Annotated in this window: 57 protein-coding genes and 1 tRNA gene (1 of these 58 running past the window's edge); 21 read left to right on the top strand and 37 right to left on the bottom strand. The window is 70.3% G+C overall.

Annotated features, from left to right (window positions below; translation table 11 throughout):
• A tRNA-Trp gene (locus tag AB0J42_RS30290) sits at positions 1-37 on the bottom strand (it extends 36 nt beyond the left edge of the window).
• Between the two features lie 169 nt (positions 38-206).
• Here AB0J42_RS30290 and AB0J42_RS30285 point away from each other — a divergent pair.
• A complete protein-coding gene (locus tag AB0J42_RS30285) occupies positions 207-1,415 on the top strand; it encodes a pyridoxal phosphate-dependent aminotransferase (protein WP_364300380.1) in 1,209 nt (402 codons plus the stop codon).
• A 3-nt stretch (positions 1,416-1,418) separates the two neighbouring features.
• Here AB0J42_RS30285 and AB0J42_RS30280 read toward each other — a convergent pair whose 3' ends face one another.
• Positions 1,419-3,467, bottom strand: a complete 2,049-nt coding sequence (locus AB0J42_RS30280) for a SpoIIE family protein phosphatase (protein ID WP_364300378.1) — start codon at positions 3,465-3,467, stop codon at positions 1,419-1,421.
• Between the two features lie 33 nt (positions 3,468-3,500).
• The gene (locus AB0J42_RS30275; protein ID WP_364300376.1) at positions 3,501-3,977 is read right to left on the bottom strand and encodes a hypothetical protein; all 477 of its coding nucleotides are present in this window, start codon (positions 3,975-3,977) and stop codon (positions 3,501-3,503) included.
• Positions 3,978-4,076: 99 nt separating this feature from the next.
• Here AB0J42_RS30275 and AB0J42_RS30270 point away from each other — a divergent pair, with 99 nt between their 5' ends.
• Positions 4,077-5,096 carry an adenosine deaminase gene (locus AB0J42_RS30270; RefSeq protein WP_364300374.1) on the top strand — a complete coding sequence of 340 codons (1,020 nt, stop codon included), beginning with the start codon at positions 4,077-4,079 and terminating at the stop codon, positions 5,094-5,096.
• Here AB0J42_RS30270 and AB0J42_RS30265 read toward each other — a convergent pair.
• Together AB0J42_RS30265 and AB0J42_RS30260 are read right to left on the bottom strand one after the other, a co-directional pair.
• Positions 5,085-5,789, bottom strand: a complete 705-nt coding sequence (locus tag AB0J42_RS30265; protein ID WP_364300373.1) for a hypothetical protein — start codon at positions 5,787-5,789, stop codon at positions 5,085-5,087. The genes AB0J42_RS30270 and AB0J42_RS30265 overlap by 12 nt on opposite strands.
• A complete protein-coding gene (locus AB0J42_RS30260) occupies positions 5,776-6,315 on the bottom strand; it encodes an RNA polymerase sigma factor (protein WP_364300371.1) in 540 nt (179 codons plus the stop codon). Before AB0J42_RS30260 ends, AB0J42_RS30265 begins: the two co-directional genes overlap by 14 nt.
• Before the next feature lie 120 nt (positions 6,316-6,435).
• On the opposite strand from AB0J42_RS30260, the gene AB0J42_RS30255 reads away from it, so the two are divergent.
• Positions 6,436-7,170 carry a class I SAM-dependent methyltransferase gene (locus AB0J42_RS30255; protein ID WP_364300369.1) on the top strand — a complete coding sequence of 245 codons (735 nt, stop codon included), beginning with the start codon at positions 6,436-6,438 and terminating at the stop codon, positions 7,168-7,170.
• Positions 7,171-7,534: 364 nt separating this feature from the next.
• Complete coding sequence (locus tag AB0J42_RS30250) at positions 7,535-7,792, top strand: antibiotic biosynthesis monooxygenase (RefSeq protein ID WP_364300367.1); 258 nt, start codon at positions 7,535-7,537, stop codon at positions 7,790-7,792.
• Between the two features lie 242 nt (positions 7,793-8,034).
• Here the strand turns inward: AB0J42_RS30250 and AB0J42_RS30245 are convergent, their stop codons facing one another.
• From AB0J42_RS30245 to AB0J42_RS30215, 7 genes are all read right to left on the bottom strand, one after another.
• On the bottom strand, positions 8,035-8,520 hold the full coding sequence (locus tag AB0J42_RS30245) for an ATP-binding protein (protein ID WP_364300365.1): 486 nt from the start codon (positions 8,518-8,520) through the stop codon (positions 8,035-8,037).
• A 368-nt stretch (positions 8,521-8,888) separates the two neighbouring features.
• Positions 8,889-9,776: a carbohydrate ABC transporter permease gene (locus AB0J42_RS30240; protein WP_364300410.1), complete on the bottom strand. Its 888-nt coding sequence runs from the start codon at positions 9,774-9,776 to the stop codon at positions 8,889-8,891.
• The gene (locus tag AB0J42_RS30235; protein ID WP_364300363.1) at positions 9,776-10,660 is read right to left on the bottom strand and encodes a sugar ABC transporter permease; all 885 of its coding nucleotides are present in this window, start codon (positions 10,658-10,660) and stop codon (positions 9,776-9,778) included. Before AB0J42_RS30235 ends, AB0J42_RS30240 begins: the two co-directional genes overlap by 1 nt.
• 62 nt (positions 10,661-10,722) lie before the next feature.
• The gene (locus tag AB0J42_RS30230; protein ID WP_364300408.1) at positions 10,723-11,976 is read right to left on the bottom strand and encodes an extracellular solute-binding protein; all 1,254 of its coding nucleotides are present in this window, start codon (positions 11,974-11,976) and stop codon (positions 10,723-10,725) included.
• 198 nt (positions 11,977-12,174) lie between these two features.
• Positions 12,175-14,037 (bottom strand): acyl-CoA dehydrogenase family protein, encoded by a 1,863-nt coding sequence (locus AB0J42_RS30225; RefSeq protein ID WP_364300361.1) that lies wholly within the window; start codon positions 14,035-14,037, stop codon positions 12,175-12,177.
• Positions 14,038-14,074: 37 nt separating this feature from the next.
• Complete coding sequence (locus AB0J42_RS30220) at positions 14,075-16,309, bottom strand: alpha/beta fold hydrolase (RefSeq protein WP_364300359.1); 2,235 nt, start codon at positions 16,307-16,309, stop codon at positions 14,075-14,077.
• The gene (locus AB0J42_RS30215) at positions 16,310-17,215 is read right to left on the bottom strand and encodes an ATP-binding cassette domain-containing protein (RefSeq protein WP_364300357.1); all 906 of its coding nucleotides are present in this window, start codon (positions 17,213-17,215) and stop codon (positions 16,310-16,312) included.
• A gap of 151 nt (positions 17,216-17,366) precedes the next feature.
• On the opposite strand from AB0J42_RS30215, the gene AB0J42_RS30210 reads away from it, so the two are divergent.
• The gene (locus AB0J42_RS30210) at positions 17,367-18,563 is read left to right on the top strand and encodes a histidine kinase (protein WP_364300355.1); all 1,197 of its coding nucleotides are present in this window, start codon (positions 17,367-17,369) and stop codon (positions 18,561-18,563) included.
• On the top strand, positions 18,527-19,180 hold the full coding sequence (locus AB0J42_RS30205) for a response regulator transcription factor (protein WP_364300353.1): 654 nt from the start codon (positions 18,527-18,529) through the stop codon (positions 19,178-19,180). Before AB0J42_RS30210 ends, AB0J42_RS30205 begins: the two co-directional genes overlap by 37 nt.
• Here AB0J42_RS30205 and AB0J42_RS30200 read toward each other — a convergent pair.
• The 7 genes from AB0J42_RS30200 to AB0J42_RS30170 all read right to left on the bottom strand — a co-directional run bounded on the left by AB0J42_RS30200 (position 19,172) and on the right by AB0J42_RS30170 (position 26,694).
• A complete protein-coding gene (locus tag AB0J42_RS30200) occupies positions 19,172-19,717 on the bottom strand; it encodes an RNA 2'-phosphotransferase (RefSeq protein ID WP_364300351.1) in 546 nt (181 codons plus the stop codon). The two genes, AB0J42_RS30205 and AB0J42_RS30200, sit on opposite strands and share 9 nt — an antisense overlap.
• Positions 19,718-20,575: 858 nt before the next feature.
• Positions 20,576-21,721, bottom strand: coding sequence for an acetyl-CoA C-acetyltransferase (locus tag AB0J42_RS30195; protein WP_364300349.1), 1,146 nt, complete (start codon positions 21,719-21,721; stop codon positions 20,576-20,578).
• Between the two features lie 69 nt (positions 21,722-21,790).
• Positions 21,791-22,456 carry a hypothetical protein gene (locus tag AB0J42_RS30190; RefSeq protein WP_364300347.1) on the bottom strand — a complete coding sequence of 222 codons (666 nt, stop codon included), beginning with the start codon at positions 22,454-22,456 and terminating at the stop codon, positions 21,791-21,793.
• 25 nt (positions 22,457-22,481) lie between these two features.
• A complete protein-coding gene (locus tag AB0J42_RS30185; RefSeq protein WP_364300345.1) occupies positions 22,482-23,240 on the bottom strand; it encodes a class F sortase in 759 nt (252 codons plus the stop codon).
• Positions 23,241-23,246: 6 nt separating this feature from the next.
• Positions 23,247-24,452, bottom strand: a complete 1,206-nt coding sequence (locus tag AB0J42_RS30180; protein ID WP_364300343.1) for a hypothetical protein — start codon at positions 24,450-24,452, stop codon at positions 23,247-23,249.
• A gap of 158 nt (positions 24,453-24,610) precedes the next feature.
• Positions 24,611-25,399, bottom strand: a complete 789-nt coding sequence (locus AB0J42_RS30175) for a class F sortase (protein WP_364300341.1) — start codon at positions 25,397-25,399, stop codon at positions 24,611-24,613.
• Positions 25,396-26,694: a hypothetical protein gene (locus AB0J42_RS30170; protein WP_364300339.1), complete on the bottom strand. Its 1,299-nt coding sequence runs from the start codon at positions 26,692-26,694 to the stop codon at positions 25,396-25,398. Before AB0J42_RS30170 ends, AB0J42_RS30175 begins: the two co-directional genes overlap by 4 nt.
• Before the next feature lie 221 nt (positions 26,695-26,915).
• On the opposite strand from AB0J42_RS30170, the gene AB0J42_RS30165 reads away from it, so the two are divergent.
• Both AB0J42_RS30165 and AB0J42_RS30160 read left to right on the top strand, forming a co-directional pair.
• Complete coding sequence (locus AB0J42_RS30165; protein WP_364300337.1) at positions 26,916-28,061, top strand: acyl-CoA dehydrogenase family protein; 1,146 nt, start codon at positions 26,916-26,918, stop codon at positions 28,059-28,061.
• Between the two features lie 39 nt (positions 28,062-28,100).
• Entirely contained in the window at positions 28,101-28,262 is a 162-nt protein-coding gene (locus AB0J42_RS30160) for a hypothetical protein (RefSeq protein WP_364300336.1), read from the top strand.
• Here the strand turns inward: AB0J42_RS30160 and AB0J42_RS30155 are convergent.
• From AB0J42_RS30155 to AB0J42_RS30145, 3 genes are all read right to left on the bottom strand, one after another.
• Positions 28,259-29,035 carry an alpha/beta fold hydrolase gene (locus tag AB0J42_RS30155; protein WP_364300334.1) on the bottom strand — a complete coding sequence of 259 codons (777 nt, stop codon included), beginning with the start codon at positions 29,033-29,035 and terminating at the stop codon, positions 28,259-28,261. The two genes, AB0J42_RS30160 and AB0J42_RS30155, sit on opposite strands and share 4 nt — an antisense overlap.
• 17 nt (positions 29,036-29,052) lie before the next feature.
• Complete coding sequence (locus AB0J42_RS30150; RefSeq protein ID WP_364300332.1) at positions 29,053-31,281, bottom strand: SpoIIE family protein phosphatase; 2,229 nt, start codon at positions 31,279-31,281, stop codon at positions 29,053-29,055.
• Positions 31,282-31,377: 96 nt separating this feature from the next.
• A complete protein-coding gene (locus tag AB0J42_RS30145) occupies positions 31,378-32,082 on the bottom strand; it encodes a metal-dependent transcriptional regulator (protein ID WP_364300330.1) in 705 nt (234 codons plus the stop codon).
• Between the two features lie 99 nt (positions 32,083-32,181).
• On the opposite strand from AB0J42_RS30145, the gene AB0J42_RS30140 reads away from it, so the two are divergent.
• Entirely contained in the window at positions 32,182-32,811 is a 630-nt protein-coding gene (locus AB0J42_RS30140) for a UdgX family uracil-DNA binding protein (RefSeq protein ID WP_364300328.1), read from the top strand.
• A gap of 5 nt (positions 32,812-32,816) precedes the next feature.
• Here AB0J42_RS30140 and AB0J42_RS30135 read toward each other — a convergent pair whose 3' ends face one another.
• Both AB0J42_RS30135 and pdxH read right to left on the bottom strand, forming a co-directional pair.
• Positions 32,817-34,058, bottom strand: coding sequence for an MFS transporter (locus tag AB0J42_RS30135; protein WP_364300326.1), 1,242 nt, complete (start codon positions 34,056-34,058; stop codon positions 32,817-32,819).
• Positions 34,059-34,069: 11 nt separating this feature from the next.
• Positions 34,070-34,723: a pyridoxamine 5'-phosphate oxidase gene (pdxH, locus tag AB0J42_RS30130; RefSeq protein ID WP_364300324.1), complete on the bottom strand. Its 654-nt coding sequence runs from the start codon at positions 34,721-34,723 to the stop codon at positions 34,070-34,072.
• A 177-nt stretch (positions 34,724-34,900) separates the two neighbouring features.
• Here pdxH and AB0J42_RS30125 point away from each other — a divergent pair, with 177 nt between their 5' ends.
• Together AB0J42_RS30125 and serC are read left to right on the top strand one after the other, a co-directional pair.
• The gene (locus tag AB0J42_RS30125; protein ID WP_364300406.1) at positions 34,901-36,007 is read left to right on the top strand and encodes a citrate synthase 2; all 1,107 of its coding nucleotides are present in this window, start codon (positions 34,901-34,903) and stop codon (positions 36,005-36,007) included.
• A gap of 124 nt (positions 36,008-36,131) precedes the next feature.
• Positions 36,132-37,241 (top strand): phosphoserine transaminase, encoded by a 1,110-nt coding sequence (gene serC, locus AB0J42_RS30120; protein WP_364300322.1) that lies wholly within the window; start codon positions 36,132-36,134, stop codon positions 37,239-37,241.
• A gap of 22 nt (positions 37,242-37,263) precedes the next feature.
• Here serC and AB0J42_RS30115 read toward each other — a convergent pair whose 3' ends face one another.
• From AB0J42_RS30115 to AB0J42_RS30080, 8 genes are all read right to left on the bottom strand, one after another.
• Entirely contained in the window at positions 37,264-37,881 is a 618-nt protein-coding gene (locus AB0J42_RS30115; protein ID WP_364300320.1) for a rhomboid family intramembrane serine protease, read from the bottom strand.
• Between the two features lie 102 nt (positions 37,882-37,983).
• Positions 37,984-38,748 (bottom strand): crotonase/enoyl-CoA hydratase family protein, encoded by a 765-nt coding sequence (locus AB0J42_RS30110; protein ID WP_364300318.1) that lies wholly within the window; start codon positions 38,746-38,748, stop codon positions 37,984-37,986.
• Between the two features lie 11 nt (positions 38,749-38,759).
• Positions 38,760-39,533: an SDR family NAD(P)-dependent oxidoreductase gene (locus AB0J42_RS30105; RefSeq protein WP_364300316.1), complete on the bottom strand. Its 774-nt coding sequence runs from the start codon at positions 39,531-39,533 to the stop codon at positions 38,760-38,762.
• Positions 39,534-39,580: 47 nt separating this feature from the next.
• Entirely contained in the window at positions 39,581-39,919 is a 339-nt protein-coding gene (locus AB0J42_RS30100) for an STAS domain-containing protein (RefSeq protein WP_364300314.1), read from the bottom strand.
• A 61-nt stretch (positions 39,920-39,980) separates the two neighbouring features.
• The gene (locus tag AB0J42_RS30095) at positions 39,981-40,724 is read right to left on the bottom strand and encodes an ABC transporter ATP-binding protein (RefSeq protein WP_364300312.1); all 744 of its coding nucleotides are present in this window, start codon (positions 40,722-40,724) and stop codon (positions 39,981-39,983) included.
• On the bottom strand, positions 40,721-41,470 hold the full coding sequence (gene cbiQ / locus AB0J42_RS30090; protein WP_364300310.1) for a cobalt ECF transporter T component CbiQ: 750 nt from the start codon (positions 41,468-41,470) through the stop codon (positions 40,721-40,723). Before cbiQ ends, AB0J42_RS30095 begins: the two co-directional genes overlap by 4 nt.
• Positions 41,471-42,466 (bottom strand): energy-coupling factor ABC transporter permease, encoded by a 996-nt coding sequence (locus tag AB0J42_RS30085; RefSeq protein WP_364300308.1) that lies wholly within the window; start codon positions 42,464-42,466, stop codon positions 41,471-41,473.
• A 72-nt stretch (positions 42,467-42,538) separates the two neighbouring features.
• Positions 42,539-44,347 (bottom strand): glycosyltransferase family 2 protein, encoded by a 1,809-nt coding sequence (locus AB0J42_RS30080; protein ID WP_364300306.1) that lies wholly within the window; start codon positions 44,345-44,347, stop codon positions 42,539-42,541.
• A gap of 371 nt (positions 44,348-44,718) precedes the next feature.
• On the opposite strand from AB0J42_RS30080, the gene AB0J42_RS30075 reads away from it, so the two are divergent.
• Positions 44,719-45,024: a hypothetical protein gene (locus AB0J42_RS30075; protein WP_364300304.1), complete on the top strand. Its 306-nt coding sequence runs from the start codon at positions 44,719-44,721 to the stop codon at positions 45,022-45,024.
• A gap of 57 nt (positions 45,025-45,081) precedes the next feature.
• On the opposite strand, the gene AB0J42_RS30070 is transcribed toward AB0J42_RS30075, so the two are convergent.
• Complete coding sequence (locus AB0J42_RS30070) at positions 45,082-45,309, bottom strand: hypothetical protein (RefSeq protein ID WP_364300302.1); 228 nt, start codon at positions 45,307-45,309, stop codon at positions 45,082-45,084.
• 223 nt (positions 45,310-45,532) lie between these two features.
• Here AB0J42_RS30070 and AB0J42_RS30065 point away from each other — a divergent pair, with 223 nt between their 5' ends.
• From AB0J42_RS30065 to AB0J42_RS30055, 3 genes are read left to right on the top strand one after another with little or no spacing between them, the layout of a single operon-like run.
• Positions 45,533-46,117 carry a putative glycolipid-binding domain-containing protein gene (locus AB0J42_RS30065; RefSeq protein WP_364300301.1) on the top strand — a complete coding sequence of 195 codons (585 nt, stop codon included), beginning with the start codon at positions 45,533-45,535 and terminating at the stop codon, positions 46,115-46,117.
• A 12-nt stretch (positions 46,118-46,129) separates the two neighbouring features.
• Positions 46,130-47,176: a serine/threonine-protein kinase gene (locus AB0J42_RS30060; protein ID WP_364300299.1), complete on the top strand. Its 1,047-nt coding sequence runs from the start codon at positions 46,130-46,132 to the stop codon at positions 47,174-47,176.
• Entirely contained in the window at positions 47,173-47,454 is a 282-nt protein-coding gene (locus AB0J42_RS30055; RefSeq protein ID WP_364300297.1) for a hypothetical protein, read from the top strand. Before AB0J42_RS30060 ends, AB0J42_RS30055 begins: the two co-directional genes overlap by 4 nt.
• Here the strand turns inward: AB0J42_RS30055 and AB0J42_RS30050 are convergent.
• Entirely contained in the window at positions 47,426-47,659 is a 234-nt protein-coding gene (locus tag AB0J42_RS30050; RefSeq protein WP_364300404.1) for a DUF2283 domain-containing protein, read from the bottom strand. The two genes, AB0J42_RS30055 and AB0J42_RS30050, sit on opposite strands and share 29 nt — an antisense overlap.
• An 86-nt stretch (positions 47,660-47,745) precedes the next feature.
• Between AB0J42_RS30050 and AB0J42_RS30045 the strand changes: the two genes are divergently transcribed.
• Entirely contained in the window at positions 47,746-48,120 is a 375-nt protein-coding gene (locus tag AB0J42_RS30045) for a CBS domain-containing protein (RefSeq protein ID WP_364300295.1), read from the top strand.
• Here the strand turns inward: AB0J42_RS30045 and cpt are convergent, their stop codons facing one another.
• Positions 48,121-48,654 (bottom strand): chloramphenicol phosphotransferase CPT, encoded by a 534-nt coding sequence (gene cpt, locus AB0J42_RS30040; protein WP_364300293.1) that lies wholly within the window; start codon positions 48,652-48,654, stop codon positions 48,121-48,123.
• A gap of 121 nt (positions 48,655-48,775) precedes the next feature.
• Between cpt and AB0J42_RS30035 the strand changes: the two genes are divergently transcribed.
• Together AB0J42_RS30035 and AB0J42_RS30030 are read left to right on the top strand one after the other, a co-directional pair.
• Positions 48,776-49,198 (top strand): DUF6463 family protein, encoded by a 423-nt coding sequence (locus AB0J42_RS30035; RefSeq protein ID WP_364300291.1) that lies wholly within the window; start codon positions 48,776-48,778, stop codon positions 49,196-49,198.
• 96 nt (positions 49,199-49,294) lie between these two features.
• Positions 49,295-49,864: a hypothetical protein gene (locus AB0J42_RS30030; protein ID WP_364300290.1), complete on the top strand. Its 570-nt coding sequence runs from the start codon at positions 49,295-49,297 to the stop codon at positions 49,862-49,864.
• A gap of 137 nt (positions 49,865-50,001) precedes the next feature.
• Here AB0J42_RS30030 and AB0J42_RS30025 read toward each other — a convergent pair whose 3' ends face one another.
• Entirely contained in the window at positions 50,002-50,799 is a 798-nt protein-coding gene (locus AB0J42_RS30025; RefSeq protein WP_364300288.1) for a hypothetical protein, read from the bottom strand.
• Positions 50,800-50,923: 124 nt separating this feature from the next.
• Between AB0J42_RS30025 and AB0J42_RS30020 the strand changes: the two genes are divergently transcribed.
• From AB0J42_RS30020 to AB0J42_RS30010, 3 genes are all read left to right on the top strand, one after another.
• Positions 50,924-51,733 (top strand): helix-turn-helix transcriptional regulator, encoded by an 810-nt coding sequence (locus AB0J42_RS30020; RefSeq protein WP_364300286.1) that lies wholly within the window; start codon positions 50,924-50,926, stop codon positions 51,731-51,733.
• Entirely contained in the window at positions 51,730-52,200 is a 471-nt protein-coding gene (locus AB0J42_RS30015; RefSeq protein ID WP_364300284.1) for a hypothetical protein, read from the top strand. Before AB0J42_RS30020 ends, AB0J42_RS30015 begins: the two co-directional genes overlap by 4 nt.
• A 79-nt stretch (positions 52,201-52,279) precedes the next feature.
• Positions 52,280-52,801, top strand: a complete 522-nt coding sequence (locus tag AB0J42_RS30010; RefSeq protein WP_364300282.1) for an AAA family ATPase — start codon at positions 52,280-52,282, stop codon at positions 52,799-52,801.
• 1,179 nt (positions 52,802-53,980) lie between these two features.
• Here AB0J42_RS30010 and AB0J42_RS30005 read toward each other — a convergent pair.
• Positions 53,981-54,463 (bottom strand): GNAT family N-acetyltransferase, encoded by a 483-nt coding sequence (locus AB0J42_RS30005; protein ID WP_364300402.1) that lies wholly within the window; start codon positions 54,461-54,463, stop codon positions 53,981-53,983.
• Positions 54,464-54,905 lie beyond the last annotated feature (442 nt).

Genomic DNA, 54,905 nt, shown 5'->3' with positions numbered 1-54,905 from the left:
TTGGAGACCGGTGCGCTACCAATTGCGCCAGTGCCCTATGTCATCGACCAGACTACCCTGACCGACTCACTGCCTGGACCGAACGCCACGTCGACATGTGGCGGCAGGACCTGGCGAAAGTGTACGGAAGATTGTCCGCCACGTCGAACCCTAACCTGATACCCCAGGTCACACGTGCGCCGGAGCCCTCGTGGGAGCATGGAGTCATGTCCACCCGACGCCGTGTCTCCACACGTATTTCCGCGATTTCCGAGTCCGCGACCCTCGCCGTGGACGCCAAGGCCAAGGCGATGAAGGCGGCCGGCCGTCCGGTCATCGGCTTCGGCGCCGGCGAGCCCGACTTCCCGACGCCCGACTACATCGTCGAGGCGGCCGTGGCCGCCGCCCGCGATCCGCGCTTCCACAAGTACACGCCCGCGGGCGGCCTGCCCGAGCTGAAGCAGGCGATCGCCGCCAAGACGGCGCGCGACTCCGGCTACGAGGTCGACGCGTCGCGGGTGCTGGTGACCAACGGCGGCAAGCAGGCCGTCTACGAGGCGTTCGCCACGCTGCTCGACCCGGGCGACGAGGTCCTGGTGGTGGCCCCGTACTGGACGACCTACCCGGAGGCGATCAAGCTGGCCGGGGGCGTCCAGGTGGACGTCGTCACCGACGAGACGAGCGGCTACCTGGCGAGCGTCGAGCAGCTCGAGGCGGCGCGCACCGAGCGCACGAAGGTCCTGCTGTTCGTCTCGCCGTCCAACCCGACGGGCGCCGTCTACTCGGCCGAGCAGACGGCCGAGATCGGCCGCTGGGCGGCCGAGCACGGCCTGTGGGTGGTCACGGACGAGATCTACGAGCATCTGACGTACGGGGGCGCCGAGTTCACCAGCATCGCCACGGCCGTCCCCGAGCTGGCCGACCAGGTGGTCATCCTCAACGGCGTGGCCAAGACGTACGCGATGACGGGCTGGCGGGTCGGCTGGCTGATCGGGCCGTCCGACGTGGTCAAGGCGGCCACCAACCTGCAGTCGCACGCCACGTCCAACGTGTCCAACGTCGCGCAGATGGCCGCGCTGGCGGCGGTCTCGGGCGATCTGTCGGCGGTGGCGCGGATGCGTGAGGCGTTCGACCGGCGCCGGCAGACGATGGTGCGGATGCTCAGCGAGATCCCGGGCGTGGTCTGCCCCGAGCCGAAGGGCGCGTTCTACGCGTACCCGTCCGTCAAGGAGCTGATCGGCAAGGAGCTGCGCGGCCGCCGCCCGCAGACGTCGGCCGAGCTGGCCGAGCTGATCCTGGAGGAGGCGGAGGTGGCCGTGGTGCCGGGCGAGGCGTTCGGCACGCCGGGCTACTTCCGCCTGTCGTACGCGCTGGGCGACGAGGACCTGGTGGAGGGCGTCAGCCGGCTCGGCAAGCTGCTGTCCGAGGCCCGCTGACCCTCACCCGGGAAGCCGCACCGCGATCATGGCGACGTCGTCGACCCCGGAGATCGGCATGTCGCTCAGCAGCCGGTCGCAGAACTCGTCCAGCGGTGCCCTGGCCCGCCTGGCGGCGCTGTCGCACAGGCGGGCCAGGCCGTCGCCGAAGTCCTCGTCCTCCCGTTCGACCAGGCCGTCGGTGTAGAGCAGCAGGGTGCCGCCCGGGGGCAGCGCCACGCGCGCCGAGTCGAACTCCCCGTCGTAGGGGATGCCCAGCAGCGGGTTGGCCGCCGAGTCGAGGAACCGCCCGGCGCCGTCCGGGGTGATCAGCAGCGGCGGCGGATGGCCGGCCAGCGAGTAGTGGAGCTGGTGGCCGTCCTCGCCGCGTTCCAGCCGGGCCAGGACGCACGTCGCGGTCTCCTCGCCGTAGAGCGTGTCGATCACCCGGTTGAGCCGCCGCAGGACCTCGCCCGGCGCCTCCTCGCGGTCGATGGCCAGGCTGCGGAGCATGTTGCGCAGCCGGCCCATCCCGACGGCGGCGCGCAGGTCGTGGCCTGCGACGTCGCCGATGACCAGGATGGTGACGCCGTCGCCGAGGACGAAGGAGTCGTACCAGTCGCCGCCCACTTCGGCGGCGGAGGGGCTGGGCCGGTAGCGGGCGGTGATCTCCAGGCCGGGCACGCGCGGCGGTTCGGCGAGCAGGCTGTGCTGGATGGCGACCGCGAACTGGCGGGCCCGCTGCAGGCTCATCACGTTGCGCAGCAGGTCGTGCGCCTGCTCGAACGCCTCCCGCAGCAGGTCGATCTCGTAGTCCTCCATGGGCGGGCGGTCGCCGCAGGTCGCCGCGGTGATCACTGCGGTGATCACGCCGTCTACCGTCACCGGCAGGATCGCCACGCTGTTGGCGCCGGCGGCGCGCATCCAAGCCTGCGTGCTCGAGGGGGTGAGGTCGTCGGGCGGCTCGCCCGGCGGGAACGTCCTGCGCACCACCCGGGACTGGGGGACGGCGTCGACCAAGGGCCCCTTGCGGAGGGTGAGGCGCTGCGCGCTGAAGCGCGGGAAGTCCGGCAGGTCGGGGCGCGAGGCGGCGGCGACCCGCTCGACGGCCAGCGCCGGCCGGCCGGTCAGCCCCTCGGCCAGCTCGGTGACCAGGTGGACGCCGCACCCGTCGGCCAGCTCGGGCACGATGACCTCGGCGAGCGCGCCCAGCATCTCCTCGACGCTCGCCCGCCTGGTCATCGCCTCGCCGGCGCGTTCCAGCAGGCGCTGGCGGCGCTGCTGCCGCCAGCGCTGCTCGACGTCGGTGTAGGTGCCGACCCACTCCACGAGCCGGTCGCCCTCCATGATGGGCACGGCCCTGGACAGGAAGTGCCGGTAGCCGTGCTCCACGGTGTGGATCCGGTAGACGTGCTCCCACACCTCGGGCACCTCCCGCACCGCGCGCGTCCAGGACCGCACCAGTTCGGGGCGGTCGTCGGGGTGGACGGCGCGCAGCCAGCCGTCGCCGCGGTACTCCTCCCAGGTCATCCCCGTCACCCGCTCCCATTCCGGGACGCGTTCGGTGAATCCTCCTTCGACGGAGTTGACCCAGAGCATCTGCGCGCTCACCCGTACCAGGCTGCGGTAGCGCCGCAGGATGCGGCTGCGCTCGTCGGCGATGGCCTGGATCCGTTTGGCCGCGCCGAGCTGGTCGGTGACCTCCACGCAGACCAGCAGCACGCCGCCCACGCCGTCCTGGAAGGTCACCTGGGACAGGCTGAAGGTGAAGAACCGCTCCTGCCCGTCGGGGGTCTTGAGGGTGGGGTCGCCGGGCTCGTCGGTGAGCACGATCGGCTCACCGGTACGTACCACCTTGTCGAACAGGTCCGAGTAGTCCCGGCGGAAAACGGTGAACAGCTCCCTCATGGGCGCGCCGAGCGGCTTGTTGCCGAACAGGGACCGGTATCTGCGGTTGGTGTAGATCAGCCGATGCTCGCGGCCGCGGGTGATGGCGATGCCCACCGGAGCCGGGTCCAGCATCTCGAACGTCAGCCCGCTGACACCGTGTTCGAGGCGTTGTTCTCCGTCCATGGATCTCCCCCCGAAGACCTCCGCAAAAGGGGGCTACCCGGTCACTTCATCTGCAATACGGTCGATTTCCGTCAACAGTCCTGGCGTGGCGGCGACGTAGACGGCGGTGCCGGGACGCTCCAGCCACATGAAGTTGTGCAGCTCCCCGTTCTGCCAGCTCAACGCGGGCTTGCCGTGATGCATACCCAGCGTGGCCCGCTCCACCAAGACGGCGAACTCCTCGGCCGTCCGGACGCCGCAGACGACGCCGACGTGCAGCCGCTCGCCGCCCCTGCTCCACGTCTCGCCCCTGACCTTCACCTTCCGGGTCAGCGAGGGGAGCCGCCGGAACGTACCCGTCCTCGTCGTACCCAGCGGCATCACGGTCACCTCGACGGGCACGGAACCGCACGAGAACGCGGGCCCCGTCACGGCGGCGACCGGGCTGGGCCTGCCGATCGGCGGCGCCGCCGGAGACGGGCCGCACGCGGCGAGGCTCATGACCAGGAGCACCGTCGCCAGGCGCCGCATCACCACTCCAGGACCGGAACGCGGGAAAGGTCCCCAGTCTCCTACAACAGCTCTACGGACGCGGCAAATCCCGGTCCGGTCCAGTGGCAAAATATGGCGATGGCACGGTCCCTGCTCACACTTCCCAAGGCCCACCTGCACCTTCACTTCACCGGCTCCATGCGCCACTCGACGCTGATCGAGCTGGCCAGGGAGCAGGGTCTCCACCTGCCCGACGCGCTGGAGGAAGACTGGCCGCCGAGGCTGCGGGCGACCGACGAGCGGGGCTGGTTCCGGTTCCAGCGGCTGTACGACATCGCCCGGTCGGTGCTGCGGCGGCCGGAGCACGTCTACCGGCTGCTCCGCGAGACCGCCGAGGACGAGGTGGCGGCCGGGTCGCGCTGGCTGGAGATCCAGGTCGACCCGTCCGGCTACCAGCAGCTGTTCGGCGGCCTCACGGCCACGCTGGAGCTGGTGCTGGACGCGGTCGAGCAGGCGTCCAAGGCGACGGGCGCCGGCATCGCGGTCGTGGTCGCCGCCAACCGCACCAGGCATCCCCTCGACGCCAACACGCTCGCCCGGCTGGCCGCCCAGTACACCGGCCGGGGCGTGGTCGGGTTCGGCCTGTCCAACGACGAACGGCGCGGCCAGGCCCGCGACTTCGACCGGGCGTTCCGCATCGCCAAACGGGCCGGGCTGCTGGCCGTGCCGCACGGCGGCGAGCTGCAGGGGCCGCGGAGCGTGGCCCAGTGCGTCGACGACCTCGGCGCCGACCGGGTGGGCCACGGCGTGCGCGCCGCCGAGGACGACCGGCTGATGGAACGGCTCGCCGACCGCGAGATCTGCTGCGAGGTCTGCCCGACCAGCAACGTCGGCCTCGGGGTCGCCGACCGGGCGGCCGACGTGCCGCTGCGCCGTCTCTTCGAGGCGGGGGTGCCGATCGCGCTCGGCTCCGACGACCCGCTGCTGTTCGGGGCGCGGCTGCTGCGCCAGTACGAGCTGGCCAGAGAGGTGTACGGGTTCAGCGACGCGGAGATCGCCGAGCTGGCACGCCAGTCGATCAGGTCGTCGGCCGCGCCCGAGGCGGTGCGCAAGGAGCTGCTGCGGGGCGTCGACGGCTGGCTGGCCTCACCGGAGTGAACGGGCCAGCTCGACCGCGCGGGCCATCGACCGCGCGCCCTCCAGCCGGTGGCCGACGTCGCCCCGCTGCCAGATGAGCGTGGGCCCGGCCTGGCGCAGCGGGATCTCGCCGCCGCCCTCCCGGGTGAGGTAGCCGAGCGGGTGCGAGCCCGACACCCAGAAGCCGGTCACGCCGTCGACCTCGGCCGTCTCGGGAAACGGCGGGCCGACTTTCTTGAAGAAGAACGGGTCCAGCCGGCCGCCGAACTGGTCCAGCCGGACGCCGTCCCGCCAGAACATCGACACCACCCGGCCGCCGTCCGCGACCGTCACCCGCGCCGGCTCGCCGAGCGCGGCCGGAGTCCTGACCGGGAAGTCGACCTGCGCGGCGACCTCGTCCAGCGGCACGTCCCGCTCCCCCGGCAGCGGCGCCTGCGTCCGCACCGGCGGCGGTGTCTCGCCGCCGAGCCGCAGCTCGATCCCTGCCTGCCGGAGGATCGCGACCACCGCGTCCCTGCCCTGCGGGGTCGCCGCCGTCACCGCCACCAACGCGGCCACCGCCGCCGCGACCAGCCGCCACCGCCTGACCGGTTTCTCCAGCCTCGCCCGTACGGACGACGCCACCCGCTCCGGCGGCGGGACCGGCACGTCGAGAGAGGAGCCCAGGGCGCGCAGCTCGGCCTCCAGATCGTCGAACCGCTCATCCGAGCCCATCCCCCGCCTCCTCCCTGAGCCTCGCCAGGCCGCGATGCGTCCTGGACTTGACCGTGCCGACCGGCCAGCCGAGCACCTGGGCGGTCTCCGCCTCCGACAGCTGCAGGAAATACCGGCAGACGACCGCGCTGCGTTCCCGCTCCGGCAGCGCCCGCACCGCCTCCAGCAGCCTCGCCCGCCGATCCGTCGCCACCGCCGCGCCCGCCGGGTCGTCCGGGGCCTTCGCGTCCGCCGTCGCGCTCAGCCGTACCGTCAGATCCGACCTGCGGCCGCGCGCCCGCGTCAGATTGTGCGTCTCGTTCGCCACGATGCGCAGCAGCCACGGGCGGAACGCCGCGCCGCGCCGGAACGACCCCAGATGCCGGAACGCCTTGACGAACGCCTCCTGCACCACGTCCTCCGCCTCGTCACGGGCGCCCAGCAGGGCCGCGGTGCGGTGCGCGAGCGCGCTGTAGCGGGCGACCAGCACCTCGTAGGCGCTCAGGTCACCCTCCAGCGAGCGGGCGATGGCCTCGTCGTCGTCCATGGGCGTCGCCCGATTCCACCGCATTCGTGGCCCGCGCGGAAGGGCGTTCAGGTGACCTTTGGAGCTGACCGGGCACTAGACTCTGGCCATTCCCGCGACCCCTTGTAAGGATCGGCGACTATGTCTTCTGGATACGACCGTGTAGTCCAACCGGCGGCCGGTGACGGAGCCCTGGAGAACCACCTCGGTGGTGACGAGGCCCGGAACTACCGGAAGTACGAGTACGACATGGTCGCCCCGCACGTCGGCCGGTCCCTGCTGGAGATCGGGTCCGGGCTCGGGCACTTCGCCGAACAGTTCCTGCCGCGGCTCGACCGGCTCGTCGTCAGCGACTTCGACCCCTACTGCGTCGAACAGCTCAAGAAACGCTTCGCCGAACGCGATGACGTGGGCGTGCTGCAGTTCGCGCTGCCGACCGAGATTCCGCTCGACGACAAGGTCGACACGGTCGTGATGATGAACGTTCTCGAACACATCGAGGACGATGCCGAGGCCCTTCGGTCGCTGGCTCGGGTCACGCTTCCTGGTGGGCGGATCGTCATCTGGGTGCCGGGATATATGCAGTTGTACGGGGACTTCGACCGGAAGGTCGGGCATGTGCGGCGGTACACGCCCAAGACGCTGGCCGACGCCGTGAAGCGGGCGGAGCTGGACATAGAAGTCCTCAAGCCGATCAACTTCCTCGGCGGGATCGCCTGGTGGGCGGCGGTGCGGCGGGGCGGCGTCGGGTACCCGGACCCGCGGCTGGTCAAGATCTACGACCGGACGGTGGTGCCGATGACCCGGCTCATCGAACGCTTCATCCGGCCCCCATTCGGACAGACGGTCTTCTGCGTCGCCCGCGTCCCCGGCTGATCCTTAGCCGGTTTCCGCCTCAACGGCATGGTCCTCGCCCGGAGACGCGCTTCGCGCGATTCCAGCTCGGGCTGTGTAGTGCGGGGGCTTCGCCCCCGCGTTGTTCAAAGGCGCGGCCTTCGCGGTGGGAGGCGCTTCGCGCCGGTCGGCTCAGACTGTGTTGTGCGGGGGCAAGCCCCCGCGCCCCCGGCGAGGGAGCTACCGCCCCCTCGCGCCCCCCGGTCCCTGCCCACGACGCGAAACCGTTTTACGGCCGGCGCTCTCGGAAGGGATGTCGCTGATCAAGGTCTGCGCGGCCCTGCCACGGACCACTGCGGATTCCGGGTGTCATCCAAGTGCCTTCGCCGAGATCCAGGAGCGGTGGGTGCGTTTCTACCCCGGCTACCGCTCGGCCCGCTTCCACGTGAGCACCGACGGCACCCGCGTATACAACATCGTGCACTGGGCGAGCGAGGCGGACTACCGCCACTTCGTGGAGACCTCCGACACCGAGGGCCGGATGGCCGCCATCGGTAAGGCGCTGGAGGGCCTGTCCGGCAGGGCTGAACCACGGATGTCCGGAATCCCCACCTACACCGTCGTCCGCGAGATCGGCCCCGGCCCCCAGCGCTCGGACGTCTGATCACGTCCGGCGGCGTGCGGCTATGCCTGCCGGAACCATGCCGCCGGAAGCTGCGGGCCCCCGACTCATCAGTCACGATCAATTGCGCAAAGGCCGATGTGTTGCCCGTGGCGGCCCCCGCGCCCCGGGGCAAGAGAGATACCGTTCCCTCACGCTCCCCGGTCCCTTTCCACGGGAGAGCAGGTGATTCCACGGGAGAACAGGTCGCCCCGTAGGAGCTACGAACGCCGCCCTACCCGCAGTCAGGCAAGGCGTGGCTCGTCGAAAAGGGCGAGTTCTCCCTCATCGGGCGTCTCGAAGATCGTCGCCCACTCCTCGATCATCTCCCTCGTCACCACGGCCGTGCCCGCCCCGCCGCTCCTGTTCCGGATCGCCAACCGCTCCCATAGCTCGTCCACCGAAGCGCCGAGATAACGCAGCTCGACCGCTACCCCTACCTGCCGCGCCCGCAGCCGCAACTCGTCCCGCTCTGCCCGGCTCCAGAACCCGAACTCCAGGATCACGGTCTGCCCGAGCCGGGCCAGGTCCAGCGCATGCTCCCGGAAGAGCCCTTCGAGCCGGTCACGCGGCCCAGGTGCGTGCAGATCGAAACCCAGCCGATCCAGCCACTCATCAGGACAGAGCCGCACAGCCGGAAGCTCACGAGCCAGTCGCGTGGCCAGCGTCGTCTTCCCCGACCCCGGCAACCCGCACACCAGGATCAACCGGCCACGCCGCTCCCCGTCCACCTGGCGCAGAGTACGCCTCTCCGGCAGCAGCGGTAAGACACCCCTTCAAGCGGCAAGACGATCCTTCACAAACGATCCCGCAGAGGAGGCTTCCACCGTGGCCGAAGGAAACGGGCAGGGGCCGGGGAGCGCGAGGGGGCGGCAGCCCCCTCGCCCGGGGGCCGCGGGGGCTTGCCCCCGCACAACACAGTCTGAGCCGACCGGCGCGAAGCGCCTCCCACCGCGAAGGCCGCGCCTTTGAACAACGCGGGGGCGAAGCCCCCGCACCACACAACCCGAGCCGAATCGCGCGAAGCGCGTCTCCGGGCGAGGACCATGCCTTTAATGAGGCCAGGGCCCCCACATCCAGGGGCCCTCGCCGTAAGACGTCACTTGATGGATCCGGCGGTCAGCCCGCCGACCACCTTCCGCTCGATCAACGCGAACAGGATGATCACCGGGATGGTGGCGATCACCGAGCCGGCGAAGAGGTTCTGCCAGTCCACTTGGTACTGGCCGATGAAGGAGTTGAGCGCCACGGTCAGCGGCTGGTTCTCGGGCGTGGTGGTCAAGGTCAGTGCCACGACGAACTCGTTCCAGGCAGCGATGAACGTGAAGATCAGCGCCGTGATCACCCCGGGCATCGCCAGCGGAAGCGTGATCCGGAACAGCGCCCCGAACCTCCCGTTCCCGTCGATGAACGCGGCCTCTTCCAGCTCACGCGGAATGGAGGAGAAGTACGCGGTGAGGATCCACACCGCGAACGCCAGGTTGAACCCCCCGTTGACCAGGATCAACGACCACACAGAGTCAACGAGCCCAAGCTGCGAGAACTCCCGATAGATCCCCACCAGCATGGCCGTCGGCTGAAACATCTGCGTGATCAGCACCAGGATCAGAAAGAAGGTCCGCCCCCGGAAGTTGTGCCGAGCCGCATAGTAAGCAGCCGGCAACGCCACCAAGAGCACCAGCACAGTAGACCCGGCAGCCACCTGAAGAGTGACCACCAGGTTCCCCGCGAGCCCGCTGCTCCAGAAGTTGACGAGGTTGGACCACTCCCACTGGGTCGGCAGGATGGTGGCGTCGCGAAGTGTCTCCTGGGGACGCAGCGAGGTCAGCAGCATCACCAGATACGGGAACAGGAAAATAAAAGCGATCACATACGCGACCGCCGCGGTCACCGTGGTCTTGAGCCGAGGCATCCCGCTGTGCCCCGCCGGCGAGGGCCGGGCATGGGAGGGACGGGCAGGCGCCTTGGGGGCGGTTTCCACTGCCATCACGACACCGCCTTGTTCCAGCGCGAGATCTTGAGGAAGACCGCGGTGATCACGAGCACCATTCCGAAGTTGACCACCGACATGGCGGCGGATTCGCCGATGTCGGAGCCCTTGAGGATGAACATGAAGATCGTCGAGGTGGCGGTCGAGTATCCGGGCTGGCCGTGCGTCATGGCCCAGATGATCGGGAAGCTGTTGAAGACGTTCATCATGTTGATCAGCACGGCCACGGTCAGCGCGGGTCGCAGCAGCGGCAGCGTGATCGACCAGTAGGTGCGCAGCCGGGAGGCTCCGTCCATCTTGGCCGCTTCGTACACGTCGGCCGGGATGGTGGCGAGTCCGGCGAGCAGCGCGTACGTGGTGAAGGGGATGGAGACGAAGACCGCGACGAACACCAGCCACGGCATGGCGGTGGAGGCGTCGCCGAGCTGGTCGGCGGCGGCGCCGCCGAGCGCGTCGATGAGCCCGAGTTTGAGCCTGATCTGGTTGATGATGCCGACTTCGGGGTCGAGCATCCACCGGAAGACGATGGCGGTCATCAGCACGGACGCGGCCCAGGGCGCGATGAGGGCCCACCGGGCGACTTTGCGGCCGGGGAAGCGCTGGTTGAACAGCTGGGCGAGGGCGAGCGAGATCAGCACGGTGAGGGCGACGACGGCCACCACCCAGATCACGCTGCGGATCATGATGTCCGCGAAGTCCTTCTCGGCGAACAGCTTCTCGTAGTTGGCGAAGCCGTTCCAGCCGCGGACGATGCCGACCCGGCTGATCTGCAGGAACGAGGACCGGATCATCTCGACGACCGGCCAGAGCACGACGAACGCGATCAGCGCCACTGCGGGCCCGACCCAGGCCAGCGGCTCCAGGGCGCGCAACCTTCTCATAAAGCTCCTCCGTGGAGGTAAGGCCGGCGCCCGCGGGCGCCGGCCTTACAGGCCCCCGTAGCTCAGCCGGCCTCGGCGGTCTTCTGGAGTTCGCCGAGAACCGCGGCGGGGTCGTCCTTGACGGCGCCGCCGATGGTCTGCTTGATGGCGGGGTTCAGCTCGGCCCACTTCGGGTCCTGGAAGGGGTAGAAGCTGGCGTTGGGCAGGGCGTCGAGGAAGGGCTTGAGCTTCTCGTCGCCGGACAGCTTCTGGATGCCGCCGTTGGTGACGGGCAGCAGCTTGTAGGTTTCGCTGATCTTCTCGGCCGCCGAGCCGGTGTAGAAGTGGTCGAAGAACTTCTTGATCTGCTCGGCGTTGCCGTTCTGGTTGAACGCCATGATCCAGTCCATGACGCCGAGGGTGGTGTCGAGCGGGCCGTCCTTGCCGGGGATGGGGGCGACGCCGTAGTTCTTCAGGCCGGCCGCGTCGAAGATCGGGATGGACATGGGGCCGCCGTTGACCATGCCGACCTTGCCTGCGCCGAAGTCCTCCCAGACGGTCTTGCGGTCCTTGGTGCCGGGGTTGGGGGTGGTCAGTCCGGCGTCGACCAGGCCCTTGAGGTAGGTGAAGGTCTCGACGTTCTGCGCCGAGTTGATCGCCCAGTTGCCGGAGGCGTCCTTGTAGCCGCCGCCGTTGCCGAGCATCCACAGGAACGACTCGGCCTGGGCCTCCTCCTGGCCGAGCGGCAGGCCGAACGGCTGGCTGACGCCGGCGGCCTTGAGCTTCTCGGCGGCGGCCTTGAGCTCGTCCCAGGTCTTGGGCGGCTCGGCGACGCCGGCCTGGTCGAACAGGTCCTTGTTGTAGAAGAGGGCGCGGGCGGAGGACACGAACGGGATGCCGTAGGCGGTGCCGTCGACCTTGCCGAACTCGGCGAACTTCTCCAGCATGTCGCCGGACACCTCGGGCGACAGGACCTCGTCGACCTTGTAGAGCAGGCCGTCGGCGACGAAGCCGGAGTAGTCGCCGGTCTGCAGGATGTCGGGCACCTGACCGTTCTGGATCATGGTGGCGACCTGCTTGTCGATGTCGTTCCAGTTGATGACCTGGACGTCGACCTTGATGTCGGGGTTGGCCGCCTCGAACTCGTCGACGACGCCCTTCCAGAAGTTCTCGCCGGAGTTGGGCTTGCCGGGGCCGTCGCCGTAGTCGGCGGCGACCATCTTCAGCGTGACCTGGCCGTCCGCCGCCTGGTCGCCGCCTTCTGACGCGCCGGAGCCACAGCTCGACAGGGCCAGCACGGTAGCCAGGCCGAGAGCGGCGCCGCCCACAAGTCTCATTCTCACCGTAAGTACCGCCTTCTCATCGGACGGGTCGGGCTGGTCCGTACCAGCTCGCCAGACCCTGCCCAGGTGGATGGAGCCGCGACCGTCACGGCGCCACGCGTGTGCGCAAGCGTAAACCGGGATTCGCCAGCCGGTCTATACCGGTATGTTGCGGATCGGCAACATCCAGGCCACCGGATGCGCACTGGCGGTCTAGACCACTTTCCTCCGGACGTTCTCCCCGCCCTCCGGCGCCCCGATCCACGGACCGTCGATGGACGGGTCGAGGATGCCCTCCTCCAGGAAGTCGTACCGGCCGCCGAGCACGTACCGGGCCAGCCGTGCGTCCTGGTCGTCGCTGTTGTCCCAGAGCCGGGCGAACAGCGCGTCCGCCCGCAGCCTGGCCTGCCGGCAGAAGGTGTCGGCCAGCTCCTGCGGGCGGCGTCCGAGGTCGGCGACGTCCTCATCGGCCTTGACGCACGTTGCGGTCATGGCGAACAGCTCGGCGCCGATGTCGACGATCCGGCCGAGGAACGCCTGCCGGTGCTCCAGCCTCCCCTGCCAGCGGGACATGCCGTAGAAGAGGGACCTGGCCAGCTTGCGGCTGGTCCGCTCCACGTACCGCAGATGCGTGGCGAGCGGGCCGAACTCGCCGTAGGCGGCGGGCAGCTGCCCCGCGCCGGTGACCAGCGACGGCAGCCAGCGCGCGTAGAAGCGGCCGGCCCGCCGCAGCGCCCGCGCGCGCTGCTGCCGGGAGGCGTCCGGGTCGATCAGCTCGCCGGCGGCGCTCAGGTGGGCGTCGACGGCCTCGCGGGTGATGAGCAGCCGCATGATCTCGGACGAGCCCTCGAAGATGCGGTTGATACGGGTGTCGCGGAGCATCTGCTCGGCCGGGACGCCCCGCTCGCCGCGCGCCGCCAGCGACTCGGCGGTCTCGTACCCGCGCCCTCCCCTGATCTGGACCAGTTCGTCGAGCACCTGGTACGCCAGCTCGGTCGCGTACAGCTTGGCCAGCGCCGCCTCGATACGGATGTCGCTGCCCATGCCGTCGGCCAGCCGCGCGGTCAGGTCCGAGACGGCTTCGAGAGCGTACGCGGTCGCGGCGATGAAAGCGATCTTGCCCGCCACGGCCTCGTGCTCACCGATCTTGCGCCCCCACTGGACGCGGGCGTTGCCCCACTCGCGGGCGATCTTCACGGCCCACTTGGCGTGCCCGGCGCAGGAGGCGGGCAGCGACAGCCGCCCGGTGTTCAGCGTCGTCAGCGCGATCTTCAGCCCTTCGCCCTCCCGCCCGATCAGGTTCTTCGCCGGAACCCTGACCTGGGAGAACTCCGTCACCCCGTTCTCGATCCCGCGCAGCCCCATGAACGCGTTCCGCCGCCGCACGGTGATGCCCGGCGTGTCCGCCTCGACCACGAATGCGCTGATCTTCTCCCCGGTACGGGCCATCACCACGAGCAGGTCGGCCACCACGCCGTTGGTGGTCCACAACTTGACCCCGTCGAGCACGTACGCGTCGCCGTCGCGCACCGCGGTGGTCGACAGCCGGGCCGGGTCGGAACCCACATCCGGCTCGGTGAGCAGGAACGCGGAGAGCTCGCCCCGCGCGCACCTGGGCAGGAACTCCCGCTTCTGCTCCTCGCTGCCGAACAGCTTCAGCGGCTGCGGCACCCCGATCGACTGATGCGCCGACAGCAGCGTCCCCAGCGCCGGGCAGTACGAGCCGACCAGCATGAGCGCCCGGCAGTAGTACAGGTAGGGCAGGCCGAGCCCGCCGTACTCCTCACTGATCGTGATCCCGAAGGCCCCCAGACCGGCCAGGCCCTTGACCACCTCGTCCGGGATGACCCCGTCCCGCTCGATCCGGGCGGGATCGACATGCGCGTCCAGATAGCGCCGGACGGCCCGGACGAACTCCTCACCCCGTTTGGCCGCCTCCTCCGCCGGGGCGGGCGCGGGATGCACCAGCTCCAGCCGGAGATCTCCGAGGAACAGCTGCTTGGCGAAGCTCGGGCGGGTCCACGCTTGCTCTCGGGCCTGCTCTCCGAGCTCCCTTGACTTGGCGTACTCGCTCATGTCGTCCTCCCGCCGACGGTACGCCTCTTCTCCTCACTCAGGAAGCCGCCGCGCGGCACGCGGTGCCCGGCGCCGGGAGGCGCAGGCTGATCAGATAGCGGTTGACGTGCGCGACGACGCAGGACACGCCGCTGTTGTAGAGCCCGTGACCGTAACCCTGGTACTGGACGGCGGCCGACCCGGGCACCCGCCGCACCAGGTCCGCGGTGCCGTCGAAGTCCGTCCAGGAGCCGACGCCCAGGTAGGGCGGCAGCTCCCCGGCCGGCAGCGGCGCGGGCGGGTTGGTGGCGGGCGCCGGCCAGCCGACACAGGCGAGCGGGTGCCACAGCTCGATCCCGGCGAGGTTCGGCAGCAGCCGCTCCCCCGCACGCCGTCTGGCGCGGTACTCGTCGTAGTCGCGGAACCCGAGCCCGTCGAGGCAGTGCGTCATGCTCATCCCCACGAACGCGGGCACCTTCGGGCTCTTCGCGCTCCTGCGTACGTAGTCGGCGAACCCGGAGGCGTCGCCGCCGTCGGCCCGCGCGATCGCCTCGGCCAGCTCGGTCCAGCGCGGGAACTCGGGCGCCGGTCCCGGCGAGATGACGCTGGGCGCGGCGGCCTGCTTCAGGTCGAACCCGCTGTAGGCGACTCCTTCACCCGCCACCGGCACTGGAGTCCGGTCGGCGCGCGCCACCAGCGCCCGCCAGACCGCGCCGGCGTCCCGGCCGTGCAGCGCGCAGGCGGTGTCGGCCGTGCACCAGGCGGCGAAGCGGGCGAAGGACTCCTCGTGCGGGAGCCTGCCCCGCGCCCGGTCCTGGTACGGGTTGGCCGCGCCGTCGAACACCATCGCCCGCACCCTTGCGGGGAACAGCCGGGAGTAGGCGATGGCGGGCACGCCGCCGTAGGAGGTGGCGATGAAGCTCAGCCTCTCCTCCCCCAGCGCGACGCGGACGGCCTCGATGTCCCGGGCCACCGACGCCGAATCCAGGTGGTCGAAGAACTCGGGGTCGGCGGCGCGGCACCGCTCCGCCGCCGCCCGGTTGCGCCTGCCCAGCGCGGCGTACTCGGCGCGGCTGCCTGGCAGGCCGATCCACGGCCCGGTGATCAGGCAGTCGTACGGGAGCACGCCCTTGTCGACGGTGTTGCGCGGCTCGAAGCTCACGACGTCGAACCGGCCGCGCAGTTCGGCGAAGCTGCCCGCGCTCGCGCTCAGATCCGCCACCCCGGAGCCGCCCGGCCCGCCGGGGATCGCGAACACCGTGCCGATGCGGCGCTGCGCTCCGGTGGCGGGCAGCAGGCCGACGGTCAGCTCGATCGTCCGTCCGGCCGGTTCGGCCCAGTTCACCGGCACCTCGATCGAGGCGCAGCGCATCTCCCGTACGAGGTTCTCACCCTCGCAGTCACCCCAGGACAGCGTCGAACCAGAACCAGAGGGAGCCGCCGCCACAGCGGGTACGGCCGAAACCAGAACAGCCACGACCACACCTACCACCAGCATCCTCACCCGGTGTCCCACCGGGGAAATCACCACGGTCCCCGCCGTCAGCGCCGCGACCACGTACGCGACCAATAGCCCCGCCGCCGATGCGGGCGGCAGGGTCCCGCCGCCGGCCCCCGCGATCTGGAGCGGCAGGTTCTCGATCATGAATGAGCCGGCCTGCGCGCGCAGCGGCATGGGCAGCGTCCTGACCGCGGTCGGCAGCACCACGATGAGCACGGCCAGCACCACCAGCGCACCGGGGGTGGAGCGGACGGCGGCCCCGACGCCGAGCCCGATCAGCGTGACCGCCGCCATCGACAGCCCGGCGGCGACCACCGAGGCCGGCACGCCCGGCTCCGACAGCGGCGTGCCCAGCGTCGCCCCGTCGCGGAGCACCTGCCCGGCCCGGTCGCCGAGCACCGCCATCGAGGCCGCGTGCATGGCGAACGCCAGCACCTGGCCCGCCACCAGCGCGACCACGGCCAGGCCCGGCACCTTGGCCAGCAACAACACCGGGCGGCGCGGCACGGCCGCCAGGCTTGTCCGGATCATCCCGGTGCCGTACTCGGAGGTGATCGCCAGGGCGCCGAGCACGGCGAACACGAAGTAGGCGACCGCGATGCCGTTGCCGACGCCGTCCCCGTTGCCGGGGAAGGCCATCCTCTCGTCCGGCGTCTGGCTGTCGAACCCGCGGGCGATCATGAACGCGATCCCGGCGCAAGCCAGGACGGCCGCCGCCGAGCCGGCCAGCAGGTAGAGGTTCGAGCGGAGCGAGCGGAGCTTCATCCACTCCGACGCGATCACGTCGATCATCTAGCGCCCTCCTGACCGGTGCTCGGTGCTGTCGCCGGTGAGCCGCAGGAACGCCTCCTCCAGGGACGCGCCGCGCGGGGACAGCTCCGCCAGCGCGATCCCCGCCGCCAGCGCCAGCTCCCCGATCTCGGCGGCGTCCAGGTCGCGGACGGACAGGCCGCCGTCGTCCTCCCGCACCACGGCCGCCCCGTGCGCGCGCAGCACGCCGGCGAGCTGGTCCGGGCGGGGCGTGCGGACCAGCACGTCTCCCCGGAAATGCGCGGCCAGCGCGTGCATCGCGGCGTCGGCGATCAGCCGGCCGCGTCCGATGACCACGACGTGGTCGGCGGTGAGCGCCATCTCGTTCATCAGATGGCTGGACAGCAGCACCGTGCGGCCCTCGTCGGCCAGCGAGCGCAGCAGGCCGCGGAGCCAGCGGATGCCCTCCGGGTCCAGCCCGTTCAGCGGCTCGTCGAACATCAGCACCGCCGGGTCGCCGAGCAGCGCCGCCGCGATGCCCAGCCGCTGCTTCATGCCCAGGGAGAACCCGCCGATCCGCCGGTCGGCGACGCCCGCCAGCCCGGCCTGCTCCAGCACCTGCGCCACCCGGCCCGCGCCGATGCCGTTGCTCCGCGCCAGCCAGCCGAGATGGGCCCGCGCGGTCCTTCCGCCGTGCACCGCCGCCGCGTCCAGCAGCGCGCCCATCGTGCGCAGGGGCCTGCGGAGGTCCGTGTACGGGCGCCCGTTCACCAGCGCCTCGCCCGCGTCGGGCGTCTCCAGCCCGAGCACGGCCCGCATCGTGGACGACTTGCCCGCGCCGTTCGGACCCAGGAATCCGGTCACCGATCCGGGTTTCACCGTGAAGGTCAGGTCGTCCACGGCGAGCGTCCCGCCGTACCGGATGGTCAGCCCTCTCACTTCGATCACCGTCGCCCCCTTGCTGTCGACGTGATCAGGCTGCCGCCGTACGAGCCCGCCCGCCATCGGCGCCCGCCCACCCCGGCAGGTGGAGAATCCCCACCTCCGGGGTAGGCCCAGCCCTACCCCGGACGGCTCCGGCACAGGGCACACTGCACCTGTGACCAGGACACGAACCCCGCAAGACCGACGAGTCCTGGGCCGCACGCCGGAAACGGCGAGCCTCGCCCGCAAGACAGCGACCCAGCTGGCAGAGCTGGCGCTCAACACCCTCACCGGACTGGCCGCACTCGCCCTGCTCACGCTGCTCGCGGTGACCTCCGTAGCGGCCCTCGCTTCCGGCCGCGCCCCGCGCGCCCTCCGGCCCGCGCACCGCCTCGCCGCGTTCCAGCTCCGCCGGGCCGACCGGATCCTCCCCCGGACCGGCACCCGTCCCGGAGAGACGCCGCTCCCCGGCACCCTTCTCTGGCTGGCCGCCCACAGCGTCACCGGCCCGGCCTTCCCCGCCGTGGCCTGGGCGATGCTGGCCGCCCTGGACTACGTCTTCTTCCGCCTGCGCCCGGTGGAGACCAGCCACCTGAACACGTTCGCCCTGAGCGTGTCCAGCCTGGCGATCGTGGTGCTCATCCTCCTGTCCGTCCCCCTGTTCCACACCGCCCAGGCCCGGCTGACCCGGCGTCTCCTCGACCCCCGCTCCAGACCGGACGTCAGAGTCCGGGAGCTGGCCGAGTCCCGGGCCGCGGTCCTGGACGCCCACGAGTCGGAACTGCGCCGCATCGAACGCGACCTGCACGACGGCGCCCAGGCCAAGCTCATCGCCATCCGCATGCACCTGGCCCTGGCCCGTGGCTGCGGCGACCCCGGCGAGACCCTGCGGATGATCGACGAGGCGCGGGAGGCAGCCGCGGACGCCCTGACCGACCTGCGCGACCTGGTACGCGGCATCCACCCCCCGGTGCTGGCCGACCGCGGCCTGACGGGAGCCGTCGAGGCGTCCGCGCTGCTCTGCCCGATACCGGTCGAGCTGGACGTGGACCTGCCCGGCCGCCCGCCGCCACCCGTCGAGTCCGCCGTGTACTTCGCCGCCGCCGAGGCCCTGACCAACGTGACCAAGCACAGCGCCGCGTCCCGGGCCTGGGTGCGGCTCGGCCACGCGGACGGCGTGCTGCGCCTGACCGTGGGCGACGACGGTCACGGCGGAGCCCGCCCGGAACGGGGCACCGGCCTGCGCGGCGTCCAGAACCGGCTGTCCGCCTTCGACGGCACGCTCACCGTGAGCAGCCCTCCCGGCGGCCCCACCGAGCTGATCATGGAGGTTCCGTGCGCGTTGTCATCGCCGAAGATCTCGCCCTGCTGAGGGACGGCCTGGTCCGCCTGCTGTCGGCGAACGGCTGCACCGTGGTGGAGGCCGTGGACAACGCCCCCATGCTGCTCCGGGCCCTGGTGGATCACCGTCCCGACGTGGCGGTGATCGACGTGCGGCTGCCGCCCGGCTTCACCGACGAGGGACTGCGCGCCGCGCTGGAGGCCCGCCGCCAGGTCCCCGGGCTGCCGGTGCTGATCCTCTCCCAGTACGTCGAGCAGCTCTACGCCAGAGAGCTGCTGTCCGACCGCTCCGGCGGGGTCGGCTACCTGCTGAAGGACCGGGTGGGTGACGTCGACCGCTTCGTGGACGCCGTCCGCCAGGTCGCCCGCGGCGGCACCGCGATGGACCCGGAGGTCGTCTCCCAGCTCCTCACCCACCGCGGCCGGGACGAGCCGCTTGCCACGCTGACGAAACGCGAGCGGGAGGTGCTGGCCCTGATGGCGGAGGGCCTGTCCAACCTGGCCATCGCGGCCCGCTTCCAGGTCACCGACAAGGCGATCGGCAAACACACCAACAACATCTTCGCCAAGCTCGGCCTGCCCCCGTCCGACGACCACAACCGCCGCGTCATGGCGGTCCTGGCCTACCTCCAGGCGGGATCAGGCTGACGGCCAGCCGATGTACTCCGGCGGCACCCGCTCGGCCAGCCACACCCCGTTGGCGCTGACCCGGAACGCGTGCCCGTCCGCCCGCATCGCCCCCGCGTCCACCGCCAGCACCAGCGGCCGCCCCCGCCGCGCCCCCACCCGCACAGCCGTCTCACGGTCGGGCGACAGATGCACATGGTGCCGCCCCATCGGCAGCAGCCCCCGCTCCCGTATCCCGCCCAGATTCCGCGCCACGGTGCCGTGGTAAAGCCACGCGGGCGGCTCACTCAGCGGAAGGCCGAGGTCCACGACGACGGAGTGCCCCTGATTGGCCCGGATCCGGCCGTCTTCCAGGGCATAACGCTGCTTGCCGTCGTCTCGTACCACCCGCTCCAGCTCGTCACGCCCGATGGGAAAGCCATGCGCGGCGGCCGCCCGCAGAAAGACCTCGACCTCCACCCACCCCTGCTCGTCGAGCACCACCCCGATGCGTTCAGGCTGGTGACGCAGGTGCTTGGCCACATACTTGGACACGCGTACGAGCCGCCGCTCGTCCATGAGGCACCCCTCGAATAAATCGGTTGTGCCGCACACTACGGGACATCTACCGTCTAAGACATGCGCCTTTACCTGTAATGCGCCGGGGCCCTCGACCGGCCCGGCCCACGAATGCCGATCCCTGCCATTACGTAAAGGAGCCTTCTTATGCGTGCCCGTATTTCCGGCAAATCCAGCAAGCGCCCGCCCGCACCCAAGCTGCCCCGGATGCCCAAGCGCCCCCTCACCCCACCGCGCCGCATCCCGCCCAAGGGCCGCTGAATAGCCACTACCAGGATGTTGACATCCTCCCCCTCTTGAAACTCACAAGAGGGGGATTCCGGCCCGTACGGGCTGAGGTTCCCACCGCCGGTTCAGCTTCCGCACGACCATGCTGCGGGCCATGATCTGCTTGCCCCTTGGCGTTCAGCAGCGGGGTCCCGTCCGGTTGAAGACCGGTACCCGGTCGGTGCCGGTGCTTCTTGCGCCAGGTCGGCTCGCCGAAGCCGGAGGTGAAGCGGGCCTGCTTGGCGTGGGCGAAGTCCTTGAGCGCCTGCTGCTGGACGTCGCGCCGCAGCCGCAGCCGATGACCGCTCCCTCGACTCCTGGCTGGTGTCGCTCGTACGACATGCGGTCTCCTCAAGCCAGACGCCCGATCACCCCGGGAGCGACCCGGCGTCACCCGCCCCGCTCCGCGGGAACCGCGCTCTCTTCCGGCGTGAAAGCCAGGACACCCCTGCGGTTCTGGGGTAGTCGGCGGACGTCTCCGCAATGCGAACGGCGCCCCGCCCCCCGTGTGGGGAGCGGGGCGCCGTTCGCGTCAGGGCCGGGGTGAGGGGTCGCCCGCCAAGGTCCCTCGCCGCCGGCTTCCGACGGGTCTCAGAGGCGTTCGATGATGGTGACGTTGGCCTGGCCTCCACCTTCGCACATCGTCTGCAGACCGTACCTGCCGCCCGTGCGTTCGAGTTCGTTCAGCAGCTTCGTCATGAGGATGGAGCCGGTGGCGCCCAGCGGGTGGCCCAGGGCGATGGCGCCGCCGTTGGGGTTGACCTTGGCGGGGTCGGCGCCGAGCTCCTTGATCCAGGCGAGCGGCACCGGCGCGAACGCCTCGTTGATCTCCACCACGTCGATGTCGTCGATGGACAGCCCGGCCTTGGCGAGCGCCTTGCGGGTGGCCGGGATGGGCGCGGTCAGCATGTAGACCGGGTCGTCGCCGAGGATGGTGAGCTGGGTGATGCGGGCGCGCGGGGTCAGGTTGTGGTCCTTGACCGCCTGCTCGGAGGCGATGAGCACGGCGCCGGAGCCGTCGGAGATCTGCGAGGAGGTGGCGGCGGTGATCCGGCCGCCCTCCTTCAGCGTCTTCAGCGACGCCATCTTCTCCAGCGTGGTGTCGGGGCGCGGCCCCTCGTCGTCCTCCACGCCGTTGACGGGCGCGATCTGGTCCTTGAAGTAGCCGTTGGCGATGGCCTTGCCGGCCCGCTGGTGGGACTCCAGGGCGAAGCGTTCCAGCTCCTCGCGGTCCAGGTCCCACTTCTCGCACATCAGCTCCGCGCCGCGGAACTGGGAGATCTCCTGCTTGCCGTAGCGCTCGACCCACGTCTCGCCGAACGGGAACGGCAGGCCCTTCTCCAGCGCGGCGCTGACCGGCGAGCCCATCGGGACGATGCTCATGGACTCCACGCCGGCGGCCACGACGAGGTCCTGCGTGCCGGACATGACACCCTGCGCGGCGAAGTGGATCGACTGCTGGGAGGAGCCGCACTGGCGGTCGATGGTCACGCCGGGGACGGATTCGGGCAGCCCCGCCGACAGCCACGCGTTGCGGGCGATGTCCAGGCTCTGGGGGCCGAACTGCATGACGCACCCCATGATCACGTCCTCGACCGCCGCGGGATCGACTCCGGTACGGTCGATCAGCGCCTTGAGGGTGTGGGCCGCCAGGTCCGTGGGATGGACGGTGGACAGGCCGCCCTTCTTCTTGCCGACCGGGGTCCGGACAGCCCCGACGATGTACGCCTCTGCCACTGTGCCTCCTGTAAACCGAGCAATATTCGGTTGTCTCTCCGAGAGTACAGCAGAACTTTGCTCGGGTCCCTAGTCGCCCGGCGGCAGCAGATCCTCCGGCCGGTCGACGCGGAACCGCCACCGGTCCACCACGATCCCGTGCAGCGCCTCCGACAGCGCCAGCGCCAGCGTGCCCAGTTTCGCCTGGTCGTCGCCGCGCAGCTCGACCGCGGTCAGCTCGGCCGCGAACGGCACCAGCTCCTCGGCCGCAGGCGGCCGGCCCTTCTCCGGCACGACCAGCACCCGGACGCCGCCGGCCGTGAAGACGAACTCCTCCTCCTGCTCGACCTCCCCCTCCAGCAGCTCCGTAAGCTCCTCGGCGGCGGGCCGGTCCGGCAGGATCACCGCGGGACCGCCCGGCCGGCTCTCGTCGGCGGGGTCGTCCACCACGCCCCGGCACACCGAGAGCCCGCCCAGCCGGAACGCCAGCCCCTCCGCGAGATGCCGGTCGAAATAGTCGACGGGCAGCGGCCCCTCCGCCGTCACCCGGCACGCCCACACCTGCTCCAGCGCGCCGCCCACCAGGGCGGGATCGGCCTCGACCGGCGCGTGGACCCGGACGTCCGCGGCCACGATGTCGTCGCCGTCCTCGCGTGCCTTCGGATCGGCCAGCCGCACCAGCCGCAGCAGCTCGGCCCGGTCCGGCCTGGCGGGCAGCGCCGCCGTGGGGCCAGTACGCAGTCTCCGCTTCGCCATCCAGCCCATTGCGCGTCCTCCGCGATCAGCTTCGATAAGAGCTCGTCATCGTCGCGTACACGATGACATTGTCGGTGTAGTGGCCGGTGTTCCGGTTGTAGGCGCCGCCGCAGGTGATGAGGTGCAGCTGGGCGTTCTGATACTGACCGTAGACCCGCTCGGTCGGGAACGTCTTCTTGTCCGTCTGCTCGATGCCGCCGACCGTGAACACGGCCGTGACCCCGTCCTGCCGCTCGACCTCGATCACGTCGCCGTTGCGGATCTCCGGCAGGCGGGCGAACACGGCCCGGCGCGTCCGGGTGTCCTTGTGACCGAGCACCACCGCCGGGCCGGCCTCGCCCGGGGTGGACATGTTGCGATACCAGCCCACCAGGTTCGGGTTGTCGGCCGGCGGCACCTGGATGGTGCCGTCCCTGGCCAGCCCCACCGACTTGATGGGCGCGTCGATGCCGAGCCGCTTGACCTTCAGCCGTACCGGGGTCGAGGGCAGCATCGCCGGCGCGGGCCGGATCTCCGGCAGCGGCGGCGGCGCGTCCGGGTCGCCCTGGAACATCGCCTGCTCCGGCTGCCCCGAAGCCTGCGCCTCGGGCAGCGCGGTCAGCCCCAGCGAGTCACGCTCGCTCGCCAGCCCGTACTCCGCGGGCGAGCTCAGCACGATCAGCATCCCCGCGACGACGGTCACCACCCCGGCCACCGCCGCGATCAGCAACGTCGTGCGCAGCACCTTCCCGCCGTCGTCCGGCGGAGGAGGTACGGGCGAGCCGTACGGATACTGGCTGGCCACGGCCGGTCATCCCTTGGCGGCGCGGCGGCGCATCAGCAGCCCGCCACCTCCGGCGGCCAGGATCAGCACCGACCCGGCGAGGATGAACATCCGCCCGTCCGGCCCGGCCATGCCGCCGGCCCCGGTGGCGACCCCGTCCTTGGGAGTCTTGGACGAGCGCGCGGTCGGGCTGGTGGTCCGCGTGGTCGGCGTCTCGGTGACGATCACCGTGGTGGTCTTCGTCGGGGTCGGGCTCGGGCTCGGGGTGGGCGAGGCCGAGGCCGCGGCGACCTGGAAGGTGAAGGTCGGCAGGCCGGTCGTGGGAGCCGTGCACTTGATGATGCCCGTGCCGGTCGCGGCGGCCCCGACCATCAGGTCGCCCGGGGTGATGGTGACCGTGCCCGTCGTGGTGGGCTTCACCTTGATGCTCACGCTGGGCAGGGTCACGTTCTGCCCTGCCGTGCCGGTGATGGTCGCGTCGCCCGTCGCGCTGGCGGGCACTCCGGCGCCGCTGGCCTTGACCGTGGCGAAGTACTTGGTCCCGGCCGGGATGCCGGTCGCGGGCACCTTCAGCTCGTCACCCGTCGTCTGGATCTGCGTCGCCCAGGTGAAGGAGGCCTCCTGGTTGGCCCTGGCGTTGGTCGGCATGGTCGCCGTGAACTTGATGTCCACATTGGCCGTCTCGGTGCCGACCGTGCAGGCGTACTTGACGACGCCGTCGTCACCCCCGCCGCCTCCAGTACCGATCGGGACCTGAAGGGTCTCGGTGGAGTCGGTAGTGCAGGTCGTCATGTTCGTCTGAGCGGACGCGAGAGCCAGCGTGAGGTTCTGCGGGTCGATGGTGACATTGCCGGTGGCGGTCGCCGTCACCGCGATGGGGTACGTCACGTTGCCTGCGGGAACCGCTGTCTGCCCCTGCGCGACCGGAGCACCTTCCTTCGCACCGGGCGTCACCGTACCGCCCGTCACCGTCGCCGTGAGATTGGCGGACACCTTCGTATCCCCCGCCGCAGGCGTGCGCAGGGTGAGAGCCGGAATGGCGACGGTCAGATTAAAGGACTGTCCCGCGGTCACCGAGTCAGGAGCGCTGAGCTTGACCGTAATGGACGGGTTGTTGAAGGGGCCATCCGTAGTCGAGCAGGTGTAAGTGAAATTCTTCTCGGCCAGCAGCGCCGCTTGCGCGGGAGCCGCGCCGAGGAGAAACGAACCGGCTAGAAGGACGAACGTGCTCACCAGTCCTAAGGCCGAAGAGGTCTTCTGGGCGAGGCGGCGCCGCGCCAGGGACGAAAGCACTGTCCTTCTCCAATCCCACTCAGTCTCAAGGGTCACAGTTGGGGAAGAGCATACGGACTCATCCTGTCAGGCTCCCGTAAACCACCCAAACAGATCCGTCAGCCCTTCTTCTTCGACAGCGTCGCGTACACCACGATGTTGTCGGTGTAGCTGTGCTCCTTGCGGTTGAAGACGCCGCCGCAGGTGATGAGCCGGAGCTGGGAGTCGTTGGTGTTGCCGTAGACCCGGCTCGTCGGGAACGTCTTCTTGCTGACCTGCTCGACGCCGCTCACCGTGTACCGGGCGACCTTGCCGTCCGACCGGTACAGGTAGATGTGGTCGCCCTTGGTCAGTTCGTCGAGGCGCTTGAAGACGGCCGCGCCCTTCTTGGTGCTGACGTGGCCGTTGAGGATCGACGGCCCCACCTCTCCAGGGAGGGGGCTCTTGTTGTACCAGCCGGTGATGTTGGGCCTGCTGAGCGGCGGGGTGGCGAGCGCGCCGGTCTTGGCCAGCCCGAGCGGCTTGATCTTCGAGTTGACCTTGATCTTCGGGATCTTGATCCGGGTCGGCTTGATCTTGGTACGGGCGGCCTTCGACTTGACCGGCGGGATCGGCGCCACGGCCGGCACGGCGGCCAGGGGCGGCGGCGCGTCCAGGCGGGCCGGAGTGAGCGGCGCGTTCTTGCCGCCGGGGCCGACGGTGGGCGCGAGCTTGAAGGCGCCCGCCTTCTGGAACTGCACCGGCGTCGGCTCCCCCTGGGCCACCGGGGCCGGCCCGGACCCGTCGTCCACCGGCGGGATGAACGACAGCAGACCGACCATGACCACGCCCACGCCGCCGAGCGAACCGGCGATCAGCAGCGCGGGCATCGCCCGGCTCATCGGGGACTTCTGCGGCGGCTGGGTCATCGGTACATCCCTCCGGCGTGCTCGGCCCGGCGGCGGCGCATGACGAGGCCGCTGGTGACGCTGCCCATCAGCAGCAGGCTCCCCGCCGCGAGCAGCCCGACCGACCCGGTATCCCGTTCCGGCGCCTCACCCGTGTCGACACCGCCCTTGGGGGTGGCCTTCACCTGCGGCTGGGTGTTCGTGACGGTGACGGTCGCCGAGGTCGTGACGGTCGGTGTCGTTTCCCCCGTCACCACCACACTCACGTGCCGGTCCACGTCGTCGGCCACGGGCGGCGTGCTGGAAGGAGTGACGCTGGGCGTGGTGCTGGGCGTCGGCTCCTCGCCCGGATCCTCACTCGGGTCCTCGCTGGGGTCCGGGTCGGGGCTGTCGGTGTCGCTGGGATCGGGGTCCGGAGTTCCGCCCCCGACGTTGATCTCGACCGCGTCCGGGGTGCTGATAGCTGTGCAAGTGGCCCTGTGCAGCGTCGGCGGATCAATCATCTCCTTGGTGAGGATCTTGAAAGCGTCAACGAACACCCGCTTTCCATCCTCAAGGCCGCTGATCGTCACCTTGTGCTGCCCATACGGTAGATCGTCACGCCGCCAGAGGGTGGTGTTGCCCTGGATGCTGTTCGTCGGCTCACCAGTCTCTGTCCGTGAGGGATATACAGTCGCAGAGTCGTCATCGTCCACGACAACCTGCACATCACCTATTTTGGGCTGACGGCGGCCGATGTACTCGAATCCAGTGCCGAGAAACTCGATGGTGGCCGTGTCGGCAGCCGCCTCCGTGGTGTGTACGTCCAGCAGGTGATCGCCGTATTCCGGCGGGGTTCTCTTCCGGTGCTTCCAGGAACCTGTGTACTCGATGCGATCAAGCGCGTCATTGTTGACGATCTGCTCGCCGGCAGGTGGTATGAAGTCCACCTCAAGTTCCTGCGGCGTGAGCTTGATGACGCCTTCCCTGGTCATGTGCGCCTCGGAGGACATCCCTTCGGGAACCTTCAGCCCTTCAGTGGGCTTAAGGCTCCCCTGCTCCACAGCCCCTTGCGGCTGCAGCACGCCGTTCCATGCGCCTTCCAGCTTGACATTGCCGACAAGGGCAACCTGAGCACCAGCTGGGAAGTAGTCGGGTGACAGGAAGCGCCGGTTTTCCATGTACTCAACAGTCCAGCCGAGCGAGAGCATGGTGTTCGTCTCGATTGACGTCGGGATCTGCACCCGGGCCTTGAGCATCACCGGGTCGGTGCCAGCAATCCCTCCGGTACAGCGGTACTCGACCACCATGTTGAAGGTCTGCGCCTCCGCCGGCATGGCCAGGAGCCCGGCCGAAGCCGTAAGGCCGACCGATGCGGCGATCCATGCTCTACGCCACCGACTCACGGGAGCTCTCCCATCAGGCACACAGGTAACCGAAGGTAGATCTTAGGCGCGGCAACCCGGACAACACTCGCATCCTTCGGCACTTGTGATGAACCCGTGTCCAGCGGACAGAATCGTATTCTGTTGTGCATCGAACCACCCTTGGAGGCGTCATGGAGCGAGACCTCTTCGACGAGGAACACCTGCTCTTCCGGGAGACCGTCAGCGAGTTCATGACCCGCGAGGTCGCCCCCCACCACTCCCAGTGGGAGAAGGACGGCATCGTGCCCCGCGACGTCTGGAAGAAGGCCGGGCAGATCGGCATGTTCGGTTTCTCGGTGCCGGAGGAGTACGGCGGCTCCGGGATCAAGGATTTCCGCTACAACGCGGTCATCGTCGAGGAGCTGATCGGCAAGGGCGCCTCCGGCCTGGGCTTCTCGCTCCACAACGACGTCGTCGCCCCGTACCTGGTGGACCTCACCGACGACGAGCAGAAGCAGCGCTGGCTGCCGGGCTTCGTGAGCGGGGAGCTGATCACCGCGATCGCGATGACCGAGCCGGGCGCGGGCAGCGACCTTCAGGGCGTACGGACGAGCGCGGTGCGCGAGGGCGACCACTACGTCGTCAACGGGCAGAAGACGTTCATCACCAACGGCATCAACGCCGACCTCGTAGTGGTCGTCGCGAAGACCGACCCGTCGGCCGGGGCCAGGGGCGTGACGCTGCTGGTGGTGGAGCGGGGCATGGAGGGCTTCAGCCGGGGCCGCAACCTCGACAAGATCGGCATGAAGGCGCAGGACACCGCCGAGCTGTTCTTCGAGAACGTCCGGGTGCCGGTCGCCAACCGGCTCGGCCCCGAGGACGGCCAGGGCTTCTTCCAGCTGATGAACAACCTCCCGCAGGAGCGGCTGTCGATCGCGGTGGCGGCCGTGGCGGCGGCGGAGACCGTGCTCGCGCAGACGGTCGAGTACTGCAGGACCCGTCAGGCGTTCGGCCGGAGCATCGGCTCGTTCCAGAACACCCGGTTCGTGCTGGCCGAGCTGGCCACCGAGACGGAGATCGCCCGCCACTACGTCGACAAGTGCATCCTGGCGCTGAACGCCGGCACGCTCACCGCCGTCGACGCGGCCAAGGCCAAGTGGTGGACGACCGAGCTGCAGACCAAGGTCGTCGACCGGTGTCTCCAGCTGCACGGCGGCTACGGCTACATGACCGAGTATCCAGTGGCGAAGGCGTGGCTGGACAGCCGGGTGCAGACCATCTACGGCGGCACCACCGAGATCATGAAGGAGATCATCGGCCGGTCCTTCGGCTTCTGAGCCACGCGGGATCCGGGCCGGACGCGCATACTGGAGGGCATGGACAGCGGCCTGATCCTCCTGGTCTTCCTGGCCCTGCTGTTCGCCTGGGGCCTGAACAGGGTGCGCCGGGCGATCCGGCTCGGACCCGTCGGCTACGCCGGAGTGATGATCGTCTTCATCATCGTCATGCTCCTGCTGTGGGGGCAGACGATGCGCTAGCCGCCGCTGCCCTCCAGCAGCACCCGCGTCACCAGCGCCGGGTCGTCGGTCATCGGCACGTGGCCGCAGCCCTTGAGCAGCTTCACCCGCTGCCCCGACCACCTGGCGGCGCGGACGGCCTGGCGGCGCGGCAGCAGCCGGTCGCGCTCACCCCAGGCGATGGTGATCGGCGACTTGGGCGGCGCGGGCGGCATCATGTGCGTGCACGACTCCAGCGTCGGCTCGAACCCGCTCGCCGAGGCGACCGCCTGGGTGGCGGCGAGCAACGCGGTCGGCGTCATCCGCGACGGGTGCGCGACCATCAGGCCGATCGCCAGCGCCCGGCCGAGCGGATTCTCCGCCAGCTCCGCGGCCCGCTCCGGCGGGATGGAACGCGCCGACGCCCGGGTCGCCTGCAGCATCGCACGGGCGTAGAGCAGCTCCGAGCGGGACCAGAACCCGGCGGGCGAGAGCGCCGTCGCGGTCCGCACGGTGCCGCGCGAGGCCAGCTCCAGCGCCAGGTAGCCGCCGAGCGAGTTGCCGGCGACGTGCGGCTCGCGAATGCCCAGCAGCGCGCAGAACGACTCGACCGCGTCGGCGAGCGACTCCGCGGTGTACGGGACGCCGTCGGGCAGCCCCGGTGACCGCCCGAACCCGGGCAGGTCGACGGCGATCACGTCGCGTGCGGCGGCCAGGCGGTCCATCACGGGCAGCCAGGCCTGCCAGTGGTGGCCGAGGCCGTGGATCAGGATCAGCGGCTCGCCGCTGCCCCGGCGTTCGAAGGCCAGCTCCATGCCTGGCAGTGAACCACTCACCGGCCCCTGGTGGGAATCTCGAACCAGACGGCTTTGCCTTCCCTGGTGGGACGTGAGCCCCAGCGCTTGGCAAGCTGGTCGACGAGGTAGAGGCCGCGGCCGCCCTCGTCGTTCTCGCCGGCGCTGCGGATCCGCGGCAGCCGCAGGTCCTGGTCGAAGACCTCGACCCAGACGGACTCCTCGCCCCGGCGCAGCCGCAGCGTGAACTCCTTGTCGCCGATCACCTCGTCGTCGAAGTCGTCGAAGCCGGGGACGTCCCACGACTCCTCGAAGGGCAGCGGCGGCCCGTCGACCGACAGCTCCCGGCGCGGCACCCCGCCGGCGGAGGCGTGCAGCACGACGTTGGTGACGACCTCGGAGACCAGCAGGCAGGCCAGCTCGGCCCGCTCCTCGGGGACGTTCCAATCGGCGAAGGCGTCGGAGGCCATCCGCCGCGCCTCCCCCACCATGATCGGCTGGGCCGGGAACGTGCGCTCCTCGACGTCGAGGTCCTCGTCGCTGGAGCGGATGACCAGGATCGCCATGTCGTCGTCGATCTCGCCGGGCACGGCCATGGTGGCGGCGTCGGCGATCCGCTCGACCTCGGCCTTGGTCATCGGGGCGAGCTTCTCGCAGAGGATGCTCAGCGTCTCCTGCGTGCTCGGCGGCGGGCCGCTGCGGGTCGGCCGCCGGTCGACCAGGCCGTCGGTGTAGAGCAGCAGCGCGGCGCCGGGCGGGAGGGTGCGGGTCTCCTCCTTGTAGACCAGGTCGGCGTGCATGCCCTTGGCGCGCACCCCGAGCGGCTGGCCGACCTCCTCTATGTCGAGCTCGACGCACTCGCCGTCGCTCAGCAGCAGCGGCGGGGCGTGGCCGGCGTTGGCGAACGAGAGCTGCCGCGACCAGGCGTCGTAGACGAGGTACTGGCAGGTGACGATGGGCGGGACGCTGATGTCGGCGCCGGAGTCGTCCTTCTCCGGGGTGGCGAGGATGCGCGTCCACTCGTCGAGCCGGGCCAGGATGTCGGCGGGCGACTTGTCGTCCTGGGCGAAGGCCCGCAGCGCGGCGCGGAGCTGGCCCATGATGGCCGCCGCCTTCGCGCCCCGGCCCTCCACGTCGCCGATCACTATGCCGACCCGGCCTGCGGAGAGCGGGATGACGTCGTACCAGTCGCCGCCGACCTGGGTCTGGATGCCCTGACCGTGGGAGACGAGCGGTGCGGCCGGATAGTAGCGGACCGCGATGTGGAGCCCGTCGAGCTGCGGCAGCGCCCGCGGCAGCAGGTGTTTCTGGAACGATTCGGCGGTGTGGCGCTCTTCTTCGAAGAGCAGCGCGTTGTCGATGGCGACCGCGACGCGGGTGGCGATGGCGCCGACGAAGTCGCGGTCGAAGGCGTCGTAGTGGGGGCTGCGCCGCTCGGTGAGGTTGGACAGCCCGAGGTACATCAGGCCGAGCGTCTCGCCGCGCACGGTGAGCGGGGCGACGATCGCGGAGTTCATCCCGATCTCGCCGCACAGCCGCGCGCTGCCCTCGCTCGGCGCGGGGAAGTCGTTGTCGGCGAAATCGTCGACGAGGATGGTCTCCTGGCGGCGCAGCGCGGCGTCAGCGTAGTGGCCGGGAGGGTAGCGGATCTCCGCGCCGACGGGCTTCCACGTGCCGGTGGGCGGCTCCCACCCCTGCACGTGCTGGGAGACCCGGCGCACCAGCCGGTCGCCCTCCATCAGCTCGATGAAGCAGTGGTCGGCGAACTGCGGCACGAGCATCTCGGCCACCCGCTTGAGCGTCTCCTCGACGTACAGCGAGCCGGCCAGCCGCTCGCCGATGCGCTCCAGCAGCCCGAACCGGTCCTTCTCGCGCTCGTTGCTGCGCAGCGCCTCGCGGGCGGTGATGACGATGCCGGTCACCGAGCCCGACGGGTGGCGCAGCGGCACGGCCTGGGCGCGGACGTAGACGATGGCGCCGTCAGCGCGGCGGACGTCGAACGTGCCCTCCCAGACGTTGCCCTTGAGCACGTGCTTGGCCAGCTCGATGGCCTGCGGCTGGTCCTTCTCCATGATGCCGAACGACAGCGCGGAGGAGTCGCGGGCCGACTTGCCCGGACGGCCGAACAGCTTCTCGGCGAAGGGGTTCCAGTAGATGAGGTTGCTGAACCGGTCCGTCACCACGACGGCCATTTCGGCATGGTCGAGGACGGACGCGGCCGTAAGGTGATCGGCCGCGTCGTGGGACAGATCCCCCCATCGCGTCATCCGGAGACCACTCCTCGGGGAAGCGTGCGGGAAAGAACCACGGGCGCTCCTGCAACAGTCTCGGCCAGGGGGGAGTGGAGGACCTCCCGGATGGGATCAGCGCCTGGACACGAAGACGTGCGCCGCCACGTCGCGCGGAATCTCCGCGAGAGAGTCGTTCGCGTCACCGTCACCTGTCACCCGCACACCGTCGTCGCTCGCCGCGAGCGTCACCTCGCGTCCGGGTTGTATCCCAACTTGCTTGAGTTTAAGCATCAGAGCGGGATCGCTTTGCACTTGTTCGCTAATTCGGCGGATGGTCACGGGGACCGGCTGGGCGCCGATGACCGCCGTCATGGGCGTCAGCTGGGCTTCCGTCGTGTCCGCGGCCTCCTCGGCGCCCAGCTCTGCCAGGCCCGGAATGGGGTTGCCGTGGGGGCAGAAGGTGGGGTTGCCCAGGAGCTTGACGAGGCGCTGCTCCACCGACTCGGACATCACGTGCTCCCAGCGGCAGGCCTCGATGTGCACCTCCTCCCACGGCAGCCCGATCACGTCGATCAGCAGGCATTCGGCGAGGCGGTGCTTGCGCATCACGCGGGTGGCGAGAGCGCGGCCCACTTCGGTCATCGCCAGGTGCCGGTCGCCTTCGACGCGGACGAGCCCGTCGCGTTCCATGCGGCCGACGGTCTGGCTCACGGTCGGACCACTCTGCTGAAGGCGCTCGGCGATGCGAGCGCGGAGGGGGATGATGCCCTCCTCCTCGAGCTCGTAAATCGTCCGGAGATACATCTCCGTGGTGTCGATCAGGCCGTGTGCGGTCAAGGCTCCTCCCTGATGCCCATGCTAGCCGCTCGTTTCGGGACTGAGCCCGTTCGCTGCGGGAACAGGAACAGCCCGTGCCCGTGGGGGAGAACGAGTGGGATGACAACCAACGACAACAACTCGGCTGTCCGCTTCCTTCCCGAATGTGAAGATTTGGGATCACTGCGTACTGCCGCCGCCTCCTGTGAAGGATGTGGTCTGTACCGCGACGCCACCCAGACGGTCTTCGGCGAGGGCCCGGACAGCGCACGGTACCTGTTCGTGGGCGAGCAGCCGGGCGATCAGGAGGACCGGCAGGGGCACCCGTTCGTCGGCCCGGCGGGGCGCGTCCTGGACCGCGGCCTGGAGGAGGCCGGCATCGGCCGCGACGAGGTGTACGTGACGAACGCGGTCAAGCACTTCTCCTTCACCAGCCGCGGCAAGCGGCGGATCCACCAGAAGCCGACGGCCGCGGAGATCGACGCCTGCCGGCCGTGGCTGTCGGCCGAGCTCGCCGCGGTCCGGCCCGAGGTGGTCGTGGTGCTGGGCGCCACGGCCGCGCGCTCCCTGCTCGGCCCGTCGTTCCGGGTGACCAGGCAGCGCGGCGAGCCGGTGCCGATGGGCGACGCGCTCGCGGTCGCCACCATCCACCCGTCCTCCGTGCTGCGCGCCCCCGACCGCGACGCGGCGTACGCGGGCTTCCTGTCGGACCTGCGCGTCGCCGCCGGCGCGGCCCCGCACACCCGCTGAGCCCGTCAGTCCAGCCGCGCCCGGTAGTTACGGAAGCTCGACACCGACAGGCCGACGGCCAGCACCGCGATCGCGCAGGCGAGCCCGCCGCCCACCCACGCCGTGCCCAGCCCGAACGCGGTCGCCGTGGCCCCGGCCCGCACGTCGCCCAGCCGCGGCCCGCCCGCGACCACCACCATGAAGACCCCCTGCAGCCGCCCGCGCATCTCGTCGGGCGCGTAGAGCTGCAGGATCGACTGGCGCCACACCGACGACACCACGTCGGCCGCTCCCCCGACGGCCATGAACGCCAGCACCAGCCAGAGCTGCTCGGCCAGCCCCGCGGCGGCCACCGCCAGCCCCCACAGCGCGATCACGAGGGTGAGCGCCAGCCCCTGCCGCCTGACCCGGGTGACCCAGCCGGAGAACAGCCCGCCGAGCACCGCGCCGATGGCCATCGAGGAGGTGAGCCAGGCCAGCGCCATCAGCGAGCCGCCGAAGCGCTGGTCGGCCAGCTCCGGGAAGAGCGCCCTGGGCAGCGCGAACACCATCGCGATGATGTCCACCACGAACGACATCAGCAGGATCGGGCTGGTGACGATGAAGCGCAGCCCCTCACCCACCGACCGCCAGCCCGGCCGGGTCACCTCGCCCAGCGGCGGCAGCGCGGGCAGCCGGAAGGCCGCGTAGAGGCTGGCCGAGAAGAGCACGGCGTCCGCCGCGTACGCGGCCGCGAACCCGCCCTGGGTGAGCAGCACGCCGCCCACCATCGGCCCGCCGACCGCGCCGAGGCTGTAGACCAGCGAGTTGAGCGCGTTGGCCGGCGGCACCAGCTCGGCGGGCAGCAGCCTGGGGATGATCGCTCCCCGGGTCGACGAGCTGACCGCGAAGCCCGCCGCGCTCAGCGAGACCGTCGCGAGCAGCACGTACACGCTCGGCACGCCCACGATCGCCTGCAGCAGGATGAGCACGGTGCCCAGCCACGCCACCAGCGACCCGGTGACGAGCAGCTTGCGCCGGTCCACGGCGTCGGCCACGGCCCCGCCCCACAGGCCGAACACCACCAGCGGAATCAGGTTGGCCAGGCCGAGCATGCCGACCCAGAACGAGGACCCCGTCAGCTCGTAGACCTGCTGGCTGACCGCGACCACGGTGGCCGCGAGCCCGACGTGCGAGACCGCCTGGCCCACCCAGAGCCGGCGGTAGGCGGGCACGGCCAGGGGCCTGGTGTCCACCAGATGGCGCTTGACGAACTCCCCGAACGACACAGTCGGCCACATTAAGGGGCAAGCCGCTCCAAAACCCACAGCGGACCGTCGAGGCGGTAGCGGAGCCGGTCGTGCATCCGGTCCAGCTGGCCCTGCCAGAACTCCACCTCGCGGGGCACCACCCGGAAGCCGCCCCAGAAGCCGGGCACCGGCGGGTCCTCCGGCCAGCGGGCCGCCAGCTCCGCGTAGCGGGCGTCCAGTTCCTCCCGCGACCGTACGACGGAGGACTGCCGGGAGGCCCACGCCCCGATGCGCGACCCGTACGGCCGGGAGGCGAAGTAGGCGGCCGACTCCTCCGGCGACAGCCGCGACACCTTGCCCTCCACGCGCACCTGGCGGCGGATCGGGTGCCACGGGAAGAGCAGCGCGGCCCACGGGTTCTCGGCCAGGTCGCGGCCCTTGCGGGACTCGTAGTTGGTGTAGAAGACGAAGCCGTGCTCGTCGTACCCCTTGAGCAGGACGGTGCGGGCGCTCGGCCGGCCGTCGGCGGAGGCGGTGGCCAGCACCATCGCGTTCGGCTCCGGGAGGCCCGCTTCGAGCGCCTCCTGGAACCACGTGGTGAACTGCGCGACGGGGTCGGCGGCCACGTCTGACTCGAGCAGCGGCTCGCCCACGTAGGAGCGTCGAAGGCCCGACAGCGAGGGCGGGCGCGGGGTGACATCCACGGGAAGGTATTCTTTCGCGCTTGATGGAGAAGCCCATACTTGGCCCCCTACCTGCGCATTCGGTCTTCCGGCGGGTCCGGAGACCAGCCGCGGACGGGGAGAGGGTTAAATTGACCCGCCGGTATCTCGACATCAAGCAATTGCCGGAACATGGCAGAGGAAAGGGAGGCGGCCGACGTGTCCGACTTCAAACCCGGCCTCGAGGGCGTCGTAGCTTTCGAGACCGAGATCGCGGAACCGGACAAAGAAGGGGGCGCCCTGCGGTATCGGGGCGTCGACATTGAAGAACTGGTCGGCCGTGTCCCCTTCGGGGCTGTCTGGGGCCTGCTGGTAGACGACAAGTTCCAGCCGGGCCTGCCCCCGGCCGAGCCGTACCCGATCCCCGTCCACTCCGGCGACATCCGCGTCGACGTGCAGAGCGCGCTGGCCATGCTGGCTCCCGCCTACGGCTTCAAGCCGCTGCTCGACATCGGCGACGAGGAGGCGCGCGACCAGCTCGCCCGCGCGTCGGTGATGGCGCTGTCGTTCGTGGCCCAGTCGGCGCGCGGCCTGGGCCTGCCGATGGTGCCGCAGAAGCGCGTGGACGAGGCGAAGACCATTGTCGAGCGTTTCATGATCCGCTGGCGCGGTGAGCCTGACCCCAAGCATGTCAAGGCCATCGACGCCTACTGGACCTCGGCGGCCGAGCACGGCATGAACGCCTCCACGTTCACCGCCCGGGTCATCGCCTCGACCGGCGCCGACGTGGCCGCCGCGCTCTCCGGCGCGGTCGGCGCCATGTCGGGCCCGCTGCATGGCGGCGCGCCCGCCCGGGTCCTCCACATGATCGAGGGTGTGGAGAAGATGGGCGACGCCAAGAAGTACGTGCAGAGCGAGCTCGACAAGGGCCAGCGCCTCATGGGCTTCGGCCACCGCGTCTACCGCGCCGAGGACCCGCGCGCCCGCGTGCTGCGCCGCACGGCCAAGGAGCTGGACGCGCCGCGGTACGAGGTCGCGGCGGCGCTGGAGAAGGCGGCTCTGGAGGAGCTGCACGCCCGCAAGCCCGACCGGGTGCTCGCCACCAACGTCGAGTACTGGGCGGCCGTGGTGCTGGACTTCGCCGAGGTGCCCGCCCACATGTTCACGTCGATGTTCACCTGCGCCCGCACGGCCGGCTGGGCCGCGCACATCCTGGAGCAGAAGCGCACCGGCAGGCTGGTCCGCCCGAGCGCGAACTACATCGGCCCCGCCTCCCGCCCGCTGTCCGACGTGCCCGGCGCCTCCGAGGTCGTCGGCACGATCTGATTCCCACCGTCTGATTCCCAGCGTGTGAACGGCCCGCCGGTCTCCGGCGGGCCGTTCCCGTATGCGCCGTCTCACCATCCGGACCTGGGACAAGGCAGTCGTGGCAGGTCAGTAATCTGGTGAGGTGGCTGACATCGTGATTCCCGCAGACATCAAGCCCGCCGACGGCCGTTTCGGCTGCGGGCCCTCGAAGGTTCGTACCGAGCAGCTGGCCGCGCTCGCCGCGTCCGGCGCGAGCGTCATGGGCACCTCCCACCGCCAGAAGCCGGTCAAGAACCTGGTCGGCCGCGTCCGGTCCGGCCTGGCCGACCTGTTCTCGCTGCCCGAGGGCTACCAGGTCGTGCTCGGCAACGGCGGCACCACCGCGTTCTGGGACATCGCCGCCTTCGGGCTCATCCGCGAGAAGTCGCAGCACCTGTCGTTCGGCGAGTTCTCCTCGAAGTTCGCGGCGGTCGCCAAGAAGGCGCCGTGGCTCGCCGAGCCGTCGGTGATCAGCTCGGAGGTCGGCACCCACCCCGAGCCGGTGGCCGAGGACGGCGTCGACGTCTACGCGCTCACCCACAACGAGACCTCGACCGGCGTGGCCATGCCGATCAAGCGGGTCGGCGGCGACGACGCGCTGGTGCTGGTCGACGCGACCTCCGGCGCGGGCGGGCTGCCCGTCGACGTGTCCGAGACCGACGTCTACTACTTCGCCCCGCAGAAGAGCTTCGCCTCCGACGGCGGCCTGTGGATCGCGCTGATGTCGCCGCGCGCCCTGGCCCGCGTCGAGGAGATCGCGGCGAGCGGCCGTTACGTGCCGGAGTTCTTCAGCCTGCCGGTCGCGATCGACAACTCGGCCAAGGACCAGACCTACAACACCCCGGCGGTGGCCACGCTGTTCCTGCTGGCCGACCAGCTCGACTGGATGAACGGCAACGGCGGCCTGGCCTGGACCACGTCCCGCACCGCCGACTCCGCCCAGCGGCTCTACGCCTGGGCCGACAAGTCGTCCTACGCCGCCCCGTTCGCCGCGCCCGAGTACCGTTCGCAGGTGGTCGGCACGATCGACTTCTCCGACGAGGTCGACGCGGCCGCGGTGGCCAAGGTGCTGCGCGCCAACGGCATCGTCGACACCGAGCCCTACCGCAAGCTGGGCCGCAACCAGCTGCGCATCGCGATGTTCCCGGCCGTCGACCCGGCCGACATCGAGGCGCTGACCGCCTGCGTCGACTACGTCGTCGAGCGCCTCTGACGCGCCCGGCCGGGGCCGTCCGCTAGCGGATGGCCCCGGCCGGCCTGCGCAGCACCCACGCGGCCACCACGCCGCCGATGAGCCCGAACAGGTGGCCCTGCCACGAGATGCCCGGCGTGCCCGGCAGCACGCCCGCCAGGATCGACCAGTAGGCGGCGGCCACACCGAGGCCGAGCACCACGTCGAGCAACCGCCGGTCGAACAGCCCGCGCGCCACGACGTACCCGAAGTAGCCGAACACCAGCCCGCTGGCCCCCACCGTGTAGGTGCCCGGGCTGGTGAACCAGGTGCCGACGCCGCCGATGACGATGATCAGCAGGCTCGCGGCCAGGAACTTGCCGATGCCGCGCAGCCCGGCGACGAACCCGAGCACGAGCAGCGGCAGCGAGTTGGCCATCAGATGGCCGAAGCCGCCGTGCAGGAACGGCGCGGTGAAGACGCCCACCAGCCCGTCGGGGTCCCAGCCCCGGATGCCGTAGGCGTAGTCGATGTTGCCCGGCGTCAGGTAGTCGAAGATCTCGACCGCCCACATGAAGCCCAGGATCGCGAGCATCGTCAGCAGCGAAGCCAGGGCGCCCGAGAGCAGCGAGGCCAGCCCGCTCTTGGCTGACTCGTAGCGCGGCCGCGAGTAGTCGCTCATGCCTCTCCCAGATGACGTCTTGCTATCACCGTACGCAGGAAGCGCCGCGAGCGCGCATGGCAAGCCCCCTCCCGGAAGCCGGGAGGGGGCGCGGATCCGTGGCTATTCGCCCTTCCACTGGGGGGCGCGCTTCTCGGCGAAGGCCGCGGCGCCCTCCATGGCGTCCTTGGAGGTGAACACCGGGCCGGTGATCTCGTTCTGCTTGCGGAACATCTCGTCCAGCGACCAGTCCTGCGACTCGATGACGACCCGCTTGGTCGCGGCCAGCGCGAGCGGCGCGTTGGCGGCGATCTTGCGGGCCAGCTCGATCGCCCCCTCCAGCGCCTGCCCCGGCTCGGTGACCCGGTTGACCAGCCCCAGCTCGTAGAGCCGCGCCGCCGGGTAGTGGTCGCCGGTGAGCGCGATCTCCATGGCCACGTGGTACGGGATACGCCGCGGCAGCCGCATGACCCCGCCCGCGGCGGCCACCAGGCCCCGCTTGGGCTCCGGCAGGCCGAACTTGGCCTCCGCGGAGGCCACGATGAGGTCGCAGGCCAGGGCCAGCTCGAAGCCGCCCGCGAGCGCGTACCCCTCGACGGCCGCCACGACCGGCTTCTTCGGCGGCGACTCGGTCATGCCGCCGAACCCGCGTCCCTCCACGACCGGCATGTCACCGGTCAGGAACCCCTTGAGGTCCATGCCGGCGCAGAACGTGCCGCCGGCCCCGGTGAGCACGTAGGCGGAGACCTCCGGACGGGCGTCGAGCGCGTCCAGCGTCTCGGCGATGCCCCGGGCCACCGCCCCGTTGACCGCGTTGCGGGCCTTGGGGCGGTTGATGGTGATCACGGCGACGCCGTCGGACTCCTCGACGAGCACTTCGTCAGACACGGGACCCTCACTCACTTGGGCTGGAAGCGGATGCCGCCGTCGAAGCGGATGACCTCGGCGTTCATGTAGTCGTTCTGGATCAGCGAGTGGACCAGGTGGGCGAACTCGGCGGCGCTGCCCATCCGCTTGGGGAACACCACCGGGGCCACCAGCTTGGCCTTGAACTCCTCGGCGTTGGGCGAGAAGCCGTAGATCGGGGTGTCGATGATGCCCGGGCAGATGGTGTTCACCCGGACGCCGATGGCGGACAGGTCGCGGGCGGCCGGGACGGTCATGCCGACGATGCCGCCCTTGGAGGCGCTGTAGGCGAGCTGACCGGTCTGGCCCTCCAGCGCGGCCACGGAGGCGGTGTTGATCACCACGCCGCGCTGCCCGTCGGCGTCCACCGGCTCGGTCTTGGCGATGGCCGCCGCGCCGAGACGCATGAGGTGGAACGTGCCGATCAGGTTGACCTCGATGACCTTGCGGTAGGAGTCGGGGCTGTGCGGCTCCCCCTTGCGGTTGACGGTGCGCTCGGCCCAGCCGATGCCGGCGCTGTTGATGAGCACCCGGAGCGGCTTGCCGGTGGCGACGGCGGCGTCCACGGCGGCCTGCACCTGGGCCTCGTCCGACACGTCCGTCTTGACGAAGACGCCGCCGAGCTCGTCGGCGACGCTCTTGCCGCGATCCTCGTTGAGGTCGGCGATGACCACGGTGGCGCCGGCGCGGGCCAGTTCGCGGGCCGTGGCCTCGCCGAGGCCACTGGCGCCGCCGGAGATGATTGCTGCGGATCCGTTCACGTCCATAGCACGGACCTTAACCCCCGACCGAATTAAGTTCTACTCGGGGTGGGTCAAATGCCTCCGACGGCGCTGTCCACGTCCGCGTAGACCTTGATGCGCCGGTCGAGGCCGGTGGTCCGCAGGATGCGCGCCACCGGGGCCTGCGGCGCCGCCAGCGACACGCCTCCGCCCTCACCGGTGGCCAGCCGCCACGCCTCGATCAGCACCGACAGGCCGCTGGAGTCCATGAACGACAGTTGCTGGAGGTCGAGGACGAGCCGGGGGCCGTCCTTCTTGATCGCGTCACGTACCTCGTCACGGAGGACTGGTGCGGTGAACAGATCGAGTTCTCCCGCAACGGCCACCACCACGGCGTCACCGAGGGAGTGTCGCGCAAGCCGCAGCTTCATGGGCCCCTCCTCGATGAGCCACTGTACTTCGATCTGCCCGGCGACAGTGCATCCACAAACGCTACGAAGCGGCCGGAATGGCGAACCCGTAGGGCAACTCGAGGCGATGGCGGGCGAGCAGGTCGGTCTCGGCGAGCAGTTCCCGGGTCGGGCCGTCGGCGGCGATCACCCCGTCGGACAGGATCAGCGCGCGTTCGCACAGCTCAAGCGCGTACGGCAGGTCGTGGGTGACCATGAGCAACGTCACATCCAGGGAGCGCAGGATCTCGGCCAGCTCCCTGCGGGCCGCCGGGTCCAGGTTGGAGGAGGGCTCGTCGAGCACCAGGATCTCCGGCTCCATCGCCAGCACGGTCGCCACCGCCACCCGGCGGCGCTGGCCGAACGACAGGTGGTGCGGCGGGCGGTCGGCGAACTCCAGCATGCCGACCCGTTTCAGGGCGTTCTCCACCACGGCCGTCAGCTCCCGGCCGCGCAGCCCGGCGTTGGCCGGGCCGAACGCCACGTCCTCGCGGACGGTGGGCATGAAGAGCTGGTCGTCGGGGTCCTGGAAGACCAGGCCGACGCGCTGCCTGATCTCCTTGAGGGTGTCGCGGCGCACCGGGGTGCCCGCCACCGTCACGGTGCCGTGGCCGGGGGTGAGGATGCCGTTGAGGTGCAGGACGAGCGTGGTCTTGCCGGCGCCGTTGGGGCCGAGCAGGGCCACCCGCTCGCCGCGCCGGATGGTCAGGTCGACGCCGAACAGCGCCTGCGTCCCGTCCGGGTAGGCGTAGGCGAGGCGGCTGACGTCCAGCGAGTCCGGTGTCATGCGGTGAGCCCCCACAGCAGCACGCCGAGGGCGGCGAGCGGGAGGGCGAGCGCGGTCCCCCACTGCCGCGCCGTGGCGCGCGCGTCGTCGATGACCGGCATCCGGCCGGTGTATCCCCGGCTGAGCATGGCCAGGTGCACCCGTTCGCCTCGCTCGTACGAGCGGATGAACAGCGCCCCGGCCGAGCGCGCGACCACCGGGACCTGCCGCAGGTCGCGCGCCAGGAAGCCGCGCGACTCCCGGGCCACGCGCATCCGCCGCATCTCGCCGACGATCACGTCCAGGTAGCGGAGCATGAACATGGCGATCTGCACCAGCAGGTCCGGCGCCCGCAGCCGCTGCGCCCCGGCCAGCACCTCACGCGGCGCCGTGGTGGACGCCAGCAGCAGCGAGGCGGTGACCCCGAGCGTGGCCTTGGCCAGGATGTTCCAGGCCGCCCAGAGCCCCGGCACGCTCAGCGACAGCCCCAGCACCTCCGTCCGCTCCCCCATCCCGATGACCGGGACGAGCAGGGCGAACAGCACGAACGGCAGCTCGATGACCAGGCCCCGCAGCAGGTGACCGGGCGGGATCCGGGCCACGGCCGACACCGCCGCCAGCATGACCGCGTACAGCCCGAAGGCCCAGAACCACTCGCGCGGCGTCGCCACCACCACGAGCGCGAAGGCCAGGACGGCGAGCAGCTTGCACTGCGGCGGCAGGCGGTGGACCGGCGAGCCGCCGGGCACGTGGAGCCCGGCGCCCATTCAGGCCCGGCTCCGCGTGCGCGCCGCGTACGCGATCACGCCCGCCGCGATCAGGGTGAGCGCGACCCCGGCGACGCCCGCGACGCCCACCGGGATGCCGCCCACCTCCCCGTAGTCGGCCAGCGCGAAGTCGCCGAGCAGGTGGTCGGCCGCCCGTTCCATGAAGCCCTGCTCCTCGGCGACCGCCTCCAGCCCGTCGGGGTCCGGGGAGGCGAAGAACGACATCACCCCGGCCAGCAGCAGCGTGACGCCGAGCCCGCCGAGCAGGAACGGCAGCCCGCCGCCCCGGGTCGCGGGGGCCTCCTGCGTGACCGTACGGGTGCCCTCCGCGCCGCGCAGCACCAGCGGCCGGGCCGTCCCGCGCGCCCCGTACACCAGGTCGGGACGGACGGCCAGCACCGCGCCCACGGTCAGCGCGGTGATCAGGCCCTCGCCGACGCCGATCAGCACGTGCACTCCGGTCATCGCGGCGGCCACTGTCCCGATCTCGACGGGCGCGGTGCCGCCGATCCAGAACATCAGCGTGAACACCAGCGCGGAGGCGGGCACCGACAGCAGCGCGGCCACGAAGGACGCCGCCGTCACCCCGCCCCGGCCCGGCGCGAACCGGGTGACCAGCCGGAACACGCCCCAGCCGGCCAGCACCGTGACCAGCCCCATCAGTGTGATGTTGACGCCCAGCGCGGTCAGCCCGCCGTCGGCGAAGAACAGCGCCTGCACCAGCAGGACCACGGTCAATGCCAGCACGCCCGTATAGGGCCCGACGAGGATCGCCGCCAGCGCCCCGCCCAGCAGGTGACCGCTGGTGCCCGCGGCGACCGGGAAGTTCAGCATCTGGACGGCGAAGACGAAGGCGGCGACCAGCCCCGCCATCGGGGCCGTCCGGTCGTCCAGCTCGCGGCGGGCGCCGCGCAGGCAGACCGCGACCCCGGCGGCCGCGACCGCGCCGGCCGAGACGGATACAGCTGCGGTGAAGAAGCCATCGGGTACGTGCACGACACGCCTCCCAGCGGTCCCGGCGATCTCCTCCACTTTAAGTCAGGACTATGCAGTTGCATATAGGTCGCATTAACGCATGATTCTTCTCAGCAGCGCCCGCGCCGACAGGCTGCGGACGACCGCGCTCAGCCGCCCCCGGTTCGAGGTCGCGTACGGGCGGGCGACGCACGGCCCGGTCCCCAGCAGCCAGCGGCGCGGCCCGGCGACCGGGTCGGGGCCCGCCTCGATCCTGAACCTGGCGGGCGGCCCGCCCAGGTCGAGCTCCAGGTAGGCGTCCCAGACCCCGGGCCCGAAGCGGCCCACCGCGGGCCTGGCCACGAAACCGCCCCCGGCCAGCGCCACCACCCGGTCGGTCCGCTCGCTCCCGCTGCCGCGCTCGCGCCAGACCAGCCGCCGCACGGCCTCCGGCGGCGGCGCGGCCCCGGCCACCGCGATCTCCCCGTCGAGCACCAGCCGCCGCCCGAGCGACCAGCGGGTGCCCGCCAGCCGCGCGCTGCCGGGCACGCCGACCACGTGCCCGCCGACGTCGAGGCTGAGGTTGCCGTTGTCGCGGGTGAAGTACGGCAGGACGGCCACCGAGCCGACCAGCCGGGCCGGCGGGCGGGCCAGGGCCGTGTCGCGGTCGGCGCCCAGCCGGACCGAGCGGGTCACCCCGGCCAGCTCGACCGACACCCGCAGGTCCCAGATGCCCGAGTCGAGCGTCGCCGGGTCGACCCGGGCGACGAACCGGCGGCCGGACCGCCCGGCGGGCACCACCAGCTCCCGCCGGGGTTCGTGCCGGGTGCGCAGCTCCAGGGCGATCTCGTCCGGGTCGGCGCACCCCGTCAGCCCGGCCTCGCCCGCCACCACCAGCGTCCGGCCGTCCCAGCGGAGCCCGGTCAGCCGCAGCTCGACGGGGGCCTGCTCGATGACGGCCAGCAGGGCCAGCCGGTCCATGTCGCCGAGCGCGGCCAGCCGCTGCCGGTCGGCGCTGCCCAGCCGCTCGCGGACGCCGGGGGTGAGCCACCGGTCGCACAGGGCCGCCACCGCCTCGGCGACGTCCTTCCGCTTGACCTCGCCCGTCTCCAGGAAGGGGGCGCCGAGCTGGGCCAGGATGTCGAGCTTGAAGTGGCGGGCCAGCAGGTGGTCGCGGAGCGGGCCGGGCGGGACGTGCGCGGCCATCAGCTCGATCGGCTCCTTGATCATGGCCAGCCAGGCGAGCGGGTCGCGGCTGCTGGGGCGCTGCATGACGCTGCTGCCGTCGGGCCGGGAGACCAGGTGGTAGCAGTCGCGGTCGGCGACCACCGAGATCGTCTCGGCGTGGCAGTAGGCGTGCACGGTGAAGTAGATGTCCTCGCCGATGAGCACGCCCTCGCGGAACCGGATGCGGTGCCGCTCCAGCATCTCCCGGCGGAACAGCTTCCAGCAGCTCAGGCTGTTGTAGACGGCGCTGTCGCCCAGTTCCACGCGATCGGCGGAGCGGTGGAACATCGACTCGGGGGCCCGCCGCCCGTGACCGACGATCTTCCCGAGCACGATGTCGGCGTCGTTCCTGTCGGCGGCGGCCAGCAGGTGCTCCAGCGCCTCGGGGCCGAGGTAGTCGTCGGCGTCGCAGAAGAACACGTAGCGGCCGGTGGCGTGGGCGAGGCCGACGTTGCGGGGCAGCCCGGCGCCGCCGGAGTTCTCCACCCGAAGCACCTTGACGATGCCGCGGTGGTGCTCGGCGTAGAGGCGGAGCAGCTCGGCGGTGCCGTCGGTGGAGCCGTCGTCGACGACCACGATCTCCTTGACCACCCGCTGCACGAGCGCCGCGGTGAGGCACCTGTCGAGATAGCGCCGGCAGTCGCGGGCGGGGATCACGATGCTGACGTCGACCGGATCTCCGCCGCCGACCACCATGCCAACCTCCCGCGCGTCGTCACCGTGCGCTCATGACCGACCCCAGTATGTGATGTCCGGGCGGCGCGGGTGGGTCGATTCGGAGGTCTTCATGCCTTGCTTTTGCAGACTGCCCCCAATCCTCCACATTCTGCGAATTGTGCAGGTAAAGTCACCGATCACGGCATTTAGCCCGCACCGAATCCGTTTCAGGAACGCAGTTATCCCCCGGGGAGGAGAGAACTCCTCCGGAGGGAACAAGGCCGTACCTCCACAGCCCCTCGGGTGATCCGCAGGGCCCGGGCGCACGTCTACAGTGAGGCAATCTTGACGTGGAGGTGGCGAGGATGGGACCGGATCTGCGCAGGCGGACGGCAGGCAAGGGGTCGATCGTGCACACAGCGGAATTCATCGTCTCCTCGGCACGACTCACAGAGCTTCACGAATGCTCGGCTCTGCTCCGCCGTACGCGGCTGCGGGCGGAGGAGATCGTGGACGAGGCGCGCACGCTCCTCGCCGAGGCGGAGCGCGACGGCGACGCCGAGCGGGTGCGGGAGCTGACCGGCCAGCTCGACCAGGCCCGGCGCTCGTACTGCCAGGTCCTGAACGCGTACATGCTCATCTCGCGGCGGATCACCGCCGAGCGGCAGGAGATCCTGCAGGCGCAGCTGGAGGCCGACCGGCACGCCGTCGCCTGATTTCTTCTGTGATGTGTGAACTTTTATGGGACGAGAGACGTCAAAAGGTCATAACGGCTAGCCGCCGACATGAACGGGCTCCAGCTCCCCGGTGTTTTCTCCCGGGGAGCTGGAGTAGGGGGCGCTTTCGGGCTCGACCTCCGGCGTGGCGGCCTCTTCCAGGCGCTCGACGAGCTGACGCTGCTGCTCGGGGGTGAGGCGCACGGGCCAGACCGCGGGCAGCATCAGCACGTCGCCGTTGGGGAGGGTGACGAGCTGGACGGGGAATGACGGGGAGAGCAACACAGTGCCGACATTCTGGCACGCCGATCGGCGCCGCGAGCGGATTTCGCATCCCGTCATCCTCGAAAATCCGCAGGCCAGGGCGACATTTCCCGATTTATAGGGTCTTGGCGGGTGCTGTCGGCAGCCGATTTTCGCGGTCCGCGGAGTCGCCTTTTCGCGGTCCGCGGAGTCTCCGTACGTCGCGATGCGCGGAGTTACCGTGGACGCCTCGGAGGTGCCCCTCATGACCAGACCCGGCACGTCTTTCGCCCCTCCCCCGCCGACCGCCGCCTGGCAGCACGTCGGCGCCCGCACCGGCTTCGAGGTCGTCTACTTCGAGGTGCTGGGCGGCGGCTACCGGGCCGAGGGCTGCACCACCGCCGTCGAGGACGGCCTCACCTGGATCGTCGGCTACCGCATCGACCTGGACGCCGGCTGGGCCACCCGCGCCGCCCACCTCACCAGCCACTCCACCGCCGGCCGCCGCGAGACGCGCGTCGAGTCGGACGGCGCCGGCCGCTGGCACGTCGACGGCGAACCGGCCCCCGTCCTCGACGGCTGCCTCGACCTCGACCTGGAGGCGTCGGCCCTCACCAACGCCTTCCCCGTCCACCGCCTCCCCCTGCCCGAGGGCGAGCTCACCCAGGCCCCGGCCGCCTTCGTCCGGGCCCCCGGTCTCCAACTGGAACGTCTGGAACAGACCTACACCCGCACCCCCGAGCCGGGTACCTACGCCTACACCGCCCCCGCCTTCGGCACCGCCTGTGCCCTCCGCTATGACCTCCACGGCCTGGTCATCGACTATCCCGGGCTGGCCAGACGCGCGTGATATAAGGTCTGGATGATCTTCGCGCCCGGCCCCACCGACCCCGATCACGTGGGCCCGTACAAACTGACCGGCCTGCTGGGCTCGGGCGGGCAGGGCGCCGTCTACCTCGGCCAGGACCGGACCGGCCGCCAGGTGGCCGTCAAGGTCCTGCACGCACGGCTCGCCCTCGACCCCGAGACGCGCCGCCAGTTCACCCGCGAGGTGAGCGCCGCGCGCAAGGTGGGCGCGTTCGGCACCGCCCAGGTCCTCGACGTCGACATCGAGGGCGACCAGCCCTACATCGTCAGCGAGTACGTGCCGGGCGAGTCGCTGCAGCAGCTCATCAGCCGCGACGGGCCGCGCGACGCCGGCGGGCTGCGCCGCCTCATGCTCGCCACCGCCGCGGCGCTGCAGGCCATCCACCGGGCGGGCGTCGTCCACCGCGACTTCAAACCCAGCAACGTGCTGCTCGGCCCCGACGGCCCGCGGGTCATCGACTTCGGCATCGCACGGGCGCTGGAGGCCACGACCACCATGTCCAGCGGCGTCGCCGGCACTCCCCCGTACATGTCACCCGAGCAGATCTCGGGCCGCGACGTCGGCCCCGCGTCCGACGTGTTCTCCTGGGCGGTCTCGATGGTGTACGCGGCGACGGGCCGGCCCGCGTTCGGCGCCGACAGCATCCCCGCCGTGTTCAACCGCGTCCTCACCCACCCGCCGGACCTGTCCGGAGTACCGGCCGAACTGCGCGACCTCCTGGCCGCATGCCTGAACAAGGCGCCAGAGCAGCGCCCCACAGTGGACGAAGTACTGGGCCTCCTCCTCGGCCACACCCCCGCGAAACGCCCCTTACGCGGTCAGAAGCCCGTCGCGCTGGCCTTCACCATGCAGGTACTCGCCGTCCTCGCCACGCTCGTGCTGGCCGCCGTCTCCCACTACGGCTTCCGGGACGACCCCGACGGCGGCGAACGCCCGGCCCCGTTCCCCTGGGTGGACGGCGGTGACCCGTTCTGGCTGATCATGCTCGCCTGGCTCATCGCCGGCGGCTCGGCGGCCTGGTACCTCCGGAGGCGGCGTTGACCTACGTCCACATGGGCCTGTCCATCCTGATCCTGCTCTGCGTACAGGCTCTGGCGTACGTGATCGTACGCAGAGGCAAATCCTTCCTCTCCAGGCATCGCATGCTGACGGCGGCGCTCATGCTCCCGTACCAGCCGACCCTGCTCATCGGGCTGACCGTCCTGCTGATCATCATCTGGGAGGACATCGAGATCCGCTGGGTCGTGCTCGGCTTCGTCGCCTACCTCAACGGCCTGGTCGCCTTCGCCCTCACCACCGCCGTCCAGGACCGCCGCTGACTCCGGAGTCATTCCTTGGACTGTCCGGCAGTCCGAGGATCTCGATGCCGATTACTCTGCCGTCGGCGTCGAGGTCCAGGTTGACCATGGCGCCCTCGGCCGTGACCGTCCTGGCGACCCCGTTTGGAGGGATCGGGCCTCGCAGGTAGACGTACGCGGCCTCCGCCAGGGAGTCGTACGTCCACGTACCGGAATGTTCTTCCACCACCACACCGCCTTTCGCATCCGCGTGAGCACCACGTTCTCATGGGCAGACTCCGAGAGCGGGACCGCTGACGACCGGGGGGACACATGGACATCGCCAACGTCTACCGTCCGATGGTGTTCGGGTGCCAGGCGGACGAGAAGCTGCCTGACGTGGCGAGACGGATGACGGAGAAGAACGTGGGCGCGCTCGCCGTCCTCGACGACGGGCAGATCACCGGGCTGATCACGGAACGGGACATCGTCCGTGCCCTGGCCACCGCCGAGGACCCCGCGTCGGTGCGCGCCGGGGAGTACGCGTCGACGTACATGCGGGTCGCGGCCCTGCACGAGGACACGCACGAGGTCGCCCGCCGCATGCTCGACTACGGCATCCGCCACATGCCCGTGGACGAGGGCGGGCGGGTGGTCGGCATGGTGTCGATGCGCGACCTGCTCGCCGTGGAGGCGTGGATGAGCTGACTACGCCAGATGTGCCGCGATGGTCCGCGCGCACGCCAGGGACTCAGTGTGCGTGGTGTCCACGACCAGGTCGTACCTCACTCCCTCGTGCACCACGTCCGCCTGCAGCGCGGCCATCCCCCCGATCCGGTCACCCCTGGCGATCTCGCGGCCCGCCGCGACCGCGCTGTCGCATCGTACGCCGACCCAGAGCACGTCCAGCCCGGCGAGAGCCTTCCGCCACCTTTCCTGGGACGCCGCCCCGCCGAGGAACACGTCGTCCACGACGATCCGGGCGCCCGCGCGGGCCATCGCGGCCACCCCCTGCGTCCACGCCTCGTCCAGGGCGCGGAACTCCGGCCCGACGTTCACCTGGCCGTCAGGGGCGAACTCGATCCCCTCACCCGACGTACGCGACTTGGCGGGCATCGCGTCGACCAGGGTGTCCACCGACAGGGAGAGCCACGGATCCGGCAGCACCTCTTGCAGGCACCGGGCGATCCCGGACTTGCCCGAGCTGGAGCCGCCGTTCAGCACGATCACTTGAGTCGTCACGGCGCCACCCTATGGAGCCGCCTTCTTCGCCCCAACCGGTTTTCGCAGCCCCCTCAGCGAGGGAGGCGTCTCGCTCTCACGGGGGAGGAACCCGTACTCCGGCGGCGGAAGGCTCATCACCATGAACACCACCGCACGGCTCACCCTCTGGGCCGGACGAAGCATGATCCTGATCGCCGTGGCGCACACCCTCGTGTTCGTCCCCCTCGCCCCCTGGTCGAGTTGGCTCGCCGGAGACCTCCGCAACCGGGTCGCGGACGCTGAGTCGGTGGCGCTGTTCTGGGCGCTGCCCGGCAGCTTCGTAGTGGTCCTGACGCTGCTGGGGCTGCTGGTGGCGCGGGCAGGACGGCAGGGGCAGCAGGTGCCCGGCTATGTCGGCTGGGTGAGCCTCGCCTGGGGAGCCATGGCCGTCGGCCTGATCGGACCCAGCGGTTTCATGCTCGCGGCCATCCCCGCCGGGCTGCTCATCGCGGCGAGTTTCACCGACCGACGATCACCCCTAAGAGCCCGCACCCCGAAGCGAAGACGACGGTCAGGACGATGAGCACGGAGAGACGAGCTTTGATCATCGCCCCAGTCAATTAAGGGGCCGAGTTCAGCGGTTCTGGACCGAGTGCGACGGCTCGGCCACGATGAGGTCATGAAGGGACGATCGGGCTCCGGCCTGAACTGGACGGCGGTCAGCGCCCTGTCCACCGCGCTGGCCGCAGTGGTCGCACTGGCCGCCTACCTTGGGACGATGGGGGACGACACACAGGGTCCCACCCAGGCCCCGCCATCACAGTCGCCAGAGCCGGTCATCACCTCACACACCCTGCCACCCGCGAAACCCACCACCAGGTCGCCCACCCCGCCACCCCCGGAACCCACTACACCACCACCCCCGGTAGAGCGGACCACCCCCGCATCGCTGCCACCGGTCCATCCCCAAGGCTGCGACGAGGCGGCAGCGGCGCTGACCGCGTACTCCCGGAACGCCGGAAGCACCCGCAGCGGCCAGGCAGCCGCGGCTCAACAGGCCTACAGCGACCTGATGGGCGCAGGCCTCCACGCGCAAGGAGCGGTGGCGGCGAAGATCCGCCGGCTGGCCGCCGAATTCCAGGAGCTCGGCTTCCGCCTGACCGGCATGACCGGCGGCGACCCGAACCAGGTGATCGCGGACATCAACACGGACGTCGCGGAGTTCAACACCCTGTGCGGCTATGCCTGACCCTGGGTCGCAGGCCGAGAATATGCGCCAATGCAACACATCCCCAGCCGTGCTGCTCACCTGGATCGTTCTGTTCTGACGGGATGAGCCCCTGAACACCGGAAACGCCTGTTCAGGGGCTCCAGGATGAATGTCCCTTACCGCTGCCAGACCGAGGCGTACACACCTGCCTCGACGTTGACCTGGACGGGATACATGCCCTTGGCCGTCATCTGGTTGAACCGGCGCTGGTAGGCGGCGCCGGAGGTGTCGACGTAGTGGTACCAGCGGCGCACCCCGTCCTTGCGCCAGATGGCGGTGATCGTGCCGTCGGGGCCCACGGCGGTCAGCGCGGGCCGGAAGCCCTTGGCGACCCGGGTCTTGAACTCGGCCTCGTGCTGCCGGTAGGTCTTCCCGTACGTGTAGGCCCAGGGCCCGCCGCTGTGCTCCCGCCAGACCGCGGCATACCTGGGGTCGTTCGGCGTCCCGTACACGTCGATGGACACCGGCGCCATCCCCCGGTCGGCGGCCTGCCGGTTCATCTGGGCGAACCGCGCGGGCGTCAGGCCGTGCAGCGACAGAAACCGCTCGGACCGCTTCTCCCAGATGGCCGCGAACGTCGCACTGCCGGCAGGCCCCGTCGCCGACACGCTCACCGGCTGGTACCCCTGCTTCAGCAACTCGTTGAACTTGCGCTGCATGCCCGACTCCGACAGCCCCCGCAGCATCATCCAGGCCGGGGCCGACCCCCGTACCCAGACCGCCGCATAACGGGGACCGCTGGTCACGTTGTAGGTGATCGGGTGGTACCCCTGAGCGCGCAGGTTCTTGAACTGGCGGGCCTGCTCGGCGGCGGACGCGCCGTGGTAGGCCCGGAACGCCGGGGCCGCGTGCGCCGGGCCGGCCACAGCGGTGCCGATCACCAGGCAGGCGGCCACGCTGACGAGTCTCCTCATGATCATGGGTCCTTTCGTTGACCAGTCACAAGCCCGCCGACAGCCGGCAGAGGCATCCCTCATGCTGGCCGGGGTTTGATTGATCACAATCGCTTTGATCAACCGAACGAGGCAGGAGACGCACATGGGCAGGCCGGAGCGGAATCTCGATCCCGAGGCGGGATTGATCGAGCGTTTCGCCTACGACCTCCGACAACTGCGGGAGGCGGCGGGTAAGCCGACATACCGGTCGATGGCACACAGCGCGGGCTGCGCGCCGAGCACCCTGTCAGAGGCCGCCAAGGGCCTGCGGCTCCCCACCCTCCAGACGACCTTGGACTACGTACGAGCATGCGGCGTCCGCGACACCACCGAGTGGGAGCACCGCTGGCACGAGACCCACCGGCAGCTCAACGCGGAACCCCCGGCCGCCCCACCGCCTCCCCCTGAGGCGACACCGGAGAGACCCGCCCATGCGAAGACTCTCTGGCTGGGCGCTCTAGCGATCGTCGTGGCCGTCCTGGTCACGACCCTCGTCTGGCCCTCCCCTCAGCAGGCGGAGTCATCCCGTGGAGATGCGCACTGCCGCGAGCCGTTCCAACTGACCAGGGTCCCCGTAGCCGTAGCCCCCTGCATCCACAGCGGCCCCGCCGGAGTCGAGATGTCGGTCCAGGTGACGGCGGCGACCACGACCCTCGACGCGGTCGCCTACCTCTGGCTCCACGACGTCACAGCCAAGAAGCCACTCAAAACCACCCTCCGCACCTGCCCACTCCAACTCGCGGCCGGGAAAACAACGACATGCGGCCCCTTCGTACTCGACGCACCCCACGGCACCTACACCACCGCCGCCACCGTGGAACCGGCCCCAGCCCGCCCCGAACCACCCCACTGGCAGAGCGGCTCCACCGGCACCCAGAGCCCAGCCATCACCCATCAACAGAGGAAACGATGACCGACGAAACGCCATACCTGCGGCTCCAGGCGAACTACATCGGCCGGTTAGGGGTCGAAGTCGGCATCTTCGTCGCCGTCGACCACCTACGGCGCAAGAACCTGCTCACGCCCGAAGAAGAAGAGCTCTACTTCGACATCGACGACTGGTTCCGCGAACACCTGCCCGAGCCCCCGTTCTACGCGGACGGAAACACCATCGGCGCCATCACCTGGTTCAAACAAGCCACCACCGCCGCGATGCTCACCCGCCTCACGCCGCTGCGGGACCTCCTGTCAGTCCACGACGTACGATGCGACCTCGTACGATCGAGCAACCCCGGAAAGCTCGTCTACGAGGACCAGTACCAGATCGGCGTCATCCCCAGCACCCGAAAACGCCCCTCACCGCTCCCACCCGGCGTCACCCTCGGCCCGACCACCTCAGGCTCCAAACGCCACCTCGCCCGCCGGCCATCCACCTCGTAGAGCGAACGCTTTCAAGCCCCGTAGACGCCTTCTGGGACGTACGAGGATCTCGTCGGTTCCGCGTGGCAGGCTCGTGGCCATGCTGATTGCGCTGAGCGGGCTACCAGGTGCCGGGAAGAGTGCCTTGGCGGGCGAACTGGGCCGGTCGCTATCGATCCCGGTCTTGTCGGTCGACCCGGTGGAGGCGGCGCTGTGGCGGGCGGGCATCGATCGCAGTCAGCCAACCGGGCTCGCGGCGTATGTGGTCGTGGAGGAGATCGCCGCCGGGCTGCTGTCGCTGGGCCAGAGCGTGGTGGTGGACGCGGTGAATGACGCTGTCGAAGCTCGGGAACAGTGGTCCGCTCTGGCTCACCGGCACCAGGTCGAGCTGCGCTACATCGAGGTGGTCTGCTCCGACCCGGCGATACATCGGCGCCGTCTTGAGGGGCGTCGCCGTGACATTCCCGGCTTCGTAGAGCCGACGTGGGAAGCCGTCGAGGCACGGCGCGCGAACCTCGCCACCTGGGACGAGCCGCGCCTGGTGCTCGATTCGCTCGATTCCCTGACAGAGAACGTAGCGGCAGCGATCGCATACCTAGGCGAATCCGTCCCGCAGCAGTAGCAGCAACCCGGGCGCTGCCTCGCATGCGATCATCGAGGAATGACGACAAGAAAGGCCCATGGTCGCTGACCACCGCCTCGCGCTCCACGCGACGCTCCCCGACCGCTATGCCCAGCACGAGGTCCTGGCCTCGACCATCGACCACCGCGGCCGTCTCACCGCCCTGGTCACCGACCCCGCCCGTTACTTCTCCGAACCACGGTACGAAGCGACCGCCGTCATCTGCGACGGCCCGGAGATCCACGAGATCCCGCTGACAGACCTCAGCCAAGAGGTCACCCTCATCGACACCCACGGCGACGGCATCGTGCTGGCCGCCGCCCGCTGTGAGCCCACAGGCATCGCATTCGAGCGCCGCCAGGAGCCGGTCCCCGAGAACGAACTCCACCTCACCCAGAACGTCCAGGTGATCGACGAAAACGGCCAGATCCAGTCAGCCTTCTACGCCGGTGACGGCATCGAACAACTCATGACGGACGCCCGGGGCACCCTCTGGATCAGCTACTTCGACGAGTCGAACTACTGGTCCCTCAACCCGGACGGCACCCGCTCCTACAGTTTCGCGATCGGCCTGGCCCGCTGGAACGGCGACGGCAGCCAACCCTGGATGGCGCCACTCCACACCCCGGACATCTTCTGGTGCGACTGCTACGCGATGAACGTCGGCCGCGACACGGTCCACGCCTGCCCCTACCCCGACTTCCCACTGATCGAAATCGATGATCACGGCATCCGCACCGTCACCTCAAACCCCATCACCAGCTGCAACGGCCTGGCCATCTCAGGGGACGAGATCGCCTTCCTGGATCAGCACCGAACGGACGGCGAGTTCCGCTGGGAGATCCGCAGAGCCCACCGCCAGAACGGAGTCGTCACCGAGACAGCCCGGCTGAACCTGCTGCTGCCCCACGACCGACATCCGACCGGCTGGGCCCGAGGAAGAGTCGGCAGAGACGAGACCCTGTGGCTACACGAGGCCGGAGACCCACGCCACTGGTATCGCTACGAAATAACCGCCCAAATCCAGTCCGGCATATCCGCACCACCGCATATAGGCTTCCCGGAACAGTTGTCGGCTGGAGGGGCGTCGTCTCCTCCGGCAAGGAGTGGTGCAGCGGACCTACCGAGAGGGGCCGGTCGCCCCCTTCGGGGACTGCATCGCGGCTGGTGCTCACGCCTCTACTTCGGGTCGAGTACGCGCGTCATCCAGATCGTGTTGCCACGTTCGGCGTCCTCAGTGATGCGATCGCTTCGGTGGAAATCGAGCTTCTCGAGGACACGGAAAGAGGGTACGTTCCACTCCCACACTGTCGCCCAGAGTCGCCGACGTCCTGTCCGAGTCGCGGCTTCCATGACCGCACGGGCGGCTTCTGTCGCGTAACCATGACCGTGAGCTCGCTGTGCCAGCTCGTACGCGATCTCAGGTTCGTCGAAAGATCCCTGACCGACGGTCAATCCGCAGTACCCAATGAACTCACCGGTGTCTCGCAGCTCGATCGGCAGCAACCCGAGCCCCGGTTCCGCCGCCAGGGGATTGTCGAGGAGCCAGCCGCGGATCTCCTCGACCGTCGGGCGTCCCTCGGCGTCGATCCGCCGTACCGGCGGCACCCGTGGATCCCGCTCAAGCCATAACCCGCGGTACTCCTCGGCATCCGACGGCACCCACCGCCGCAACCGCAGCCGCTCGGTCACCAGCTCCGCCGGTAGATCCTCATAGGTCCCCACCCGACCAACCTAGCCCGGCGCCGGCCAAGGTCTCCGCTTGCGCGACGGACCACCTGCCCAAGACGGGCGCGAACCGGGCCTACCGATGATCACCCCAAGCCCGAGAAGTCCTGGATTATCAACGTCGACCGGACGGCTTGGCGCCGCTTCGGCCACGCCCCAGCATGACCGTGACCGTGACGGCCAGGCCCACCACGGCCACGGCGCGGCCGCGTCCAAGATCGTGGTGTATGAGAATGAAGCCACTCTGCGATCTGGTGCTATTTAAGCAGCAATAGCATCAGCTGTCACATTTGTATCATTATTGTCTTGTTCATCCTTTTTCTCGATGGCTTTGCGGCACTCGGCCAGCACCTCCAGCCCGAGATAACGCCGTCCT

It is taken from the genome of Nonomuraea sp. NPDC049649 (genome assembly GCF_040675175.1).
GTDB lineage: Bacteria > Actinomycetota > Actinomycetes > Streptosporangiales > Streptosporangiaceae > Nonomuraea.
The sequence above is the reverse complement of the archived record's forward strand: the minus strand, read 5'-3'. Positions and strand labels throughout refer to the sequence as shown.

Coding starts and splice junctions, on each gene's coding strand:
- AB0J42_RS30285 (WP_364300380.1), top strand. CDS start 207: ATGTCCACCCGACGCCGTGTCTCCACACGTATTTCCGCGATTTCCGAG.
- AB0J42_RS30280 (WP_364300378.1), bottom strand. CDS start 3,467: ATGGACGGAGAACAACGCCTCGAACACGGTGTCAGCGGGCTGACGTTC.
- AB0J42_RS30275 (WP_364300376.1), bottom strand. CDS start 3,977: ATGCGGCGCCTGGCGACGGTGCTCCTGGTCATGAGCCTCGCCGCGTGC.
- AB0J42_RS30270 (WP_364300374.1), top strand. CDS start 4,077: ATGGCACGGTCCCTGCTCACACTTCCCAAGGCCCACCTGCACCTTCAC.
- AB0J42_RS30265 (WP_364300373.1), bottom strand. CDS start 5,789: ATGGGCTCGGATGAGCGGTTCGACGATCTGGAGGCCGAGCTGCGCGCC.
- AB0J42_RS30260 (WP_364300371.1), bottom strand. CDS start 6,315: ATGGACGACGACGAGGCCATCGCCCGCTCGCTGGAGGGTGACCTGAGC.
- AB0J42_RS30255 (WP_364300369.1), top strand. CDS start 6,436: ATGTCTTCTGGATACGACCGTGTAGTCCAACCGGCGGCCGGTGACGGA.
- AB0J42_RS30240 (WP_364300410.1), bottom strand. CDS start 9,776: ATGGCAGTGGAAACCGCCCCCAAGGCGCCTGCCCGTCCCTCCCATGCC.
- AB0J42_RS30235 (WP_364300363.1), bottom strand. CDS start 10,660: ATGAGAAGGTTGCGCGCCCTGGAGCCGCTGGCCTGGGTCGGGCCCGCA.
- AB0J42_RS30230 (WP_364300408.1), bottom strand. CDS start 11,976: ATGAGACTTGTGGGCGGCGCCGCTCTCGGCCTGGCTACCGTGCTGGCC.
- AB0J42_RS30225 (WP_364300361.1), bottom strand. CDS start 14,037: ATGAGCGAGTACGCCAAGTCAAGGGAGCTCGGAGAGCAGGCCCGAGAG.
- AB0J42_RS30220 (WP_364300359.1), bottom strand. CDS start 16,309: ATGATCGACGTGATCGCGTCGGAGTGGATGAAGCTCCGCTCGCTCCGC.
- AB0J42_RS30200 (WP_364300351.1), bottom strand. CDS start 19,717: ATGGACGAGCGGCGGCTCGTACGCGTGTCCAAGTATGTGGCCAAGCAC.
- AB0J42_RS30190 (WP_364300347.1), bottom strand. CDS start 22,456: ATGGCGAAGCGGAGACTGCGTACTGGCCCCACGGCGGCGCTGCCCGCC.
- AB0J42_RS30175 (WP_364300341.1), bottom strand. CDS start 25,399: ATGACCCAGCCGCCGCAGAAGTCCCCGATGAGCCGGGCGATGCCCGCG.
- AB0J42_RS30170 (WP_364300339.1), bottom strand. CDS start 26,694: ATGCCGGCGGAGGCGCAGACCTTCAACATGGTGGTCGAGTACCGCTGT.
- AB0J42_RS30165 (WP_364300337.1), top strand. CDS start 26,916: ATGGAGCGAGACCTCTTCGACGAGGAACACCTGCTCTTCCGGGAGACC.
- AB0J42_RS30160 (WP_364300336.1), top strand. CDS start 28,101: ATGGACAGCGGCCTGATCCTCCTGGTCTTCCTGGCCCTGCTGTTCGCC.
- AB0J42_RS30155 (WP_364300334.1), bottom strand. CDS start 29,035: ATGGAGCTGGCCTTCGAACGCCGGGGCAGCGGCGAGCCGCTGATCCTG.
- AB0J42_RS30150 (WP_364300332.1), bottom strand. CDS start 31,281: ATGACGCGATGGGGGGATCTGTCCCACGACGCGGCCGATCACCTTACG.
- AB0J42_RS30140 (WP_364300328.1), top strand. CDS start 32,182: ATGACAACCAACGACAACAACTCGGCTGTCCGCTTCCTTCCCGAATGT.
- AB0J42_RS30115 (WP_364300320.1), bottom strand. CDS start 37,881: ATGAGCGACTACTCGCGGCCGCGCTACGAGTCAGCCAAGAGCGGGCTG.
- AB0J42_RS30105 (WP_364300316.1), bottom strand. CDS start 39,533: ATGGACGTGAACGGATCCGCAGCAATCATCTCCGGCGGCGCCAGTGGC.
- AB0J42_RS30100 (WP_364300314.1), bottom strand. CDS start 39,919: ATGAAGCTGCGGCTTGCGCGACACTCCCTCGGTGACGCCGTGGTGGTG.
- AB0J42_RS30095 (WP_364300312.1), bottom strand. CDS start 40,724: ATGACACCGGACTCGCTGGACGTCAGCCGCCTCGCCTACGCCTACCCG.
- cbiQ (WP_364300310.1), bottom strand. CDS start 41,470: ATGGGCGCCGGGCTCCACGTGCCCGGCGGCTCGCCGGTCCACCGCCTG.
- AB0J42_RS30080 (WP_364300306.1), bottom strand. CDS start 44,347: ATGGTGGTCGGCGGCGGAGATCCGGTCGACGTCAGCATCGTGATCCCC.
- AB0J42_RS30065 (WP_364300301.1), top strand. CDS start 45,533: ATGACCAGACCCGGCACGTCTTTCGCCCCTCCCCCGCCGACCGCCGCC.
- AB0J42_RS30060 (WP_364300299.1), top strand. CDS start 46,130: ATGATCTTCGCGCCCGGCCCCACCGACCCCGATCACGTGGGCCCGTAC.
- AB0J42_RS30045 (WP_364300295.1), top strand. CDS start 47,746: ATGGACATCGCCAACGTCTACCGTCCGATGGTGTTCGGGTGCCAGGCG.
- AB0J42_RS30035 (WP_364300291.1), top strand. CDS start 48,776: ATGAACACCACCGCACGGCTCACCCTCTGGGCCGGACGAAGCATGATC.
- AB0J42_RS30030 (WP_364300290.1), top strand. CDS start 49,295: ATGAAGGGACGATCGGGCTCCGGCCTGAACTGGACGGCGGTCAGCGCC.
- AB0J42_RS30025 (WP_364300288.1), bottom strand. CDS start 50,799: ATGAGGAGACTCGTCAGCGTGGCCGCCTGCCTGGTGATCGGCACCGCT.
- AB0J42_RS30020 (WP_364300286.1), top strand. CDS start 50,924: ATGGGCAGGCCGGAGCGGAATCTCGATCCCGAGGCGGGATTGATCGAG.
- AB0J42_RS30015 (WP_364300284.1), top strand. CDS start 51,730: ATGACCGACGAAACGCCATACCTGCGGCTCCAGGCGAACTACATCGGC.
- AB0J42_RS30010 (WP_364300282.1), top strand. CDS start 52,280: ATGCTGATTGCGCTGAGCGGGCTACCAGGTGCCGGGAAGAGTGCCTTG.